Origin of the sequence: Rhizobium terrae, from assembly GCF_003425685.1 — a bacterium.
In the GTDB taxonomy this organism is placed as follows: domain Bacteria; phylum Pseudomonadota; class Alphaproteobacteria; order Rhizobiales; family Rhizobiaceae; genus Neorhizobium; species Neorhizobium terrae.
This window is the reverse complement of sequence record NZ_QJKM01000001.1, coordinates 1-54,909: the sequence shown is the minus strand read 5'-3', so window position 1 is coordinate 54,909 and position 54,909 is coordinate 1. Positions and strand designations below refer to the sequence as shown.

General features: G+C 59.6%; 45 protein-coding genes and 2 pseudogenes. 20 read left to right on the top strand and 27 right to left on the bottom strand.

All coding sequences use genetic code 11. The features are described from left to right. Nucleotides 1–85 precede the first annotated feature (85 nt). Entirely contained in the window at nt 86–2,035 is a 1,950-nt protein-coding gene (locus DMO26_RS00230; RefSeq protein ID WP_117190002.1) for an ABC transporter substrate-binding protein, read from the bottom strand. Between the two features lie 200 nt (nt 2,036–2,235). On the opposite strand from DMO26_RS00230, the gene DMO26_RS00225 reads away from it, so the two are divergent. The 5 genes and pseudogenes from DMO26_RS00225 (at nt 2,236) to DMO26_RS00205 (ending at nt 6,350) form a co-directional block, all read left to right on the top strand. Next, nucleotides 2,236–2,949: a ribonuclease activity regulator RraA gene (locus tag DMO26_RS00225; protein WP_117190001.1), complete on the top strand. Its 714-nt coding sequence runs from the start codon at nt 2,236–2,238 to the stop codon at nt 2,947–2,949. Then, nucleotides 2,949–3,668: a FadR/GntR family transcriptional regulator gene (locus DMO26_RS00220; RefSeq protein WP_117190000.1), complete on the top strand. Its 720-nt coding sequence runs from the start codon at nt 2,949–2,951 to the stop codon at nt 3,666–3,668. Before DMO26_RS00225 ends, DMO26_RS00220 begins: the two co-directional genes overlap by 1 nt. A gap of 48 nt (nt 3,669–3,716) precedes the next feature. Continuing rightward, nucleotides 3,717–4,547: an NAD-dependent epimerase/dehydratase family protein gene (locus DMO26_RS00215; RefSeq protein ID WP_117189999.1), complete on the top strand. Its 831-nt coding sequence runs from the start codon at nt 3,717–3,719 to the stop codon at nt 4,545–4,547. After that, entirely contained in the window at nt 4,544–5,425 is an 882-nt protein-coding gene (locus DMO26_RS00210; RefSeq protein ID WP_117189998.1) for an SMP-30/gluconolactonase/LRE family protein, read from the top strand. Before DMO26_RS00215 ends, DMO26_RS00210 begins: the two co-directional genes overlap by 4 nt. A 12-nt stretch (nt 5,426–5,437) precedes the next feature. Next, nucleotides 5,438–6,350, top strand: a pseudogene (locus tag DMO26_RS00205) (dihydrodipicolinate synthase family protein). Between the two features lie 58 nt (nt 6,351–6,408). Here DMO26_RS00205 and DMO26_RS00200 read toward each other — a convergent pair. The 6 genes from DMO26_RS00200 to DMO26_RS00175 all read right to left on the bottom strand — a co-directional run bounded on the left by DMO26_RS00200 (nt 6,409) and on the right by DMO26_RS00175 (nt 12,567). Continuing rightward, the gene (locus DMO26_RS00200; protein ID WP_117189997.1) at nt 6,409–7,482 is read right to left on the bottom strand and encodes an ABC transporter ATP-binding protein; all 1,074 of its coding nucleotides are present in this window, start codon (nt 7,480–7,482) and stop codon (nt 6,409–6,411) included. After that, the gene (locus tag DMO26_RS00195) at nt 7,479–8,306 is read right to left on the bottom strand and encodes a carbohydrate ABC transporter permease (protein ID WP_117189996.1); all 828 of its coding nucleotides are present in this window, start codon (nt 8,304–8,306) and stop codon (nt 7,479–7,481) included. Before DMO26_RS00195 ends, DMO26_RS00200 begins: the two co-directional genes overlap by 4 nt. Continuing rightward, nucleotides 8,303–9,205, bottom strand: a complete 903-nt coding sequence (locus DMO26_RS00190; RefSeq protein WP_117189995.1) for a carbohydrate ABC transporter permease — start codon at nt 9,203–9,205, stop codon at nt 8,303–8,305. The genes DMO26_RS00195 and DMO26_RS00190 overlap by 4 nt, the downstream gene beginning before the upstream one ends. Nucleotides 9,206–9,320: 115 nt before the next feature. Continuing rightward, nucleotides 9,321–10,553, bottom strand: a complete 1,233-nt coding sequence (locus DMO26_RS00185) for an ABC transporter substrate-binding protein (RefSeq protein WP_117189994.1) — start codon at nt 10,551–10,553, stop codon at nt 9,321–9,323. 65 nt (nt 10,554–10,618) lie between these two features. Continuing rightward, nucleotides 10,619–11,521 carry a sugar phosphate isomerase/epimerase family protein gene (locus DMO26_RS00180; protein ID WP_117190487.1) on the bottom strand — a complete coding sequence of 301 codons (903 nt, stop codon included), beginning with the start codon at nt 11,519–11,521 and terminating at the stop codon, nt 10,619–10,621. Between the two features lie 11 nt (nt 11,522–11,532). After that, on the bottom strand, nt 11,533–12,567 hold the full coding sequence (locus DMO26_RS00175; protein ID WP_117190486.1) for a Gfo/Idh/MocA family protein: 1,035 nt from the start codon (nt 12,565–12,567) through the stop codon (nt 11,533–11,535). A 129-nt stretch (nt 12,568–12,696) separates the two neighbouring features. Between DMO26_RS00175 and DMO26_RS00170 the strand changes: the two genes are divergently transcribed. After that, a complete protein-coding gene (locus DMO26_RS00170; protein ID WP_117189993.1) occupies nt 12,697–13,713 on the top strand; it encodes a LacI family DNA-binding transcriptional regulator in 1,017 nt (338 codons plus the stop codon). Between the two features lie 91 nt (nt 13,714–13,804). Here the strand turns inward: DMO26_RS00170 and DMO26_RS00165 are convergent, their stop codons facing one another. The 12 genes from DMO26_RS00165 to DMO26_RS00110 form a co-directional block, all read right to left on the bottom strand. Further along, nucleotides 13,805–14,731 carry a hypothetical protein gene (locus DMO26_RS00165; protein ID WP_162894640.1) on the bottom strand — a complete coding sequence of 309 codons (927 nt, stop codon included), beginning with the start codon at nt 14,729–14,731 and terminating at the stop codon, nt 13,805–13,807. 191 nt (nt 14,732–14,922) lie between these two features. After that, nucleotides 14,923–15,447 carry an invasion associated locus B family protein gene (locus DMO26_RS00160; protein ID WP_162894639.1) on the bottom strand — a complete coding sequence of 175 codons (525 nt, stop codon included), beginning with the start codon at nt 15,445–15,447 and terminating at the stop codon, nt 14,923–14,925. A 189-nt stretch (nt 15,448–15,636) separates the two neighbouring features. Beyond that, nucleotides 15,637–16,563 (bottom strand): GlcNAc-transferase family protein, encoded by a 927-nt coding sequence (locus tag DMO26_RS00155; protein ID WP_117189990.1) that lies wholly within the window; start codon nt 16,561–16,563, stop codon nt 15,637–15,639. Nucleotides 16,564–16,580: 17 nt separating this feature from the next. Then, nucleotides 16,581–17,165 carry an invasion associated locus B family protein gene (locus DMO26_RS00150; protein WP_162894638.1) on the bottom strand — a complete coding sequence of 195 codons (585 nt, stop codon included), beginning with the start codon at nt 17,163–17,165 and terminating at the stop codon, nt 16,581–16,583. 105 nt (nt 17,166–17,270) lie between these two features. After that, complete coding sequence (locus DMO26_RS00145; RefSeq protein WP_162894637.1) at nt 17,271–20,018, bottom strand: autotransporter family protein; 2,748 nt, start codon at nt 20,016–20,018, stop codon at nt 17,271–17,273. A gap of 317 nt (nt 20,019–20,335) precedes the next feature. Beyond that, nucleotides 20,336–21,649 (bottom strand): HlyD family type I secretion periplasmic adaptor subunit, encoded by a 1,314-nt coding sequence (locus tag DMO26_RS00140; protein WP_117189987.1) that lies wholly within the window; start codon nt 21,647–21,649, stop codon nt 20,336–20,338. Then, nucleotides 21,636–23,474: a type I secretion system permease/ATPase gene (locus DMO26_RS00135; RefSeq protein WP_117189986.1), complete on the bottom strand. Its 1,839-nt coding sequence runs from the start codon at nt 23,472–23,474 to the stop codon at nt 21,636–21,638. The genes DMO26_RS00140 and DMO26_RS00135 overlap by 14 nt, the downstream gene beginning before the upstream one ends. Before the next feature lie 9 nt (nt 23,475–23,483). Next, entirely contained in the window at nt 23,484–24,257 is a 774-nt protein-coding gene (locus DMO26_RS00130; RefSeq protein WP_117189985.1) for a hypothetical protein, read from the bottom strand. 85 nt (nt 24,258–24,342) lie between these two features. Further along, nucleotides 24,343–26,940 carry a TonB-dependent receptor gene (locus DMO26_RS00125; protein ID WP_226951137.1) on the bottom strand — a complete coding sequence of 866 codons (2,598 nt, stop codon included), beginning with the start codon at nt 26,938–26,940 and terminating at the stop codon, nt 24,343–24,345. 197 nt (nt 26,941–27,137) lie between these two features. Then, a complete protein-coding gene (locus tag DMO26_RS00120; protein WP_162894636.1) occupies nt 27,138–28,145 on the bottom strand; it encodes a FecR family protein in 1,008 nt (335 codons plus the stop codon). Nucleotides 28,146–28,178: 33 nt separating this feature from the next. Then, the gene (locus DMO26_RS00115) at nt 28,179–28,691 is read right to left on the bottom strand and encodes an RNA polymerase sigma factor (protein WP_117189983.1); all 513 of its coding nucleotides are present in this window, start codon (nt 28,689–28,691) and stop codon (nt 28,179–28,181) included. Between the two features lie 244 nt (nt 28,692–28,935). Further along, nucleotides 28,936–29,862 carry a LysR family transcriptional regulator gene (locus tag DMO26_RS00110; RefSeq protein ID WP_117189982.1) on the bottom strand — a complete coding sequence of 309 codons (927 nt, stop codon included), beginning with the start codon at nt 29,860–29,862 and terminating at the stop codon, nt 28,936–28,938. A gap of 124 nt (nt 29,863–29,986) precedes the next feature. On the opposite strand from DMO26_RS00110, the gene DMO26_RS00105 reads away from it, so the two are divergent. Genes DMO26_RS00105 through DMO26_RS00070 form a run of 8 tightly spaced genes read left to right on the top strand, consistent with a single transcriptional unit; the run spans nt 29,987 to nt 38,970 of the window. Then, nucleotides 29,987–30,907: an ABC transporter permease gene (locus tag DMO26_RS00105; RefSeq protein WP_117189981.1), complete on the top strand. Its 921-nt coding sequence runs from the start codon at nt 29,987–29,989 to the stop codon at nt 30,905–30,907. Between the two features lie 9 nt (nt 30,908–30,916). Next, on the top strand, nt 30,917–31,756 hold the full coding sequence (locus DMO26_RS00100; RefSeq protein WP_117189980.1) for an ABC transporter permease: 840 nt from the start codon (nt 30,917–30,919) through the stop codon (nt 31,754–31,756). A gap of 40 nt (nt 31,757–31,796) precedes the next feature. Next, entirely contained in the window at nt 31,797–33,377 is a 1,581-nt protein-coding gene (locus DMO26_RS00095) for an ABC transporter substrate-binding protein (RefSeq protein ID WP_117189979.1), read from the top strand. Continuing rightward, nucleotides 33,374–34,213: a creatininase family protein gene (locus DMO26_RS00090; protein WP_117189978.1), complete on the top strand. Its 840-nt coding sequence runs from the start codon at nt 33,374–33,376 to the stop codon at nt 34,211–34,213. The genes DMO26_RS00095 and DMO26_RS00090 overlap by 4 nt, the downstream gene beginning before the upstream one ends. Next, on the top strand, nt 34,210–35,862 hold the full coding sequence (locus DMO26_RS00085) for an ABC transporter ATP-binding protein (RefSeq protein WP_117189977.1): 1,653 nt from the start codon (nt 34,210–34,212) through the stop codon (nt 35,860–35,862). Before DMO26_RS00090 ends, DMO26_RS00085 begins: the two co-directional genes overlap by 4 nt. Further along, on the top strand, nt 35,859–36,536 hold the full coding sequence (locus DMO26_RS00080) for an RraA family protein (protein ID WP_117189976.1): 678 nt from the start codon (nt 35,859–35,861) through the stop codon (nt 36,534–36,536). Before DMO26_RS00085 ends, DMO26_RS00080 begins: the two co-directional genes overlap by 4 nt. After that, nucleotides 36,536–38,083 (top strand): gamma-glutamyltransferase, encoded by a 1,548-nt coding sequence (locus DMO26_RS00075; RefSeq protein ID WP_117189975.1) that lies wholly within the window; start codon nt 36,536–36,538, stop codon nt 38,081–38,083. Before DMO26_RS00080 ends, DMO26_RS00075 begins: the two co-directional genes overlap by 1 nt. An 11-nt stretch (nt 38,084–38,094) precedes the next feature. After that, the gene (locus DMO26_RS00070; RefSeq protein WP_117189974.1) at nt 38,095–38,970 is read left to right on the top strand and encodes an N-formylglutamate amidohydrolase; all 876 of its coding nucleotides are present in this window, start codon (nt 38,095–38,097) and stop codon (nt 38,968–38,970) included. Between the two features lie 41 nt (nt 38,971–39,011). On the opposite strand, the gene DMO26_RS33480 is transcribed toward DMO26_RS00070, so the two are convergent. The 4 genes from DMO26_RS33480 to DMO26_RS00055 all read right to left on the bottom strand — a co-directional run bounded on the left by DMO26_RS33480 (nt 39,012) and on the right by DMO26_RS00055 (nt 42,870). Next, nucleotides 39,012–39,626, bottom strand: coding sequence for a hypothetical protein (locus DMO26_RS33480; protein WP_162894634.1), 615 nt, complete (start codon nt 39,624–39,626; stop codon nt 39,012–39,014). A 162-nt stretch (nt 39,627–39,788) separates the two neighbouring features. Further along, on the bottom strand, nt 39,789–40,676 hold the full coding sequence (locus DMO26_RS00065) for a DUF3313 domain-containing protein (RefSeq protein WP_117189973.1): 888 nt from the start codon (nt 40,674–40,676) through the stop codon (nt 39,789–39,791). A 182-nt stretch (nt 40,677–40,858) separates the two neighbouring features. After that, the gene (locus DMO26_RS00060) at nt 40,859–42,202 is read right to left on the bottom strand and encodes a sensor histidine kinase (RefSeq protein WP_117189972.1); all 1,344 of its coding nucleotides are present in this window, start codon (nt 42,200–42,202) and stop codon (nt 40,859–40,861) included. Continuing rightward, complete coding sequence (locus DMO26_RS00055; protein WP_117189971.1) at nt 42,199–42,870, bottom strand: response regulator transcription factor; 672 nt, start codon at nt 42,868–42,870, stop codon at nt 42,199–42,201. The genes DMO26_RS00060 and DMO26_RS00055 overlap by 4 nt, the downstream gene beginning before the upstream one ends. 236 nt (nt 42,871–43,106) lie before the next feature. Here DMO26_RS00055 and DMO26_RS00050 point away from each other — a divergent pair. Beyond that, nucleotides 43,107–44,654: pseudogene (locus DMO26_RS00050) on the top strand (efflux RND transporter permease subunit); the annotation flags it as partial. Nucleotides 44,655–44,804: 150 nt separating this feature from the next. Here DMO26_RS00050 and DMO26_RS00045 read toward each other — a convergent pair. Both DMO26_RS00045 and DMO26_RS00040 read right to left on the bottom strand, forming a co-directional pair. Next, nucleotides 44,805–45,182, bottom strand: a complete 378-nt coding sequence (locus DMO26_RS00045; protein ID WP_117189969.1) for a hypothetical protein — start codon at nt 45,180–45,182, stop codon at nt 44,805–44,807. Nucleotides 45,183–45,197: 15 nt separating this feature from the next. Further along, a complete protein-coding gene (locus DMO26_RS00040) occupies nt 45,198–46,067 on the bottom strand; it encodes a glycosyltransferase family protein (RefSeq protein ID WP_117189968.1) in 870 nt (289 codons plus the stop codon). A 362-nt stretch (nt 46,068–46,429) separates the two neighbouring features. On the opposite strand from DMO26_RS00040, the gene DMO26_RS00035 reads away from it, so the two are divergent. From DMO26_RS00035 to DMO26_RS00025, 3 genes are all read left to right on the top strand, one after another. Continuing rightward, the gene (locus DMO26_RS00035; RefSeq protein ID WP_117189967.1) at nt 46,430–47,563 is read left to right on the top strand and encodes an efflux RND transporter periplasmic adaptor subunit; all 1,134 of its coding nucleotides are present in this window, start codon (nt 46,430–46,432) and stop codon (nt 47,561–47,563) included. After that, complete coding sequence (locus tag DMO26_RS00030; protein ID WP_117189966.1) at nt 47,560–50,622, top strand: efflux RND transporter permease subunit; 3,063 nt, start codon at nt 47,560–47,562, stop codon at nt 50,620–50,622. Before DMO26_RS00035 ends, DMO26_RS00030 begins: the two co-directional genes overlap by 4 nt. Nucleotides 50,623–50,819: 197 nt before the next feature. Further along, nucleotides 50,820–51,542 (top strand): response regulator transcription factor, encoded by a 723-nt coding sequence (locus tag DMO26_RS00025; protein WP_117190484.1) that lies wholly within the window; start codon nt 50,820–50,822, stop codon nt 51,540–51,542. A 106-nt stretch (nt 51,543–51,648) separates the two neighbouring features. Here the strand turns inward: DMO26_RS00025 and DMO26_RS00020 are convergent, their stop codons facing one another. Beyond that, nucleotides 51,649–52,497, bottom strand: a complete 849-nt coding sequence (locus DMO26_RS00020; protein ID WP_117189965.1) for a MipA/OmpV family protein — start codon at nt 52,495–52,497, stop codon at nt 51,649–51,651. Nucleotides 52,498–52,751: 254 nt separating this feature from the next. Between DMO26_RS00020 and DMO26_RS00015 the strand changes: the two genes are divergently transcribed. After that, the gene (locus DMO26_RS00015; RefSeq protein ID WP_226951136.1) at nt 52,752–54,095 is read left to right on the top strand and encodes an ATP-binding protein; all 1,344 of its coding nucleotides are present in this window, start codon (nt 52,752–52,754) and stop codon (nt 54,093–54,095) included. A 166-nt stretch (nt 54,096–54,261) separates the two neighbouring features. Here the strand turns inward: DMO26_RS00015 and DMO26_RS00010 are convergent, their stop codons facing one another. Then, a complete protein-coding gene (locus DMO26_RS00010) occupies nt 54,262–54,570 on the bottom strand; it encodes a hypothetical protein (protein ID WP_117189964.1) in 309 nt (102 codons plus the stop codon). Here DMO26_RS00010 and DMO26_RS00005 point away from each other — a divergent pair. Further along, a partial coding sequence (locus tag DMO26_RS00005; protein ID WP_162894674.1) for a transposase occupies nt 54,469–54,909 on the top strand: 441 nt, incomplete at its 3' end. The two genes, DMO26_RS00010 and DMO26_RS00005, sit on opposite strands and share 102 nt — an antisense overlap.

Genomic DNA, 54,909 nt, shown 5'->3' with positions numbered 1-54,909 from the left:
GCCCGAGGGCTGCCGCCTCATATTGACAGGCAATTGCAGTGGTGGAGTGCCGCCGCTGGTTAAGCGGCGGCACGGCAAAGACAGATCAGCTCGTAAACGTGAACTGTTGCGGCAGGGCCGGACCGGGATTCGGCCACGACCAACTGTCCGGCTGCTTTTCCGGCACGTTGCGCAGGTTGTTGCGGATGATGCCGAAGCTGCCGACGGCAAGGCAGATGCCCATGACCTCGAACTCTTCCGCAGCGATGTCGAAGAGCTGTTTCATGATCGCGCCGCGCTTGTCGACATCGGCCGTGGAACGGGCTTCGTCGAATAGCTTGAAGCGTTTCTTCTGGCTTTCCGGCGGCTCCTCGCCCTTGGCGCCGTTGGATGTGTACCAGAGCGTCCATGGAATGGCGTAACGCGACCCCTGAGGATGGAAGGCGAAGAAATCGCGCGGATCGAGCATCGGGTCGAGACCGCCCGGACCCGGCCAGACTTGCGCGTCATGGGCGTTGTCGTCGCCGCGCGTGTAGTAGAGCGCGCGTTCGATCGTGTTGACCTTCATGTCCACGCCGATCTTCGCCCAATGCGCCTTCACCAGTTCCAGCACGTCGACGAGGTCGGGATAGAGCGTCGGGATGACGTCGACCGCGAAGAAGAAGGGCTGACCATCCGGCCGCAGGCGGATACCGTTGGCGTTCTTCTTGTCGAGGCCGGCCTTGTCGAGCATCGCATTGGCCTTGTCGGTCGCGTATTCGGTGAACTGGCGTGCCAGCTTCTCATGGTGCCAGGGATGCCCCGGACGCGGGCCGGTCTGGTATTTTTCGCTCTGGCCAAAATAGACGATGTCGATGATTTCCTGGCGATTGATGCCCATCGACAAAGCCTGGCGGACCGACTTGTCTGCAAAGATCTTGCGCAGCACCGGATCCTTATGGGTCATGTTGAGATACAGCGAGCACTGCTGCGCCGCCGACGGAACCAGTGACAGCAGGCGGTAATCGCCCTTCTTCGTATTTTGCGACAGGGTGGGCTTGTTCGAGAGCGAGTTGATGTGGCGCTCCTGAATGTCCAGCTTGCCGGAGATGACGTTCAGCATCAGCGACTCGACATCCTGCGAGATGCCGAAGTTCAACTCGTCGATATAGGGAAGCTGGCTGCCTTCCGTATCCACCTGCCAGAAATAAGGGTTGCGGACCATCACCACGCGGGTCGCGCCGCCCGAATAGGGTTCCTTGATCATCCAGGGATCGAGAACCGGCTTCTCGGCATTGCCCCATCGCTGTGGGATTTCGATATCGCCGCACTTGGCGCGGAAGAGATCGGGCCAGTTCGCTGCACCAGCCGCCTTTACGTCGTCCGCGAGCTTCGGGTTGTATTTCGGCAGGAATTTGCTGCAGTAGTGCTTGGCGAACAGCGTCGGATGCTGGCCAAGCGGAGTGGCAAGGTTTTCGAGATAAAGGGCGTTGGCCGCCGCGAAAGTGAACTTGACGGTGTAATCGTCGATCTTCTCCACCACGACGGGCTTGCCGCCCACCTGGATCTGCGCCGGCGTCGCGCTGTAAAGCTCCTTGTTCTTGACGACATCCTCGATCGCAAAGACCACGTCGTCTGCCGTGAACGGATGGCCGTCGGACCACTTCACCCCTTTTCTGAGATGGAAGGTGAATTGCGAGGCGTCGGCATTGGCCTCCCACTTCTCGGCAAGGTTCGGCAGAACCTGCGTAAATTCGAGGTTCCAGCGGACAAGGCCCTGGTTTCCGACCATACGCAGAATGCCGTTATGGTCCGAAGAACCGCGCAGGCCACGGCGCAAGGTGCCGCCATAGGTGCCGACTTTTTCCCAGGGCTTCACGACCAGAGGGTTCTGCGGCAGGCGATCGGCCAGCGCCGGAAGCTTGCCGTCCTTCACCAGCGCCGCAAGCTGCGGAGCCTCCTTGGTGCCGGCAGCCCTGGCGATGCCGCCCGCAACAGACAGGGCAACCGCCCCGCTCACGCCTGCCAGAAACGTCCGGCGGCTCACGCCGGAAGACATGATTTCGTCGTCGCGCATTGATCTCCTCCCATATGCAAGACCGAGCCGACATAGGCAACGACTGATGGCGGTTCCCATTCGCCAGAGCCGCCGCGGACCTCCATCCCATCGGCAAAACGGACCATAGGCCGCTTTTCAGATGATTACAAGTATTGACAGATTTTTACAACTTAAATAGTTCTAGCGGTAAAGAGGCATGCCGAAGTGGGAGGATAAGCATGACTTTCAGCGAGGAAACGCGCGAAAAACTGAAGGGCGTTTCGACGGCGACGCTGACATCCGTCCTGCTGAAACGTGGTCTGCGGAACGTCTTCATCCGCGGGGTCCACAAGATCAATAAGGATGCGCCGCGGCTGGTAGGACCAGCTTACACCCTGCGCTATATTCCGGCGCGCGAGGATATCGACCACACTGGCGTTTTTGTCGGGCGCAGTCATCCACAGCGCCGGGCGATCGAGGAATGCCCGGAAGGCCACGTGCTGGTCATCGACAGCCGCAAGGATTCGAGCGCCGCCTCGGCCGGCGCAATCCTGATGACCCGACTCTGGAAGCGCGGGGCCGCAGGCGTCGTAACTGACGGCGGCTTTCGGGACACACCGGATATCGCCCAACTTCCCTTCCCCGCCTATCATGCCGAGCCGTCCGCGCCGACCAACCTCATCCGCCACCATGCGCTCGATCTCAATCAGCCGATCGGCTGCGGCGATGTTCCGGTCTATCCGGGCGACGTTATCGTTGGAGACGATGAAGGCGTAGTTGTCATTCCCGCCACGATGGCTAAAGAGGTCGCCGACGAGGCCTTCGAGCAAACTGCGTTTGAAGATTTCGTCGAGGACCGCGTGAGGGCGGGAGACAGTATTTTCGGTCTCTACCCGCCGGAAGCGGAAGCGGAACAGGCCTTTCGCGAATGGAGAATTGAAAAGGGACGTTGATGGACCAATCCGGCGTGATAGCGGCCACCAAGGCGGAGCCTCGTTTCAGCGACATCATCTACGAAAAAATCGTGGGCATGATCGCGGACGGCCGTTTTCCCGTCAACGAACGGCTTCCCTCGGAACCCAATCTCGCGGTGATGTTCGGCGCCTCACGGCCGGTGGTACGCGAAGCGCTGGAGCGGTTACGCACCGACCAGCTAATCGTCTCGCGCAAGGGCTCCGGCTCCTATGTGCGGCAGCGTCCGGACTCCTCCGTCCTGAAGCATGTGCCGGTCGGCTCACTGGCCGACGTGCAACGATTTTTCGAATTCCGGGCCGGCCTGGAGGCCGAGGCTGCCGAACTGGCGGCCCGCAACTGGCAGGCCCATGACCGCATTCGCATCCTTACAAAGCTTGCCGCTCTGGAACGCTGTCTCGATATCGGAGAACTCGGTGCCGAAGAGGATCAGGAACTTCACGACGCGATCGCGGCTGCGAGCGGCAATCAGTTCCACGTCACGGTCCGCGACTGGTTCCGGCCACATTTTACGATAGGCATGTCGCTGACCCGCAGCCTCAGCCTCAAGCGCACACCCCTGCATGTGCGCATCGTGCAGGACGAACATCAGGCCATAGTCGAGGCGATCCTGGCGCGGCAGGAAGCGGCCGCCCACGACGCCATGAAGATCCATATTCTGAATGCGCGCGCTCGCATGTTTCAGGGCGTGGGAGGTTAGGAGACCTTCGATTTCGTGTGACGCGGGGAGGCGTCGCGAGGAGGGATATTGAAACGGATTGCGATAACGGGCGGCGCCGGCAACATCGCGACGCAGCTTAGAGGTTTTCTACGCCCCGAGGTGGAGCATATCAGGCTGATCGACATCAAGCCGGCGCAGAACCTCGCGACGAACGAAAGCTTTTTCGAAGGCGACCTTGCCGACGCCGGCGCAATGCGCGTGGCGCTCGATGGCATGGACAGTGTTATCCATCTGGGCGGACTGCCGCGGGAATTCGATATCGACGAGATGTTGCCGACCAACATTCTCGGTACTTACAACGTCTACGAAGCAGCGAGAGCGAACGGCACAAACCGCGTCGTCTTCGCCTCCAGCAACCACGCGACCGGCTTCTACCCGCGCTCCCGGACGATCACGCCGCTCGACGTGCCCCGACCCGACACCCGTTACGGCCTGTCGAAATGCTGGGGTGAAATGGTCGCCGGCTTCTATTACGACAAGGCTGGCATCCGCACTTTGTCGATCCGCATCGGTAACGCGGGCCCCTATCCCAACAGCGAACGCGCTGCAGCTATCTGGATCAGTGCCCGTGATCTCTTCCAGCTGGTAAAGATCGGCCTCACCCATCCGGATATCGCAGCCGCCGTGGTCTACGGCATGTCGCGTACCGATGCGGGCTGGTGGAGGGACGAGCTTGCCGAACGGCTGGGCTATCGGCCGCAGGACTATACGCGCGATCATCTGCGCCCTGAGCCTATCGTCGAGAGCCCTGTCGCAGCCTTCTTCCAGGGCGGCGGCTTCTGCGATCGCGACCATGACGGGATTATCCGGCTGAGGGACGAAAACGGACTGGTTGTTTCCAGGGACGCCTTCCAATGAGCGACACGAAGATCATTACGCCCGAAACGCGCCGTGTCATCGACTTTCCTCTGAAGGTCGGAGAATCCCCCACCTGGGACGACCGCACCGGCGATCTTTGGCTGGTGGATATTCTCGCCCCGGCGGCGATCTGTCTGCGTGCCGGCGGCCAGGTGAATAGGTTCGAAATGCCGGTGAAAATCGGCTCCCTGGCGCTCTGCGAAGGTGGCGATATCGCGGTGGCTCTCGAAAGCGGTGTGCACATCCTGAACCCGAAGACCGGTTCGATGAAGCTGCTCTGCAACCCGGACAATGGGCGCGCCGATAGCCGGCTGAACGACGGCAAGGCCGGCCCGGATGGCTGCTTCTGGGTCGGCACGCGTGACGAGGGCGTGCCGCAGACAGGCAATGCCCGGCTCTACCGGGTGAAGCCGGACGGTTCCTTCGAAACCGTCCTCGACGGCAATCTGATGACCTCCAACGGCCTCGCATGGAGCCCGGACGGGCGCACCATGTACCATTCCGACAGCAGCGGCCTTTACGCACAAATCTTCGATTTCGACCCGAACCAAGGCGTCACGAGCGCACCGCGACGGCTGCACGATTTCATGCCGGAGGAAGGACGACCGGACGGCGCGGCGGTGGACGCCGAAGGCTTCTACTGGAGCGCCGGACAGCAGAGCGGCCGGCTCAACCGGATTTCACCCAGCGGCGAGGTGATAGAGGCCTACAGGATGCCGGCCAAGGGCCCAAGCATGCCCTGTTTCGGCGGGCCGGATTTTTCCACAATCTACGTCACCACGCTTTCGGCCGACAACAACGGCACTTTCGAGCACGGCACACTCTACGCTTTCGAGACCGGTGTGCGCGGCCTGCCGGAACACCGTTTCGCGATCTGAAGGGCAGGTCACATGAATATCCAGGATTTCCGAAAGACGTTGACTGGAATTTCCGGCGTTCCGATCACCGCCTACGACAAGGACGGTGAAGTCGATGCCGTCACGACCCGCACCATCTATGCCCGCGTGGCGGAAGCCGGCATCCACAACATCGTTGCAGCCGGCAATACCGGAGAGTTCTACGCTTACCCTTGCCGAAATTGCAAGGGTTACCGAAGCGGCAATTGCAGGCGTTGACGGGCGGGCACCGGTGACCGCTGCCGTTGGCCGGTCGCTCCGCGAAGCGATCGGCATGGCGAAAGCGGCCAAGACAATGGGCGCTTCCGCCGTCATGTCCCATCAGCCAGTCGATCCCTTCGCCGCACCCGCCGCGCAGATCGACTATTTCCGCCGCCTGGCAGAAACCTCGCCGCTGCCGATAGTCGCCTATGTGCGCGCCGACGGCTTCACCGTCGACGACATGCTGAGGCTCGCAGGCCACCCGAACATCGCCGGCATAAAGTTCGCGACGACCGACATCCTGCTTCTGTCCCGATCGATCACCGCTTCTGACCCGAACCATGCATTGTTCGTCTGCGGCCTGGCGGAAAGCTGGGCGCCCTCCTTCGCCGCTGCCGGCGCCCGCGGCTTCACCTCTGGCCTCGTCAATGTCGCGCCGCATTTCTCGCTCGCGGTGCATGCGGCTCTGGAAGCCGGCGATTTTGCAGAGGCGCGCCGCATCGTCGCGATCATCGAGCCATTCGAACGGATGCGCACCAAATATCGCAACGGCGCAAACGTCACCGTCGTGAAGGAAGCATTCGCCTTGATAACCGGTCTTACCGTCGGGGAGGTGCGCATTCCGGGCCTGCCGCGGCTCGACCCGGAAGACCGGGCACAGCTTGCCGAGGTAATGAGACGCCTTTCGGCGGAGGCAAGGCAGTGAAGTGATGGCGGAATATAGCCGTTTGCCGTGACCTTCTCTGCGAAGGTAGCTGAACAATTCATACCAAACGTATCTGTGTTTCCTTATCGAAAAGATGCAGGTGAGTTGGATCGAGATGAAGCGGAAGCGTCTCTCCACGGCGAATTGACACGCGGTTGTTCAGCACGATGATCAGTTCCGGTTGCGTCGCGGTGGTGACGTAAGTAGCTGCGCCGGTGCTTTCGACATTTCCGACCGGCAAGCGGAGCGCCGTATCCATCTCGCTTGCAAGCTGAAGGTGCTCGGGGCGGATTCCCACAATCAACGTACGACGGGCCTCAACGGATTTCGTCAACGCCACGATATGAGGCGTACCCAGATCGAGGACAACGGAGCGCCCGTCCGCTCCCACCTGAGCAGGTACGAAATTCATGGCCGGCGAACCGATAAATCCCGCCACGAACTGGTTTGCCGGCCGGTCATAGAGTTCAAGCGGCGCGCCCTGTTGCTCGATGACGCCTTGGCGCATGACCACCACATGATCGGCCATGGTCATCGCTTCGATCTGGTCATGCGTGACATAGACGGATGTCGCCCCCAGCCGGTCATGCAGCGCGCGGATTTCCTTGCGCATATGGACACGCAAGGCGGCATCGAGATTGGACAGCGGCTCGTCGAACAGAAAGGCCTTCGGGTTGCGGATGATTGCCCGGCTCATCGCTACACGCTGGCGTTGGCCACCCGAGAGTTCGCGCGGATAACGCCCAAGAAGGTTTGAAAGCCCGGTCGTGGCGGCCACCTCCTGTGCTTTGCGCCTGGCCTCCGCCTTGCCGACACCGCGCATCCGCAGGCTATAGGTCAGGTTTTCTTCGACCGTCATGTGCGGGTACAGCGCGTAGGACTGGAAGACCATGGCAAGGTCCCGCTTGCGGGGCGGAACGCCGTTCATCCGGGCGCCGGCGATGACCAAGTCTCCGGCGGAGATGGATTCTAGCCCGGCGAGCGAACGCAGCAGCGTGGATTTTCCGCAACCGGAGGGGCCGACGAGAGCGACGAATGAGCCTTTGCGGATCTTCAGGTCGATGTCCCGCAGCGCATGATAGGCTCCGTAATACTTGTTCACCCCCGAAAGTTCGATCTGATGCATGGTCATTTGAGGGCTCCGGACGTCAAGCCGGAAACGATCCGGCGTTGCAAGAGGACGAAGATGGCAAGGATCGGCGTCACATACATTGCGGCATAGGCCATGATGTTGTTCCATTCGTTGGTGTTCGGTCCCATGAAGGAATTGAGCCCGACGCTCGCCGGCTGGTATTCGATCGCCTGGATCATCGATTTCGAATAGACGAATTCACCGAAGGCTTGCATGAAGATCAGGATGGCGCTGACCAGAATACCGTTGCGGGCAAGCGGCAGGACGATGTGAAAGAAAGCGCCGAAGCGGGAATTGCCGTCGACCAGCGCCGCCTCTTCCAGTTCCATCGGCACGCTCATGAAGGTCGCCCTGACCAGCACCACAAAGAAGGGCATGCTTTTGGCCGCGATCGCCAGGATGACGGCGACACGGGGGTAATCCAACAAACCGAGCTGCGAAAAGCCGACGAAGATCGGCGTGATCATCAGCGAAGCCGGCAGGACCTGCAGCATGAGAATGAGGAACAGGCCGATATCCACCCAGACGTTGCGATAGCGCGCCAGCACGTAGGCGCAACCCGTGCCGAGGATGACGATCAGCGAGACGGCGCCGGAAGCGATGATAAGGGAATTCCAGAGATACCGGCCGACATTGCGGCTTTCCCAGACGGAACCGTAAATCCCCCATTGCGGATCGGAGGGCCAGAAAGACGGCGGCGAGGCGAACATCGCAGACCCTGTCTTGATGGCCGTCACATACATCCAGTAGAGTGGAAAGAGGTAGACCGCCGCCAGCAGAACCGCGACCACCAGCATGAACTTGTCGCGCAAGGCAAGGCTCATCCGCGCACCTCATGCCGCGTCGAGCGGACATAGACGACGGACGCGATCATCACGAAGACGATCATGATGACGGAGATCGTCGCCCCTTGCGCAAAGTCATACTGTCTAAAGGACATATCCCAGGCCCAATATTGCGCGACGTTGGACGAATTGTTGGGACCGCCGGCGGTGATCGCGGCGAAGAGGTCGAACTGCTGCAGGGTGAAAATCAGCCCGAGCGCGATGATCGCGCCGATCGTGGAGCGCATCATCGGCAGGGTGATAGTGTAGAACCGCTGCATGACATTGGCGCCATCGAGCTCAGCCGCCTCGTAAAGGTCCTGGGGGATGGCCGACAAGCCGACTGAAAGCAGGATCATGTTGAAGGAAATGCCGAGCCAGATATTGGCGATGACCACGGCCCAAAGTGAAAAGTCGGGATCGGAGCGCCAGAAGATATTGCCGGAAACGAGCCCCGACTCCCGGAGGATATAATTCAGCACGCCGAAGTCGCCGGAAAGGATCCAATTCCAGATGGCGCCGACGACCAGGCCCGGCATGACCCAGGAAACGAGAAACAATCCGCGCAGCCATGACGAGCCGGGAAAACCGGTCCAGAAGAAGAGCGCCAGCGCGAAACCGATGGTAAATTGTCCGGCGATCGATGCGACCACGAAGATCGCCGTATTTCCGAGGATCGGCCAGGTCTCGGGCAGCGAGAAAAGGGTGGCGTAGTTCCTGAAGCCGACGAACGGCCGCGCGAAGGTGCCCAAGCTGAACATGTCCACTTCCTGAAAGCTCATCACGATGTTGTAGATGAGTGGCAGGCCGGCCATTGCGAACAGGAAGGCAAGCGGCACGGAGACGAGGCCGATATCGAAACCACGCCCGTCGCGGATGGAAAGAAGCAATCTTCTCATGAAACCTCCGGATCGGCGCCGCCTTCCGGTCCGGAGCCGCGCGGCAAGCGCAACGACCCCGGCCGGGAGGAGAGGCTAGATGCCGGCCTGCCTCACAACAAGCCGGCTCGATGGCTTACCCAAGCACGGCCTTGATCTTCTTGTCGGCCTGATCGAGAGCCTCCTGGGCGCTCATCTGGCCGGTCAGGGCGGCCTGGATGGCATCCTGGATCGCCTTCGAGATCTTTGGCCAGGCGGGATGCGGCCCGCGCGGCTGGGCATATTTCAGCTGTTCCTGAAAGACCTTCAGGCCAGCATCCTTCAGCGGCTGGCCGGTGGGCGGGATGGCAAGATCGGAACGCGCCGGAAGCTGACCGAAATCCTTGAACATCCGATTGTCCTGGGAGACGAAATATTCCAGCACCTTGAAGGCTTCCTTCGGATGCTTGGTATTGGCAAAGATCGCCCAGTTGAAGTCGCCCATGGCAGACGAGCGCTTCGCGCCGGCTTCCGGAAGCGGCAGCAGCGCGACGCCCCATTCAAACTTGGCCTCCTTCACCATCCGGTCCAGCTCCCAGGGCCCGGAAATCGCCATGGCCGCATTGCCCGAATTGAAGGTTCCGGTCGAATCCCACTGGCTGCGGGTGAGCGTATCGCGAGACGCCAGCTTCTCGTCGATAATCATCTTCCAGGTTTGGAGCGCTTTCACGGCACCGGGCGTGTTGATCTTGTCATAGCCTCCGCCGCCCATCTGCGCCCAGGGCAGGAACTGGAAGGTCCCCTCCTCGTTCGCCTTGGCGGAAAAGGTAATGCCGTAGACGTTCTTTGCCGGATCCGTGAGCTTGCGGGCCGTATCGACCAGCTCGGCCCAAGTCTGCGGCGGTTTGGCAGGGTCGAGCCCTTTCGCCTTGAACATGTCCTTGTTGTAGTAGAGCGCGATGGTATTCGTCGCCTTCGGCACGCCGAAATAGCGATCCTTCCACATCACCGATTTCAGCGGGCCGGGATAATAGTTGGCCGGCTTCACGACGCTCGACTGCGCGATCATGTCCGTCAGGTCGAGGAACGCACCGCGTGACGAAAACAGCGCATGTTCCGGATTGTCGACGGCAATGATATCCGGCGCCTGGCCGGTCGAATAGGCGCGCATCGCCTCGCTCACCACGTCGTCGAACTGGATCTGGCGGTATTCGACCGTAATTCCGGTCTTCAGATTGTTGAAGTCCTTGATAAGGTTCGGGGCCGGCTGAATGTCGCGGTCAAGCGACCAGACGGTGATTTTTACATCCTCGGCACGGGCCGAGGTATAAAGCGCCGATACGCTGGCGAGTGCGAGCGCGCCGATCACGGCCAATTTGCGAATACCCATGCTCTCCTCCTTCAGGTTATGCTCGCCATGCGGCCTCCTCCAGGTCACACGAACGAGCGGTTGCATCAGACGGGATCAGCCACGAAATCGCCGCCCCGGCAGGATTTCAGATAATTCAGTGCGTGAACCTGGCCGGTCATTTCGAACTCGTCCCGATAGACGGGATCGTGCCATCCCTCGATATCGATCGAACCCGACCAGCCCGCGAGCCTGAGTTCGGAGATGACGTCGGTCCAGTTGGTGTCGCCGAAACCCGGCGTCCGCATGAAGACGAACGGATGCTTGCCGAAAATGCCATGCTCGCGGATGACGTCACGGCGGATCGTTGCATCCTTGCCGTGCACGTGAAAAATCTTCGATGCCCATTTGCGAATCTGCGGCAGAGGCTCGATCAGATAGACCATCTGATGGCACGGCTCCCATTCGAGGCCGATATGGTCGTCCGGCGTCTCGTTGAAGATCAGCTCCCAGGCATCCGGGTTGTGGGCGATGTTCCAGTCGCCGGTCTGCCAGTTGCCGTCCATCGCGCAGTTCTCGAAGGCGATCTTGACGCCCTTGTCTGCTGCGCGCTTTGCGAGCTCGCTCCAGACCTGCCGATAGCGCGGCAGGCTTTCCGGTATGGGCCGTCCTCGCAATCTTCCGGTGAAGCCTGCAACGCAGGTAGCGCCGAAATGATGGGCATTGTCGATGCAATCCTTCCAGCCCTGCAGCGTCTGCAGGTCGATATCCGTCTCTTCCAGCGGATTGCCGAACATGCCGAGCGCCTGGATGGTGATGTCGCGATCGCCGGTGGCGTCGCGGCAGCGCTTGCCGAGCTCCGCCAGATCCTGGCCGTTGGTCGTCTGCCAGAAGAAAGGCTGAAAGCTTTCAAAACCCATGTCCGCGATCTGGGCGATGCGTTCGGCCGCGCCGCCCTTGGTAGCCCGGATCATGGTGCCGATGCGGATAGATTTTGCCGGGTTGCTCATGCGCTCGATCCTCATGCTTGAATGGCGACGGGCTGGCCGGTGCGCGCGCTTTCGATAGCGCCGAACACCATGGCGAGACTCTTGATGTTGTCGAAGCCCGCTGTTTCGGGCGAACGACCGGAACGGATCGCGTCGAGAAAGTCAGCGATCACGCTCGCATGGCCGTGTGTCTCCGCCTCATGGGGAGCCGGCGGCACATCGATCGGCCGGTAACCGCGCAACAGCCCTTGCTCCTCGGCGGCAATTGTCGCCTCGAAGATTTCCTCGCCGTCCCAGGTCAGCATGCCTTTGGAGCCGACCAACCGCCAGGCGCTTTCCCAGCTCGTGCGGCGCCCTTCCGCGCACCAGGAACCGCGATAGGTGAAGGCCACATCTTCGGAAAACTTGAATACCGCGTTCGCCGAGGCGCCATGGGCATACCAGGAACCGGCCGGATTTGATTCAAGGCAATAGACCGACAGCGGGTGCTTTCCGCTGACGAAACGGGCAGCGTCAAACGTATGGATTGCCATGTCGAGCAGAAGCACGTTGTCCATCTGCTCCCGGAAGCCGCCGAAATGCGGGGCGATGAAGAAATCGGCGTGAACGCCGGTCAGTTCGCCGATCGCCCCGCTCTCGACGAAGCGGCGCATCCGCCGAATGCCGGATATGAAGCGGCGGTTCTGCACGACGGCATGGATCCGCCCCGCCTCTTTTGCAAGTGCGATGAGCTCTCTCGCTTCACCGAGTGAGGTGGCCATCGGCTTTTCGCTGAGCACGTGGCAGCCGCGTTTGAGGCCTGCGGCAACGACGGCCTTGCGGGCAGCGGGTACGACGACGTCGAAGAGAAGATCGGCCCTGGTCTCTTCCAGCATCACATCGAGATCAGTCCCGACAAGCGCGCCCGTAAGGTCGAAAGCCTCTGCGAGAGCCTGCGCAACTCCGGCATCAAGATCGACCAGCCCTGCGATCTCGACGGTCTCGGCGAGGCTCGGCGTCGCCTTCAACGCCCGCACCCAGCCGTGCGCCATGGCTCCGCATCCGCATAGAACGGCCTTCAATGTCACGATATCCTCCTCGCTGACGGTCCGATGCTCCTTCATCGGCTTCCGTAAACGTTTACGATCCTATTTACAGGTCGTGTTCTTTGTCAATAGGATTTCCGAAAACGATTACGGTCTGGTAGGACGGAGTTGATGAAGGGCATTCGGCGGCTGGCAGAACATCTCGATATTTCGATCGGCACGGTTTCGCGCGCCTTGAACGGCAAGCCGGACGTGAACGAGGAAACGCGCCGGCGTGTCCTCGAGGCCGCCGAGCAGCTCGGCTATGTCGCCAACCAGTCGGGACGAGCGCTGCGCAAGGGCTCGACCGGAGTGATCGGCTTCATGATGCAGACCGGCCGGGAAATCACCGGCCAGGGCGATATCTTCTTCATGAGCGTCTTTGATGGGGTCCAGACCGTGCTGGCCCGCCACAAGCTCGATCTCGTCGCCCTCCTTTGCTCTTCAGAGGAGGATCCGGACGATTATCTCAAGCGGATGGTGGCGCGCGGTTTTGCCGACGGCATCATCCTGTCGGCGACGCGTCGCCACGACGCCCGTTTCGAATTTCTGGCACGGCATTCGATTCCCTTCATCACGCTGGGGCGAAGCCTCACCGATGTCGGTCAGCCATGGATCGATCTGGATTTCGAAGGCATGGCGGAGATGTCGATCGAGCGCCTGGCACGGGCCGGGCATAGCCGCATAGGTTTCGTCTGGCCGCACGGCGATCTCAATCTCGGCTATGTCTTTATCGAACGCTGCCGGGAAGCCTTGGCGCGACACGGGCTGACGCTTGCCGAGGAGTGCATTTTCCGCGCCAATCCGAACGAAGCCGGAGGTTATGCGGTCGCCCGGCAGATCAAAGACAGCGCTAAGCCGCCCACTGCCATCATCCTTGTCAACGAGACCCTGGTGACGGGGCTATATCATGGCCTCGAAGAGGTTGGCCTTCGACCGGGCCCTGACATCGCCATTATCGGCCGTCGAAGCCCGCAGGCACGATTTCTCTCGCCAAGCCTAACGGGCTTCGAGCTCTCTCTGAGAGACCTCGGCATCGCGCTTGCCGAAAGCCTGCTGTCGGCCATGCCCGCCTACGGACACCTTTATCCTGAGGTAGTGCGCAGGAAACTCTGGCCGATGTCCCTCATCGACGGTGACAGCGGGTGAAGGGATGGAAACATCCTCACCCTGACGAGTTTTGCAGCGGTCAGACCGCCCGATCTGATGGCGGCGGCCGTGAAACCTGCCGTCCCGGCGATCAAACCCTGTTTTCGAAAACACGGGCGTGCATGCGCCAGAAACCGCCATGGAGCTCACCGAACCGCTCTTCGGTCATGTGGCCGTTCTTCCAGAGAGTATTGGTATTCTGACAAATATACCGTTTGATGATCTCGGCTTCTTTCGAATGCGAAGCCAGCCAGGCATCGACTTCATAGGCTATCCACTGTCGACGATCGTTCATTTCCTCGGGTCCGAGGTAAGTCTTGACGACGAAATCCGCGCGAGCCGGAACGGAGAGCCGCCAGCCTCGGCGGCCTTGCTTGGTGATCCTGGCATAATCTCCTACGATCGCACCCTGAGGCCTCTCGACAAACGTTCCGACCAGCAGACCGTTCTCGAAGGGAATATGCATCTCGGCGTCTGCCAGACTTGCAGGCCTCTCGTGCAAGGCAAGCGTGGGCAGGATCAATGTATCCACAAGCCTTTTACCGATGGCGCGCACCGCAGTCTGCTGATTGCCGCCTCTCTGGAGGAGGCGATGCGCGGCGTGCTCGTAGAAGCTCATCAACGTGTCCTGGGCGCGCAGGCTGATTTGTTTGCGATCACCCCAGGCTGAAAAGACTGCAATCTTCATGAGTCGATTGGTGGTTCCCTCAACCTCGACGGGATTGATCCAATATTGGAGGATCTCATAGGAACCGGATTGCGGCCGGCCGGCCGTCGGTCCGACTACTTCAATTGCGGAATACAATGGACTGAAAGCGGCGGATGATTGCTCGCCGAGATCCGCCGCAAGCTTTTGCATCTCACCGAGGGTGAGGCGGCTGCGTTGGCGGAAACGTGGTTCCACTCCTTCGAAAAAGGTCCTCAGCACATCTCCCGTATGCTGCCGCAGGGCGTTGCGAAGCGCCCTCGTTTCCGTGCGCACGAGCCCTTTCGAAAGAGTTTCATCAACTGTCACCACGAAACACTCGCTATGCTCCGCAATCGATATAGCCTTTGCTAAAGGATATCCGGCAGCGGAGCAAAAACTATCGGCTTTCCGTTCCCAGTCCTCTCGTCATGAAAAGAGGTATTCCGGTTTCCCGATTCAAGCCGATTCAAAGGAACTGTCGATCTGCGCCGGGCGCGGCCCGGCAGTTCGTTTCGCCGAGATTAACTGTTGCGTTGGTTGATAAGCTCCTTCAACCTTTCGGCGATGAAGCCGAAGCCTGCAAGCGGAATCTTGTAGCTGATCGGCTTCCGGCTCGAAGCGACAATCGCATGGATGCCCAGCATTTGCCCCTCGCGAAGGGCCAGGACGCTTGCGGCGTCCCAATTCAGGCTAACTACACTCCCATGACGATTAACGGACTCGAAGGAAAGTTTCCCGCCTAACGGCATTTCATCGATCCTCAGCCTCACGCCATCGGCGGGACGCAGGCCGTTTGGAAGAAGAAGCCTTCCGACCAGGTGGCCGTTCGTCAGCCAACCGAGTTCGATGAGCAGGTTCGACAGCACCTTCATGGGCTCAACGTGCCTGAACTGCATGACAGGCACCTCCTTTCTGCCCATGAAAGCGATTGTCCAGACGGAGATGGTTGTCCCCGTCGAGGCGTTGTTTTCCGCTTTCAGAACAGGCAACCCTGTGGCCGTGCTCGAAAGCAATGAAGCTGGTGGCGTGACAATGCGTTCGGTCATTGGCATTCCCTCCTTTTCGCTGTCAGGGGAGCCAGACGCCCGTCGTCTGCCCGGCAGCAGTCTCTATGGATCGGGACAGATCTCGCGCATCGTGCACGAGGAGGCACTGTTGGTGCCAGCACATGCAATCATCATGTCCGTTATCCGATCTTGTTCCGATTTTAAGACGTGCAGGCGTTTCATGCCGTCTCAATCCTCCAGTTGCAGGCCGCTCAACCGCAGATAATCGACGATCGACTTCACCGCTCCGATGCCATAAACGCCGGTCAGCCTGCCTGAGATAAGATCCGCGAGACGACGATGGGCGCGGGTACGCAGGTCGAGCCACTTTTCCCGACGCCTTTCCTCAAATCGGGGGTCCCAGTGGAGTGGCGCCTCTCCATCCGCACGGGTCTTGTAGAGGTGATAGAGAGGAACCTTGTTCGGATGCCAGATGTCCCATCCGCGACTGAAGGCGCGGATCGAGATGTCCTGTTCCTCGCCATGGAAGTAGAGATAAGGATCGTAGGGGACCTCCTCGACAAAGCGTCCGCGCGTGAACAGGAAAGCGGCGGAGATCTGAAAGCCGGGCAGGTCCCGGTCTTCCTTCGAATTGTAGGCGGCGAACTTCATCACCGGATCCGAAAGCTTCAGGACCGGGTCCTTCGGCACCAGCTTCAGCGTCGAGACGGTGAAGCGCTTTCTGCTGATCGTCCCATCGCCGTCGATCTCGAACGCGAACGGACGAGTGGACAGGATGACCTTGTCGTTGCCGTTCGCAGCCGAAACGGTCTCCAGCGCCTCGATCAGCGTAACGTCCCAGTCGGGATCGAAGAGCGTATGGGAGTCGATCTGAAAGAAATAACCCTCACCGGCATAAAGCGTCATCGCCATTGCGCGGGCCCAGCAAGCCCCGCGGGAGTGATGCGGATCGATATGAAGGTAGGCATTGCGCCATTCCCCTGTGGGAAGCTCGCTTTCAACCGAAGTGACGTTCTGGTCTACAATGCCGAAGGAGAGCCGCTGCGGATGTCGCGCCATCTCCAAGGCGCTACGGATGGTGAACGTCAGCATCGGATCGCAGAAGCTGGCGATGCTGACGAATATCCTCTGCTGATTGACGATGCCGGATTGCATGGCGGGAAATCGACTTTCTATGCCTTCGCCAGCGTCACCGCCCGGTCCTGTGCTGCGGCAAAACCCTTCAGCGAGACGCTGAGACCGACGTTCTGGCCGGTGTCATGAGCTTTGGTGACCAGCCTCAATACCGTCCCGGCGCGCAGGGCTTTGACCATGGCCGCGTCCAACGACAACGGCACGATACAGCCTGCTGGCAGGCAGGTGGTGAAGGCAAGCGGCTTCGATACGGCGCCATCGTCGATCTGCAAGGTCACACCGTCGGCTAGGCGCAGCCCGAAGGGCAAGACCAATGTGCCCTTGATTTCATTCGCGGAAATGGAGCTCAACTCCATCGCCAGAACCAATTGATCGGTATCCTGCCTGCGCTGCTGCTGCGTCATGACGCAAAGCCGGCCCTTGTCGCTTGCCGAGCAAAGCACGACCCAATCCTGATAGCTTTCATTGAGCGAAGAAGCGCCGTTCGGAAGCGTAGATGAGCTGGTCTGCGCCAGGACTTGCGCGCTGGTCGGGGTTTGCGTTTGTGCGTGCGCCATGAATTTCTCCATATTGACGGCCACCAAAAACGAGAGGGCGATTATTGCGATGATGCGTTTCTTCATGGCCGAAATCCTGTCTTCGTCTGGGCCGAAAATGCGGGTATCCATCGACAGCCGCGTTGGCAAACAGTTGCCGGCGCAGGCCCTCTCGCCGGCATATGGGACTCATCAGAATTTTACCCTGAGCTTGGCATTGACGCCGTGCTCATAGGCGTTCGAGCCGACCTGACCGGTGTAGGTGACGCCGAGGGTCGATTGCGGGGTGACGGCAAAGTCGATTCCCGCTTCGATCAGGGCGGTATTCTTGTCGATCGGCGTACCGGACGTGGTGAAGCTGTCGCCGCTAGAGAAGCGGGCGGTCGAGAGCATGTCGGTGTCGCCGAATGCGTGTCTCCAGCCAAGCGTTCCCCGCGCCACCGCGGCAATGCCGCCAAGATCGAAATTGGTCGAAGCGCGCAGGCCAATCGTCGTGAAGGTCGTGTCCACGGACTGCCCATCCACGGTCAGGGCGGCTATGCCACCGGTCTCGGTGAAGCCATCCGTCTTCAGATGCGCATGGGCAAGGTTGACGAAGGGCTCGAAGGCGGATTGGCCGACGTCGATACGGTAGCCGAGTTCACCGAAGACGTTCAGGCTGCTGGCATCATAGTCGCCGGAAAGCGTCTCGCCTAGAAAGGAGATGGTACGCTGCGTGTCGATCTTGTGCCAAGTGTAGCTCAGGCCGGAGCGGAAGGAGAGCGCTCCGAACTGCGTTCCGGCATAGGCGCCGAGATGATAGTTGTCGCTGTTTCCGTCTGAAGTGGCCGTATCGAAGGAGGAACGACTGTAGCCGGCAAAGGCACCTGCTCGCCACGAATCGGTGAGGAAACCGTCGGCGCCGATCAGGAAGCCGCCGGTGGAGATGTCAGTGTCAAAGCCGCCGTTCTCTCCATCGATCTTGCCCCAGGAGCCGAAGCCGCTGCCCCAGATCGCGAAACGTTCGGGATCGAAGCGTTCGGCGGATCCCTTCTCATAGGCGGCGAAGCGGTCGTCCTTTACGGGCTTCTTCTCTTCCGCATAACCGAGCACCGGAACGGGCGGCGCGGCCACGCCTTCGGATACGGCGCGGATGCGGTTGTTGATCGCCGTGCTGACCGCCATCGTTCCCTGAACCAGCGCGCTCTGTGTCGAAGCATGCGCCTCGCCGGAGAGCTGCTGGAAGGCTGCGCGGGCAGCCTCCTCGGTCGGCACATTGGCAACGGCCCACCATAAGGCGCTGCCCTGATCGAGTGAATCCAGCGCCGACGCAACGGCGGCCTGGTTCGGGTTGGCGGCTACCGGTTCGAAGATGCCGGGCGCTTCCGTCGGTGCTTCTGTAGGGGGCTCAGTTGGAGCCTCGGTGGGAGCTTCCGTCGGTGCTTCCGTGGGGGGCTCTGTGGGAACTTCTGTCGGCGCCTCTGTGGGAGCTTCGGTTGGCGCCTCCGTGGGAACCTCGGTTGGCGCTTCCGTTGGAGCCTCGGTGGGAGCTTCTGTCGGTGCTTCCGTGGGGGCTTCTGTCGGCGTCTCTCCCTTCAGAGCAACCCTGACATACGCATTGTTGCCGTCGGACGTCGTTGTATAGGTCAGAAAGGCGGAATCCTGCACCGGCGCAAAATTACCCGTGAGGCCACCCGCCGATGTGATGATCGTATATGTGTGGCCCGCACCGGAATAACTGACATAGTCGCCCTGACCGCCAAGCGCCGTCACCTGCAACTGCGAGCCGCTATTGATCGTCACCGTGCCCGCGACGTTCAGGAGGTCGCCGCTATGGTCGGACGCCACATGCACGGCGTAGATCGAGCCGCTTTCGAAGACGACATTGCCCGCGACGCTCAGCGTGCCGGTGGCCTCGGCCAATCCGGGCGCCAGCCGGCCGCCCGCACCGATTGTTGTCACCGAACCCGCCGTGCCGACCGTCCCGGTGCCGCCGAGAATACCCGCATCGGAAACATTGAAAATGCCGCCAAGCGCCCCATTGACCAACAGAGTGCCGCCGGTGGTTCTCGTCGTCCCTGCAAAGCTTGAACTATCGCCCGTCAGGAGCGTGACGCCGGCAAGATGGCTGATCGTCGCCGCACCCGTGCCGCTGGTCAAAGCCGTGGCGAATGTATAGTTCGCGCCCGTGTGGTTGAAGACGAGAGTACCGGTACCCGATCCGAATTTGATGCCGCTCGTCGAACTGATCGTGCCGGCTGCTGCCGCCGCCGCGCCGGCTGCCGCTCCGATGTTCAACGTGCCGATGCTCGTTGCGCCATTGGCGATCGTCGTCAACCCGCTCGCCGCCACGTTCGCCCCGCCGGCGATCGTCAAGGTGCCCATGCCATTGTTGCCGATACGCAGTGTGGCCGTACTCAAAGAAGAGCCGGCTCCTGTCACATAAAGCGTGCCGTTGCTGGCGGGCCGGGGATTTGTACCGGTTGTCGCGGCATTGTTGCCGATGTAGACGAAAACGCCCGAGCTGACACTTGCTCCATCGGAAATAACCGTGGTACCGGTACCATATGTCCCCACCGACAATGTGGTGGTGAGCGACAGCGACGAACCGCTTCCGGTAACGGTCAACGTGCCTTGCGAGCCTTGTTGATGGCCAACATTCACGTTGACGCCATCTTTCACCTTTGCGCCATTGGAAATGGTCAACGAACCCGTTCCGTAAGCACCAACGCTGATGGATGACGCCGTGTTGGTGCTGGGGCTGATGAGAGACCATGTCGCGCCGTTTGTCACCGTCATCGTGCCGACCGAGCCCGCCGTACCGGCGACGGTAGCGGCACCGGTGGCCAGCGTCGCCCCGCCGGTAACCGTAAGCGTACCGTTATAGTCGGTCACCCCGGCAAGCATTGGGTTCGTGCCGAGATCAAGCAACCTGGCCAGGGCGTTTCCGCCGTTGATCACCACATTGCCGCTGTTGGCGATATAGACGGAAGCTTGGTCACTCGGGGTGACACTGTTGATCCAGTTCCCGGCCGTATACCAATCGCCGGTCCCTGCGCCCCCGTTCCAAGTTGCCGCACGCCCCGGGGCGGCCGCAGCAAGGACAGATACCAGAAATACCGCGCTGCATCGCAAGCGCCGTTTGGTTTGCGTCAGGCAACCCCTCGGGTGCTTCCCTCGTGATACGGTCGGCCCCACCGCCTCTTTCACCCTACCTGTCATTTCATCCCTCAACTTCTACCTGCAGAACCGCATCATGCGGCCTCACTAAATCACTGTTATTCTTCTCGAAACGCCCGGCTGACCTGGTCGGAAAGCGGTTTCACGAGAAAGGAGAGCGCAGTGCGCTCACCGGTCTGGATCATCGCTTCCGCCGGCATTCCGGGCATGAGCGTCAAACCCTTGAGCTTCGCCAGTTCCTCATGGGAGACAGAGAGGCGCGCGAGATAGTAGGATTGTCCGGTCCGCTCATCGGTAGTGAGATCGGCTGCGATCCGCCCTACGTAACCATCGAGCTCCGGCGTCGTGCGGAGATTGAAGGCCGACATTCGCAGTACGGCCTTGTGGCCAAGCTGGATCTGGTCGATGTCCTTGGGTGCGATCTGCACTTCCAAAGCCAGCTCGTCGCCTTGAGGAACGACCAGCATGATCGGATCGGCAGGGGTGACGACGCCACCCACCGTGTGCACGGCGAGCTGGTGGATGATCCCGGCCTGCGGTGCGACGATATCGATGCGCCGCAGTTCGTCTTCAGCCGCGATCTTGCGCTCGACATATTCGCCCAGCTGTGCCTGGACCTCCCTAAGTTCCTGGCCGACTTCCGTCTTGAGATCCTGATCGATCTGCAGAATTTGCAGCCGAGTTTCGGTGATGCGCCCGGCGCTCTGCGCCTGATAGGCGATCTTCTCTCCCCGCTCGCCGCCATAGGTGGCCGCCTGCGTCTTCAGGCCGTTCAGGCGCTGAACGGAGACGATGCCTTGTTTATGCAGAACCTCCTGGGAGGCGATTTCGGATTCCAGAACATCGAGGCCGCTTGCATAGGCGATCTCCTGCGCCTTCAAACCCTCGATTTCGTGCTCATATTGAGCAATGCGTTCCAGAAGCTGCGCTTTCCTGCTCCTGCGCGATTCCTTGCGGAATTCGAAGAGCCGCCGTTCGCTGTGAATCGCCGAGGCCACCTCGCGATTGTCCTGCCGGACGAGCAGCCACTCCGGAAAGGTGATCTCTTCCTGGTCGTCGCGTTCAGCCTCGAGGCGCGCCAGCCGGGCGGCGAGTTCATCCAGCCGCTTTGTGACAATCGCAAGATTGGCACGGGTTTGGGTGGCATCGAGCCGCATCACGATATCGCCGGCCTTCACCTCATCGCCCTCATGGACGAGGATTTCGCCCACCACACCGCCTGTGGGGTGCTGCACCTTCTTCACGTAGGAATCGACAACGAAATGCCCCGACGCGACGACGGCGCCGGAAAGATTCGTCACCGCCGCCCAGGCCCCCGCCCCACCGATGAGGGCCACACTCGCAAGCAAGGCCGCTATCAGATGACGGCGGATGGAGGCCGTGACTTCACGGTGCCGCTCAATGCTGGACATCAGGACCCTCCGTTCCCTTATCGCCTTCGGCATCGTTCGCCGGGGCGGGGTTGGCGATCACGCGCAGCGGCGCGATGTTGGAGGCTGTCGCGGGAAACCCCCTTCCTGCCGGAAGTTGGGAGGAAGCCGCGGCCTTCAGGACTTTGGAAAGAATTTCGTCACGCGGACCGAAGGCTTTCTGCCGTCCGCCTTCCATCATCAGCACCAGATCCACGACGCCAATGGCGCTCGGACGATGCGCGACGACGACCGCCAGGCCCTTGCGTTCGCGGATGGACGCGATTGCCTTGACGACGGCGGCTTCGCCCTCGGCGTCGAGATTGGCGTTCGGCTCGTCCAGCACAACAAGGAACGGATCGCCGTAAAGAGCGCGGGCGAGACCGATGCGCTGGCGCTGGCCGGCAGAAAGCGCCGACCCTGCCTCTCCGATCCGCGTTTCGTAACCTTTCTCGAAACGCAGGATGAGTTCGTGGGCGCCCGCGGCCTTCGCTGCCGCGACAATTGCTTCAGCGTCAGGATTTTCATCGAAGCGAGAGATGTTTTCCGCGATCGTACCGTCGAAAAGTTCGACACCCTGCGGCAGATAGCCGATATGGCGACCGAGCAGTTCACCATTCCACTGGTCGAGACTTGCACCATCGATGCGCACTTTACCCCCAGCCGGCGACCATGCGCCGACCAGAATACGCGAAAGCGTCGACTTGCCGGAGCCGGACGGGCCGATCACTCCCAACGCGCTTCCGGCGGGGACGGCGAATGATATTCCGATAACGGTCGGCTTCTGCTCGCCGGGCGGCACTATGGTGACGTTCTCGACCCGTAGTTCTTTCTCTGGCCGCGGCAGGCTCATCACGGATGGGCCTGCCGTGACTTTCGAAAGCAGCTCTTGCAGCCGGGACCAGCTCTGGCGAGCCATTAGAAACGGCTTCCAGGAGCTTATTGCCAGGTCGACGGGGGCAAGGGCCCTTCCCATCATGATCGAGCTTGCGATCATGATGCCGCCCGTCGCCTGCTGCGTGATGACCAGATAGGCACCCACGGCGAGGATGGCGGATTGCAGCAGCATCCGGAGCGACTTTGATATGCTTCCGAGGCCGCCCGCGACATCACCAGTGCGGCGATTGGCGGCAAGATAATCGTCGTTCGCCTTGTGCCATCGTTGCTCGAGCCGGCGCCCAAGGCCCATGGCCTGCACCACTTCGGCGTTGCGCCGGCTGGCCTCCAACAATCCGTTGCGAGCCATGTTGTGCGCGATCGTGTCGCGGATAGCCCTTTGCGACAACGTATTGGTCAAAAGAGTGAGCGACACCAGGATGATCGCACCAGCCAGGGCCGTAATGCCGATCCAAACATGAAACAGAAAGCAGATGCCGAGATAGAAAGGCATCCAGGGCAAGTCGAAGAAAGCGGTAGGGCCATTGCCGGAGAGGAAACCCCTGACATTGTCGAGGTCGCGCAGCGGCTGCAGCCCATCTCCCTGCATGGGTGTCACGAGTGGCAGACGGATGACGCCCTCATGCACTCTTCCGGAGAACTGACCGTCGAAACGCTCGCCGATCCGCAGCAGCACGCGCCCGCGAACGATGTCCAGGAGGGCGGAGAACGCATAAAGCGACGATGCCAGAACGGCAAGCCCGATCAGCGTAGGCACGCTGCCGCTTGCCAATACGCGATCGTAGACCTGCAGCATGAAGAGCGGCGAGGTCAACGCGAGCAGGTTCACGACGCCGCTGACGAGCGCAATTCCCGCCACGCTGCGTTTTAAGGGAAAGGCAACCGCCGCAGCATTACGCTGCGACGGAGCCTGTTTGGGAGAGCCAAACATCGATCGATCTTAGACGAAGAAGAAGTCGCTGGAATCCAGCTGAGCCAGGGTGAAGTTTTCGATCGTCACCGTGTCTCCGGCGCTATGGGTGATCACCACGTCACTCCCGACCTGCGCGGCCGCCGAGGAAACCGCCGTGTAGTTCGCAAAGACTGATGTGCTGAACCGGATATGATCCGTGCCGTTTGCGAAGTCGGTGATGACATCCTCGCCGATCGTCGTGGAGAGGAAGGCGAAGGTGTCCGCACCGCCGTTGCCGGTGAACGCGTCATCGCCGGCAAAGCTGTATTGTACATCCGCGCTGCCGGTACCGATCTGCTCGGTGCCCTGCTCGGCAAGATAGGAGAACAAGCCGGGCCGCACGGTCCCGAAGACGTTCTGATCTGCAAAGCTGCCGTAGTTTGACAGGATGTAGATGCTGTACGTGAATGCGGTGGTCAGGCTCGCATTGGTGAGGTCGAGCACCAGGCCCACCTGGTCGAGACCGAAGGACGTCGCACTGGCATCATAGATGCCCGTTCCGAACGTCAGAGCCTGAATGTTACCGGCGAAGTTCCCCTGGGTATAGGTGAAGTCTTCCCCGCTGAGGATCACTCCGGATTCCGTGCTCCCCTCGGCTGAGGCTGCGTCGGCATATTTGTCGCCAGCACCCCATTGATCGTAGGGCTGGGTCGAAGAATTGAAGTACCCATGACCCCGATAGCTGTCGTTGGCAGCCCATGTGGCAAAATACGCAAGCAGATCGTTACTGTAGCCATCCTGCTGTTCAATCCTGACTGACATTTTATCACTCCTTTTAGGGTTTACTTCCTCTTGTCATCCGCTTTCCAGCGGATCTCGATCCTGCGGCCGAAGCCGGAGGAAGCCGTCAGAACCTGAAGTTCAATGAAGCCGTGACCGTCCTGCCGGGCGCCGGCAGGTCGCCGGTGCCGAGCGATGGCACGTAAGCGAGATCGGCAACGTTATTGACCGCGAAACGCAGCTTGGCGTTCTCACTGAAGGCCCAGGAACCGTAAATATCGTAGACGGTGTAGTCCTCGACTTTGTAGGCGGATGTATCTCCGCTCTTGCCACCGGAGGAATGGGTGGCGCGACCGCCAAGCGTCAGCCGTTCATCGAACAGGCGAACACCCGCATCAAAGGTGACCCGCATGTCGGGCGGCACGAACAGCGTATCGGAACTCAACTTATCCCCGGGGTGCAGGATATTCCCGGTGTTGGGATCAGAGCCTCGGATACCTCGATAGGTGTAGGTGTCGGCATAGTCGGTCTTGAGGTAAGTCAGCGAGGCGCCGGCGTAGAAAAATCCAACGTCATAATTGGCTTCGACTTCGATGCCTTTCATCGTGGTCTCGTCATCGAGATTGACAAAGGACGTGTAGGCTCTTTGGCTTTCGTCCCGGTAGATCGTCCCAAAGGCGATGTAGTCGTCGACCCTTCGATGAAAGCCGACCACCTTCAGGCGAACCTTGTCGTCTGCCGAGACAAGTCCGTCCTGGCTGACATTGACGCCGACTTCGAACGTGTCGGCCCGTTCGGCCGTGAGGTCGACATTCGGCGCAAAGCCGGTCGGCGCGCTGCCGATATAGTGCTGACCACCCCAGAGCTGCTCCATCAATGTCGGGGGGCGGAACGTCTTGGCATATTTCACGAAGGGCTGGATGCCGTCCCACGGCTGCACTGCGACCGTCAGCGACGGCAACAAAGCTCCGTCGGACTTGTCGATATCGACATCATATTTGGTGTAATCGGTCCACGGAAAAGGAATGCCGGGGAATGATGTGCACCATGAGCCGCTCTTGTACGGTTCGAATGCGCAATCGGAGCCAGGATGGATTCTCGTGTTGAACCCTACGAAAGAGCCTGTCCCCTGAATTTCATACCAATCATAGCGGAGGCCACCGGTGACGCTCAGCCAGTCGGTCGGCTCCAGCTTCGCGGTGGAAAATACGCTGACAACATCCCGAGTGCCCGTCGGGTTGGGGCCTGTCAGGCCGGCCGCGTCATCGAGCCCGGTCGCGCCATTGATATGGTGGACGTCGATGCTGGTCTTACCGTCGTCATGAAATGCCTCCACGCCGTAGTTGAGCGTGAGCGCCCCCAGGGACGTATCGAACAGACTGGTGTTGTCTATGCTTCCGCCCAGCGTAGCAAGTTGATAGTGAGCGGGCGTCTCGATCAGCGTATTGACCAGAAGCTGGTCGTATTCCTGATCGTTCTCGACATGATTGTAATAAAATCTGGCCCTCAGGTCGATCAGGTCGCTGTCCGGATCCCAATGCAGATTGGCCGTAACGGTATTGTTGACCACGTCGGAGATGGATTCCTGCGTGCCGCCCGCCAAATCGCCCGCAATGATGTAACCACCGGTGCTGAAACTCGAATTGTTGCGCAGCCAGCCAACGGTAAGATCAAGGTCGTCGGTGAGTTGAGCCTCCGCCTTGAGGATCGAGGATTGGACTTCGGAACCGGTGAAGATCGGAACGTTGTCGGAGGTGGTTTCCGGGTTGAGTTCAAGATCGCCGTGTTCACCGATCTCGTAAGCGCCGATCTTTTTGGCGCTATAGCCGCCTAGGATCGAGAAACTATCGGAAAGCCGAACCGCAGCGGCAAGGGAACCATCATACTTGAATTCATTGGTGCCGGTTGTGCCGTTCAGTTCGACACCCCAATCCCTGCCCTCCTGGATCAGGTCATCCGCGACGATCGTCCGAAAGTCCACCGAACCGCCGAGATTGCCGGCGCCGCCGACGCCGGAGCCACCCATTTTTTCGATATCGATCGTGCGGACGAATGCCGTGTCCACATAGACGCGCGAGGTCGTCCCATGGCCCGCCATCTGAAAATTCTGGCGCGCGCCGTCGATCATGGTGACAATGCGGTTCTGGTCCTGCAGGCCACGGATGTTGACGGAGATGCCAGGATCCTGGCCAGCGGAACGGTTTGCATAGACACCGGCGACATTGTCGAGCAGATCCCGGGCGTTGCGGGAGGGTGCATTCTGGATCGCCTCGCGTGACACCACGCTGACCGATCCGGGGGTCTCGTAGACCCAATCAGGCGTTCCCTGGTACCCGGAACCTGACGAAGAATTTCGGCCGCTTTTTATGACGATCGGTTTCAGGACGGTGGAATCTTCGTCATTGACGCCGGCATCCCCCACTCCTCCCGGCATCACGATACTGGCCGAGCGCGGACCTGTTACGCGATATTCCAATCCGGTTCCCGCCAGAGCCTGCGTCAGGGCATTGGCTACGGAATGCCGGCCGCTGACGGCCTGCGTACGGATGTCGGAGGGAACCTCGCCCGCAAAGAAAATGCGCCAGCCGGATATCGCGGTAATTCGCGCCATCGCGGATTTCAGGGGCATCGGCTGAATGTCGAAGCTGTAGGTGGTGGCTTCCGTGAAGCCGGAATCTGGTCGTGTCTGCCCGAATGCCGGTATCGCCAGCGCCGTCGATGCCAACAGCAGAGAGGCCGCATAAATTCCGCCTCGTCTCCTGCTTACGCAATACGCCATATTGAAGTGCCCCCTGCCATCTCATTTTCACCGTTACCGGTAGGAGGCATTCATCCCTCCCATGAGATAAAACAAACGAGCCCGTCAAAAGCGAACTTTTTCAATCAAGTTTTTTTACCTGGAAGCCCAACAGACAAAAATTCTTAGAAAATGACAATAATCCAAGGAGTTACATTGTGCGCCCGAGTTCCCACCGTCGCTGCGAGGGCGCGCAGAGTTTCCTCGGCACTATCCGTTGGAAAGCTTCCGGAGACGATTTGGGCACCGGTGCTGCCGCGAACCACGATGGTCGCTGGAATGTACCTTTGCAGCGTCGCGATGATCCTGCTGAGGGGTCGCCGGTCGAACACGACCTGTCCCCTCATCCAGCCAAGTTCGAGGTTGAGATCCACTTTGCTGACGCCTCCGACCTTTCCGCCTTCGACGACAACCTTTTCAGAAGGTCCCAACGAAGCGAAATGCTCCGACCGATCTCCGACGACCTTGACGGAACCGGTCTCGACGGTAACCGAGACATCGTCACCCTGGTTGTCGATGTCGAATGTGGTTCCCGTCACTTCGACCTGGCTCTCTCCCGCGCTGACGATGAACCGGGCCTCCAGCCCGGGTTTGACCCGGAAGAATGCCTGCCCCCTCAGGACTTCCACGTTCCGGTGCCCTTTTTCGGAAAAATCGAGAGCCAACGCCGTATCCGCTCCGAGCACCACCGTCGAACCATCAGGCAAAGCATAGGAGAGACTTTCGCCGCGCCTCGTCGTGACATCGGCACGCCAATCCTGCACGAAAGCGGGATCCTTCAGCCATATCGACAATCCGACCACCAGTACGGCGCAGGCGGCGACCGCCCACCCGGCAAAGGCCGGGATCGTTCGTTGCGGCTTCAATCTCTCACGACAGTCATCACGCTCTGCGACACGCGCTGCGGGTTCACGCAAGAGTCGCCAAAGTTGGCTCGCTTCGTCATAGGCCCTTCGATGCTGCGGTTTTTCTGCCAGCCAGCGCTGCAAGGACAATTCAAATTCAGGCGTCGAATTCTTGTCGCGTCGAGCCAGCCACGCATACGCCGCCCTCCGATCGGCGCTGGTAAGGGTAGTGAATTGCGCGCTCATCTCTTCATGTGCCACTTGATGATGTTGTTCCTCTTCACGCACGTTTCACGCAATATCCTTCTGCGATCTGAATGATTAGGGAGCAAGGTAGTCCTCCAGCGCGGACCGGCAATGTTCCATGGCACGGACCAGGTGCTTTTCGACGGCCCGTACCGATATGCGCATCTCTCGCGCTATATCAGCATTGCTGTCGTCATGCAGGCAGCGGCGAATGAATATTTCGCGCGTTCGTCCCGGCAGTTTGGCCAACGCTTCTTCCAGCACGAACATCGCCTCCGCCCCTTCAACCTCGTCGTGAGAAGAGGGCCGCACGGGCGCAATCTGCTCGACGACCAGACTGGACAGGATGCTTGATCGGCGATTGATCCCCTGACGGTAGTTGTACGATTCATTCCGCGCGGCAGCAAAGAGAATTTTCGTACTCTCTTCCTCGTTTTGCCGCCCTTCGGTCGCCAATAGTTTGGTGAACACGGTCTGCATGATATCCGCAGCTGCGTCCCGGTCATGGACGCGGCGGAAAATCATCCGCTCTATCTGCTTCCGGTGCAAAGCAAACAAGCGCGCTATCTGCTCCTTCCAAAGGGTCATGAAAAAAGGGACGCTCCATCCCGATTGTCTCGAACGATCGACCGTGCTCTTGGGGAAAACATGAAAAATCTTTCGTAGAAAATGCTGCTTGTGCGGCTATATCAGCGCACAATTCAGCCGCCAAATAAAACATGATTGATTTAGTATCCTTTATGGGGATAGGAAAAGCAACACATCAGGCTGATGCCGAGCGTCACAAGCCGGGGTCCGGACTGCCGGTGGATAAGGTTCAGCCCAGATTGGCTCATTGCTGACGATGGCTCGCAGGCTCGCCCTTGATTGCGGAAACCCGACGTGTCGCCTCCACAAAGTCGAGCACGATTTTCGATTTCTCCGCGGCCTGCCAGGCGACGAGCAGTTCGACTTCGGCAGGAATGTCGTGAAGCGGCCGATAGATCACATAGGGGCTGGAATTGTGGGCCAGCCAGGCCGGCGCGATCGCCACGCCCACACCGGCTGCGACCAACGTCCCGATCGCCAGCGTATGCGATACCTCCTGAACGACGACCGGATAGACTCCTGCCCTGCGCAGCGCATCCATGATCGCGTGGTAATAGCTCGCACCGATGAGAGGCGCATAGGTAATCAGCGGCTCGCCGGCGAAATCCCTGACCGTCAGGTCGTCCTTCCGCGCCAATCGATGGTCTTTGGGAAGCGCCGCAACGAACCCTTCCTGCAGGATATGTTCTGTCTTCAGGAAGCCGGCTGGGTTGGTTGGGCGGATGAAAGCCACGTGTATCTTGCCGCTCTGCAAGAGCTCGAGTTGCTGCGCGGTACCGAGCACTTGCACGTCGACGGTCATCGCCGGATAACGCTTTCGGAATTCTGCGATGACCGGCGGAAGAACATGGGAAAGCGCCACATGCACCCCACTGACGGAAATCGTTCCGCTGTCGTCGCCGGAAATGGAACGGGTGTGCGTGACCGCCCGGTCGATGCCCCCTAGGATTTCCTGGGCGTGGCGCAGGAAGATTTCTCCGGCCGGCGTCAGCTCGACGTGGCGGGTGGTCCGCCGAAACAGCGGTGTGCCGAGCCTCTCTTCAAGCTGGCGGATTTGCTGGCTGAGCGGTGCCTGCGCCATGCCGAGCTTGTCGGCCGCGCGACTGAAATGCAGCTCTTCGGCAACGCAGGCGAAGTAGTGAAGGTGACGAAATTCGATGCCGTATTTCATATTCAGAACATATCAATGGTCCTGCGATTTTGTAATAGATAATAATTTATTGCCGTGATTAGTTTTCAAAAAACGACATAAAAATTGGAACAGCTGGGACAATCGGTCCTGAAACGGTGCTTTGATGACGCGTTTCTGGTTGTTGAAAGTCCTGCGGACCGTGCTGACGCTGTGGTTCGTGGTGACTTTCACATTCGTGGTTTTGAGAACGTCGGGTGATCCAGTCGTAGCGCTCGTCGGCGCCGACGCCACGCCCGAGGAAATCGAGCAGTTCCGCGCTCTCTGGCGCCTCGACGATCCGCTTTGGGTCCAGTACGTCCGTTATGTCATGCAGATGTCGATGGGTCAGTTCGGCATTTCCTATCGTGATGGGCGCGAGGTGATCGACATTATCGCCGAGCGGGTGCCTTGGACGCTGATGCTCGGTTTCTTTTCCTATATCGGCGCAATCCTTATCGGCGTTCCGGCCGGCATCGTCGCCGCTATCAAGCGAGGCTCCACGTTCGACAATCTTATCATGGCGACCGCCGTCTTCGGCTTCGCGTTGCCGAACTTCTTCCTCGGCATCCTGATGATCCTCCTGTTCTCACTGACGTTGCAATGGCTGCCGAGTTCCGGTACCGGCACCTTCACGCACCTGATCATGCCGGCCGTCACGCTCGCCACCTTCACGGCCGGCACGCTCGCTCGCTTCACCCGCTCGGCCATGCTGGAGGTGCTCGACAAGCTTTATATCCGGGCAGCGGCCGCCAAGGGCGTGGGTTACTGGAAGCGGATCATATTCCACGCACTGCCGAATGCCAGCATTCCGCTCGTTACCATCATCGGCCTCAATCTGGGCGAACTCATCGGTGGCGCGATCGTGGTAGAAACCGTCTTCGCCTGGCCGGGTGTAGGCCGGCTTCTGGTGACGGCGGTCTCGTCGCGCGACCTCGCCGTCGTACAGGGCCTCGTTCTGATCATGGCCTGCACCATGGTGCTCGCCAACCTCGTTGTCGACTTGCTTTATGGCCTGCTCGACCCGCGCATCCGCGTACAGAACTGAGGCGGTTGGATGAAGCGTGTTTCCCCCATCCTCGTCTTCGCGATCATCGTTCTGACGGTTGCCGTGTTCATGGCGGTCGTCGGTAACGTCTTCACGCCCTACGGCATGTCGCAGCAGAACCTGCTTGCCCGCCTGAAGCCACCGGCCTTTATGACCGGCGCCAACCCTAACTTCCCGCTCGGTACCGACCGCATCGGCCGCGATATGGTGGCAAGGCTGATCGCCGGCCTGCAGATGTCGCTGTCGGTGGCGATTGCAGGCACGATCATCGGAGCCGTCCTGGGCTCGGCGGTTGGCTTCATCGCCGCGCATTTCCGCGGCTGGGTCGGCGAGGCACTGATGATGCTTGTCGATTTCCAGGCATCGCTCCCCTTCATCCTGATCACCCTGACGCTGCTTGCCTTCTTCGGCAACAGCATGACGCTGTTCATCCTCCTCATGGGCCTGTTCGGCTGGGAAAAATACGCCCGCCTTTCGCGCGGCGTGGTCCTCTCCGCGATCAACCAGCCCTATGCGAAGGCGATCGTCGCACTCGGCGCCGGCAACGGCCGCCTCTACCTCAAACACGTGCTGCCGAACGTCGCGAGCGCCCTGATCGTCCAGGTGACGCTGACGTTCCCCCAGATCATCCTTCTGGAAACCTCGCTGAGTTTCCTGGGGCTTGGCATCCAGGCCCCGCAAACCAGCCTCGGCCAGATCCTCGGAGACGGCCGCGACTATCTCTCGACCGCCTGGTGGATCTCGGTCTGGCCCGGCCTGGTCATCTTTCTCGTCACTCTTTCGATGAGCATCGTCGGCGACTGGCTGCGCGACCGTCTGGACCCGATGCTGCGCGCCCGAACAACCTGAAATGCCGCTTCAACATAAAGAACCAAGAGAAGGTGGAACGATGTTTACAAGGCGTGAAGTTGGAAGTCTCATCCTGGGGGCTGGTGCCCTTTCCATGGTCGGCAGCATGCCGAAAAAGGCCGCCGCCGCGGACCGTCCGTCGCTGACGATCGCGGTCGACAATCTCTGGGCCAATATGGCGACGATCAACGGCATTTCGACCACGTCGCGCCGTATCTTCCCGAATTTCTACGACAACCTCGTCGATCGTGACTACATCAACGACGAGAACGGCCTGATCTTTGCGCCGAAGCTCGCCACCAAATGGGAGCAGAAAGGCAATGTCTGGAGCTTCACTCTGCGCGAGGGCGTGAAATTCCACGACGGCACCGAGATGACCGCCGAAGACGCGGTCTTCACCTTGTCGCCCGAACGCCTCTGGGGTCCGAAACCCTTCGAACCGCGCGGCAAGACTTTCACCGCAGGCTTCAAGCGTGTCGAGGCGACCGGCAAGTACACGTTCGAGATCGAGACGGAAAGGCCTGATCCGAACATTCCGAGCAAGCTCACCGGCTATATCGGTTTCGTCGTTCCGAAGAAATATTACATGGAAGTGGGCGTGGATGGCTTCGGGCAGAAGCCGATCGGCACCGGCCCATACAAGGTAACGACCTTCCGTTCCGGCGAAATCATGGTGCTCGAAGCCTTCGACGACTATTGGGACGGCCCGCCGCCGGTCAAGCAGATCTCCTGGAAGATCGTGCCGGAATTTGCCGCCCGCATGGCCGGTCTCGTGTCGAAGGAATTCGACTTCATCGTCAACATCCCGACTGACCAGGAAGCCACGCTCGAAGGTTACAAGGGCGTCACGCTGAAGCGTGTTCTTGCCGATAACTATCCGGCCTTCGCGTTCAACACGCGCCCCGACCCGGCGGACAATCCGCTTGTCGACCCGAACCTGCGCTATGCCATGGTGCAAGCGATCGACATGAACGCAATCGTCCAGGCGCTCTTCAACGGCACGACCGAACATCCCGCCGTTCCCTTCAATTTCAAGGAATACGGGAAGTTCTACGATCCCAACCTCCCGGTGAAGCTTCCTTATGACGTCGCGGCCGCCAAAGCGCTGGTGGCCAAGACGAAATACAAGGGCGAAAGGCTGCGGTGGCACATAACCCGTCAATTCTACCCGAACTACGAGGCTGCTGCCGAGATCATGGTCGAGCAGTGGCGCGAGATCGGCGTCAATGTCGACGCGATCGTGCTCGACAATTTCGAGCTTGTCTATCGCCGGCCCTTCCATCTCATGAACATGTCGATGAGCTCGGACTTCATCCCGGGCGATCCCTACCAGCCACTCTGGCTCGACTGGGGTCCGACGGCCTCGCGTTCCACCGCCACCTGGAAGACCTGGGATCCGTCGCCGGAATTCATCGAACTGGGCAAGAAGTTCGATGCCACCGTCGAATTCGAGGACCGCAAGAAGGCATACCTCGCCCTTTCCGAGGAATGGCAGCGCATCACGCCCGGCTTCTACCTCTGGAAGAGCGTCTATAACTGCGCCCACCGCGCCGGCATCGACTTCAAGTTCAAGCCGAACGGCGAAATGCGCATCTACGGTGACTACTTCAAGTTCGTATGATGGTGAGCACACGCAAACACGCGCTGAAGGACATGACGTTCGCGGAATTCCGCGAACGTCTTTCCGAAAAGCCTGTCATCCTTCTCCCCTTCGGCAGTCAGGAAGAACAGGGGCCGCACGCTCCGATGGGCGATTTCATGCTGACGGAAGCCGTGGCGGCGAAAGTGGCGGAAGCCTCCGGTGCGATCGTCGCCCCGACGATCCCGTTTGGGTGGGCGGATTTCTTCAAGACGATCCCGGGCGGCATCCAATTGCGCCCCTCGACATTCTCAGCGGTCGTCGAGGATACGATCAGCGCCTTCCTCGAACACGGGATCGAGCATATCCTGGCCCTCAATGGCCATACCAGCAATGCACCGCTCTTCGACCAGACGCTGAGGCGTATCCGCACGGAGCGCGGTATCTCGGTTCCCTTCATCAATCTCTGGCAGTCGATCCCCGAGGCGCTGTGGAAGGAACTGCATGGGACGCAGGCCGCCGCCGCGCGCGGCCATGGCGGCGAACCGCTGACGTCGATCTACCTGCATCTCTTCCCGGATCTGATGCGCATGGATCTCGTCAAACCATCGGTGCGTGGCAAAGCCTTCGGATTGCCGAGCGGCGGGGTCAACAATGTCCAGTTCGAAGGCATGCCGGTGCATGTGCAGTTGGACTGCCACGAGGTGAACGCCGACGGCATGCTGGGCGGCGATCCGCTGCTCGCCAGCGCGGAGAAAGGAAAGAAGATGGTCGACCATCTCGTCGGTTTCTGCGCCCGCTTCGTTGAGCACATGCGCGGCTGCGACATGCGTTCGATTTCTTCCTCCCCGCAACGGCAAGCGAAGGCGGCATCATGAGCAGCGAGCGGCTTTCGATCGAGAACCTCGACGTGCCGCTGCCGGAAGGCGCCGACCGGCGGCTGGCGGTGCAGGGTTTGAACCTGACCATCAGCAAGGGCGAGATCCTATGCATCGTCGGAGAATCCGGCTCCGGCAAATCACTGACGGCGCTTGCCGCGATGAGCCTCCTGCCCCGCAATCTCGGCAGGCCTTCGGGCAGGGTGATGTTCGAGGGTAAGGACCTGCTGACGATCGACGATACGACCCGCCGCAGCATCACCGGCCGGCGCATTGCCATGATCTTCCAGGAGCCGATGGCGGCGCTGAACCCGATTTTCCGGGTAGGTGAACAGGTGTCGGAAGCGTTCCGCATCCACACTCGTCTTTCGGCGGCGGAAATCCGCCGGAAGGTCATCGACCTCTTTCGCGAGGTTCAGCTTCCCAATCCCGAACAGATCTACCATTCCTATCCGCACCAGCTTTCCGGCGGCCAGTGCCAGCGCGTCATGATCGCCACAGCACTTGCGCTGGACCCGTCCGTTCTGATCGCCGATGAGCCGACCACCGCGCTCGATGTCACCACCCAGGCGCAGATCCTCAAGCTGATGCTGGAGCTTCGCGCCAAACACGAAACCGGCATTATTTTCATAACCCATGACTTCGGCGTGGTTGCCGAGATCGCCGATCGTGTCGCCGTCATGCAGATGGGCAGGCTCGTCGAGGTCGGCACGCGCGACGCGATCCTCAATCACCCGAAAGCCGACTACACCCGCCGGCTGCTCGCCGCCGTGCCGACGCTGACGCCGCGCAAGGAGCGCGAAGGGCTGGGCAATCCGGTGCTGATCGCCAGGAATATCGTGAAAACCTTCACCCGCTCCAGCCTGTTTGGCGGCGGCCGTACCGTGAAAGCGGTCGACGATGTGGATATCACCATCCGCCGCGGTGAAACCCTCGGCCTCGTTGGAGAATCCGGTTCGGGCAAGTCGACGCTGGCGCAATGCGTCATCCGGCTCGTCCAGCCGGAAAGGGGCGACATCCTGATTTCGGGCGGCGATTTCGCCGGGCTTTCAGGCAGTCGACTGCGTGAAGCGCGCCGCAAGGTGCAGATTGTCTTCCAGGACCCATACACGGCGCTCGACCCTCGTCAGAAGGTCGGCGACGCGATCGCCGAGGGGCCGACCATCCACGGCCTCGACCGCAGGGCGGCAATGGTCCGCGCTCTCGATCTTCTCGAAGCATGCGGCCTCGACAGAGCATCCGCCGACCGTTTCCCTCACGAATTTTCCGGCGGTCAGCGACAGCGCATCTGCATTGCCCGAGCGCTTGCCGTAGAACCGGAACTACTGATCGCCGACGAGAGCGTCTCGGCCCTCGACGTTTCGGTGCAGGCACAGGTGCTGAAGCTTCTCGCCGACATGCAGGCGCGGCTCGGCTTCGGCATCCTGTTCATCACCCACGACCTGCGTGTCGCAAGCCAGATCTGCGACAATATCGCAGTGATGAAGAACGGCAGGATCGTCGAACGAGGCGATCCCGCCTCGCTCTTCGGCACGCCGAAAGAAATCTACACGAAGGAACTGCTCGCCGCCGTACCCGGCAAGGGCTGGCAGCGTCACGCGGTTGAAAACAAGGCCGGAGAGCCAAAGCTCCGGGAGGAAGCACCATGAAGAAATACCAGATCGGCCCCACGCCGAAACAGGTCGACATCGAACTGATCCGCAAGTTCGAGAGTGTCGAGGTGGCGACGATCGGCCATTTCCGCCATCGCGGTTTTATGCACCACTCGATCACACCGGTGGTGGAACCGGGTAAGACCCTGGTTGGCACCGCAGTGACCGTGGCGATCCCGGCAACCGATTCCACGCTTCTCCACCACGCAATAGGATTCCTTCGTCCCGGCGATTTCCTCTTCGTCGACCGGCTCGGCGACGACCGGCATGCCTGCATCGGCGGCGGCGTCGCCTTTGCGATCAAGACGACGGGAGCGATCGGCGTCGCAATCGACGGCCCCTGCACGGATGTGGAGGAAATCGTCGAACTCGGTTTGCCGCTCTGGTGCCGTGGCGTCTCGGGCATCACCACCCGCCTCAACGATCTCGGCGGTGCGCTGAATCTCCCCGTTTCCTGCGGCAACGTACCTATCCTGCCGGGCGACGTCGTTATCGCCGATGCAAGCGGCATTGTGGTGATCCCGATCGATGAGGCGGAAGAAGTCGCCGAGGAGGCGATGGCGCGGCAGGTCCGCGCCGGCCGCAACAAGCCCAAGATCGAGGCCGGCGAGAAGCTCGGCGACCTCTCTGGCGCAAGCCGCCTCGTGGCCTCCGCCTTGGAGGCCCAATAGTGGAAAACCCGCATTATAATCACCTGCGCGTCGAGCGCGGCATCTATCGCAAGGTGGCGGGCGTTAGCGAGCGCGGCGTCGTCACCTCCCAGCACTACGCGGCGGCCGAGGCTGGGGCGGCGGTTCTGGCAGCAGGCGGCAATGCCGTCGACGCCGCAGTAACCGCCGCCTTCACCTTGCAGACCGTCGAGCCATGGATGACCAGCCTCGCCGCCTGCGGCTACATGCTGCTCGCCCAGCCGGACGGCAAGGTCGAGGTCGTCGAGTTTACTGGCCGCGTCCCGTCGCACTTCGATGAGGAATTCTACAAGCCCGATCCGACCATCAAGACCTTCATCGGTCATCCAGCCTCGATCGACAACCGCAACGTCCGAGGCTTTACCGCAGCCGTCGTGCCCGGCTGCGTGCGTGGCTTCGCGGAAGCATTAAAGCGATATGGCACGATCGGTTTTGACCGAGCCCTGACCCCGGCCGTCGAGCGGGCCCGCAAGGGCATGTACGTAGACTGGCACACGACGCTGGCGATCGCCATCGCCGAGGCAGACCTTGCAGCCGATCCCGGCACGCGTGCGATCTTTCTGCCTGGCGGGCATCCGCCGGAACCGGGGACGACACTGCCGCTCGAACAGCTTGCCAAAACGCTGGAGCAGCTCGCTCATGAAGGCCCTGACAGCCTCTATGGCGGCTCGATCGGCGAGAAATTGGTCGCAGATCTCAACGCTGGCGGCAGTTCCATCACGCTGGAAGACATGGCGAACTACCAGCCCCTCCTCTATCCATCCAGGACCATGCCGCTGCAGGGCAAGACCGTGCACGTGGCCGGGGAAACCAGCGCCGGCCAGCGGCTCTTCGACGCGCTCGATCACTTCGACAGGAAGCGCGGCAAAGGCCCGGTCGACACTGGTTTCTTCACAGTCATGGCCGAAGCCCTCTGGGAAAGTTTCGGCGCGCACCGCAAGCGTCTCAACCCGGCGGAAACCAATGGCAAGACCAGCACGACGCAGGTCAACGCGGTGGATTCCGAGGGCCGCATGGTGGCGATTACCTTTACCCTCCTCAATCGTTTTGGCGCCCGTGCTCTGTCGCAATCAACCGGCATCCTGCTCAACAACGGCATGTCCTGGTTCGACCCGACGCCCGGCCGCGCCAATTCGCTGCAACCCGACGCCTATGCGCCAAGCAACATGTGCCCCGTCGTGATTACCGACAAGGACGGTCCCTTTGCCGCCTATGGCGCCGCCGGCGGCAACCAGATCGTCCCGTCACTCGCCCAGCTCACCGGCATGATGCTCCATGCCGGGCTCGATATCGAAGAGGCGATGAACACACCTCGCATGACGACCGGCCCGCATGGCGACATCATCGTCAATATCGACATGCCAGCCGACCAGATCGCGGCGCTGGAAAAGATTGCCAAGGTGAAGCCGGCCGCAGCGGTCGTGTACCCTCGTCCCTTTGCCGCGCCGGGCATGGTCGGCCGCCGCGGTGAGACGTTCGTTGGCATGCCCGACATCACCTATCCAGCCGCTTACGCCGCCACGGCCTGAATGAGGCTATCATGACAGAGCTGAATTTCGCCCCCGTCGAGATCGATGGCGTCCTAAAAATCACTCCGCCAACCGCGCCACCCATTCCGCTGGTCTTCGATTCACCCCATAGCGGGCTCATTATTCCAGATTTCGAACGCGTCGCCTCGGACGAACTGGTGCGTGTCGCGGCCGACACCCATGTGGACGATCTCTTCGGCTTTGCGCCGTCGATCGGAGCACCGCTGCTGATTGCGCACTTCCCCCGCAGCTTCCTCGATTTGAACCGCTCATTGAAGGATATAGATCTGGAAATGGTCGAGGGCGACTGGCCACACCCGGTCCGCGACAGCGCCTCTGCCCGCCGCGGCATGGGTCTTACATGGCGTTACGCCTGGGGCAACACTCTCATGTATGGTCGCAAGTTCACCGTCAAGGAGCTGGAAAACCGGATCGACACCTATTGGCGGCCTTATCACCGCGAACTCGTCCGGCTGCTCGACGAGACGCATGCCGCGTTCGGCCGGGTCTATCACGTCAACTGCCACTCGATGCCGGCAATCGGCCATGTGCTTTCGCCCGATCCCCCCGGAACCGTTCGTAAGGATATCGTGGTCGGTGACTACGACGGACAGGCTAGTGAACCGGATTTCGTCAAACTGGTCGTCGAGACGCTGGAAAGTTTCGGTTATTCAGTTTCGCTGAACATCCCATTTCGCGGCGCCGAGTTGGTCTCTGCCTACAGCGCCCCCTCCAGAAATCGCCACAGCATTCAGATCGAACTCAATCGGAAACTTTACATGGACGAACAGACCCGGGAGAAGATCCCCGATTATGACGCGCTCAAGACCAATCTGGCAAAACTTGGCGATGTCATCCGCAGCTATGTGACCACCGCCCGCCGGTGACATGAACCCGGCCTCGGCCAATGGTCCGGACATCGGAAGCTTCAATCCGTATCCAACGTCCGCTGACACGTCTGAGAAAATTGACTCCTGGAGTTTTTGAGGCAGCTTTTGATTGTAAATGGATTGAGCCCACCGCAGACATTTTTCATTTCCAGCTGGCACATATGAGCCGTCTGCCAGAAAGCCTGGCATGTGGGTGAAAGCTTCGAATGATTTTCTTCCACGCACGCCGAGATCGCGTCCGGTGTCAGCCGCCATGGGCGCAGGCACATAGCCCGGATTTCCGCACCGCATGTTTTTTTCACTTCTGGCGAAGGCACGGCCGCCGGAATGGCATGCGATGAGATGCAAAGACCAACGAGGGCGACGAACGAGGTAAACGACACCGATCGTCCAGTCCGGACCACCCTTCCCGGCGCAATCTGGCGCAGCAAAGTCCAAGGCACCTGCCTCTTCAATTGACGCGCGTATTTTTTCCGATCCTCATCAAGCTCACACATTGATCGAACTCCCGTTTGGCCGAAGATATCCGGCGGTGAAACTCTGGAAATCGTGCAGGCACCGGATTGCCGCAGCATTGCAGAGATTGAAGTCGCGGCCTCGCACACTCTGCCGTCCGACACCATCCGGATGGAAAAGGCGCAGTCGGCGATCACCAGAGCAACCGGATCGGACCATAGGAGACATCGGGCTTGTTGCCGGGTGACGGCGGGCGAACGGGTTGGTGGCTGGGTTGCCAGCCACCAACCCGTTCATCCAATCAGCCTGGGGTGACCGGCTGATCCATGGGGTAATCCTGCTCCTTGAGCGGAATGTTGTCAGCGCGCTGCCAGAGACTTCGGTTTCTTGTCGGTCCATTCGGGCGGTGCGCCGTATTTGGCCGCGATCACCCCGACCAATCCCGGCGCTCGACCGAACGCGTCGCACGCAGCATATTTGGGTTTTCCACCCAGCCAGGATTGCGCGCGTTGCCGCGAAGGCAGAGAAATGTCCAGCATCTTCGGCTCCTTGCCGGAGATCAGCACACGGGAGAATTCATTGGCGAATTTCGTGGCCATGTTATAGGCGTCGCCGACCTGCGAAACACGGGGATTGTCCTGGATCGAATTCGCACCTCTGGCCCAAACCATCGCTGCACTTTGCAGGCCGCCGGCATCGATCGCCTCGGCCTCCACGGCCAGACCTCCGAGCCCGAATGGCAACCTCGGTACGCTGACGGGGAGCACAAACCCGGTGCCTACCGTAACGGCGGTTGATACGCCCGCGAGTGTCTTGTCTGTCGGAACGATGTCTGCGACGACCGAGCGAACGGTCAGGTCTGCAGGCTGGTCGGCAGGAACCATCTGGTATTTGTCGCTCAGCGCAACGCACAGTGCCCGATCCAGCGCATTCGACACCAAAGCGCGATCGGCCTCCGATTTGATGCGGGAAGCGGCGTTGAAGGAAAACGTCGTCGGCACGATGCGGACGGTTTTCACTGCGGCCAAATGCTGCCCGTCGACATGGAACCGTTTCTTGGAAAAAGTGCCCTTCGGCGGCCCGAGCTTGCTGTACGACGTCAGCGTCCCCGCTTCTTTTAACGGCACCGATTGACATCCCGCCAGGCCTAAGGTCAGCGGCACTGCCACGCTTAACGATCGCGCCAGAAAGATGGGCGATCTTCCGACAATTCCTAAAAATAAGCTGAAAAATGGATTGTTGCTCACGCCTTCTGGCCTCCGTCACTATACATGGGCGACCCTGGGGATGAAGGATTGCCGCAACATTACAAGCTTGCACCGCCGGGACTGGGCGTCATTGCCCGGAGCGATCTCGCCGTCAGTCACCATCTTCATCGCCGCCAGGGCCGGCCTGCGCAACACGACTCAATTGCCGAGAGCTTTCCCGATTAAAGGTGGATAGCAACTTGGGTTCCTGTCTCAGCACTCTTGATGCTGACTTGACCGCCATGGTTCGCGGCCACCTGCCTGACAAGGCTCAAACCGAGACCGGCTCCGGCATTTTTGGGAGTGACACGATAAAACGGTTCAAAGACGAATTCTTGATGCTCAGGCGGTATGCCCGGCCCCTCGTCGGAAACTTCGATACGTCCGTCCTTCGAAACGAAGACCATGATCATTCCGGAATTGCCGCCGTGATCGATGGCGTTGCGGATCAAGTTTGCGACCGCTCTCAAAAGAGCAGGAGGGTTGCCTTTTCGCTCGATAGCTTCCAGATCATTCTGAAACGAAATCTGATAGCCCCCTGCAATCGCAAGAGGGGCAAGATCGGCAACAGCCGATCTTGCGATTTCGACGAGATCCATCGGCTCATTCAGCATGACGGCCTGATCATTGCGTTCGAAATCGAGGAGTTGCTCCGCCGTTTCGGCCAAGCGGGCCACGTCGTTCAAAAGTCGTCTTCGCTCCTGCTGCCGTTCAGGCATTCCATCGATCCGTGTCTGCATGATGGCAATCGGCGTTCGCAGTTCATGCGCAGCATCGATCAGGAAACGCCGGCGCTTCTTGAATTCGCCCTCCAACCGCTCCAGTGCTCCATTGAACGCGATCACCAGCGGAGCAACTTCCTTGGGAATTCCGTCCACCGGCAGGCGCGCACCATGACGGCGTGGATCGATCTCGGCCGCCTTGCCGGCTACATCGCTGACTTTCGTTAAGGCGCGCCCGACGATGTGAGGAACCGCGAGGAAAATCGCGGGAAGAGCAATCGCGATCAAAGATATATAGATCGGGTAGCTACGGGCCAAAAGAGCAAGAACCGGCCAGCCCTTGTCAGCCACGCCTCCAAATAGAATCCGAACTTCACCGATCGCTGTTTCGACGTTTTCAATCGTTGCGATTTCATTTGTCGTCGCAGACCCTCTTATATCCGCATCATCGAACAAATGAACCAAAGGAGCGAGCGTGGTGTAAGCTGGGGGAATGGTTCCATATGATACGGATGCACCTTTCGTGGTGGCCGCAACGAACCATAAAGCGCCGTTCTCCTCTTTGAGCGCCTTCATTCCCGGCGTTTCCAACAGGTGCATATTTCCCTCACGGTCGAGAACCGCAGCCTGGGCTATCACCGAGACGATCTTTCCTTCCATCGCTATGTTCGGCGACATGATCGTAGCCGCCCAAATGCAGAGCCCAATGATCACCGAAACGACCACGACAATGATGACAAGGCTGAGCTGCCAACTCAGCCGCCACCAGAGCGAAGGATTCCTCGTCTGAGCCATGCCTGTCATTCTTCCTTCAGGAGATATCCGACGCCGCGGATGTTGTGAATCGAAACGCCGGCTCCAGCGTCCGATAATCGCTTGCGCAGCCTGGAAATATGGGCATCGAGTGCGTTCGACTGAATTTCCTCTTCGTAGTTATAGACCGCGGCTTCGAGCGTAGAGCGAAGGACCGTCTTGTCTCGCCGCTTGGCGAGTGCGGAGAGGACGAGAAGTTCCCGCCTGGGCAGATCGAGCGGGACATCATCGACTTTCACACTCAGATGCAACGGATCGACGACCATGCGCCCTACATTGATCTGGAGTTCCGCCAAAGCAGCCGGCCGGCGCAGAACCGCCCGCAACCTGGCCATCAATTCTTGGACCAGAAAAGGCTTGCCGAGATAGTCATCGGCGCCGATGTCGAGACCTTCGACACGTTCCATCGGCTCGTTGCGCGCAGTCAACACGATGATCGGCGCATCCCTGCCGACGCGGCGTAACAGGGGAATAAAACTCAAGCCCTCACCATCAGGCAGGCGGCGGTCGAGGAGAATTGCGTCATAGTCACTCTGGCGTACCAGCTCGGCCGCGTCGGCGAGATGCGTCGTATGGTCGATAACGATACCATGCTTGCTGAGCGCCACCGCCAGCGCGGCCGCCAACTCCTTCTCGTCCTCGATCAATAATATCCGCATCGTCACCTGCTTTCCCGGCCTCCCCGATATCTGCCGCAAAAATTGCAGCAGCATTACGGAGACCAAGGAACGATGCGGGTAATGCTGCTGCAATTGTGCCGGCCTAGCAAACAAGGCATTGGCCGGCTGCGCGGGCTTCCGACACGCGACGGTGGGCTTCCTGACTAAAATAGAAGGGTTGATGCCTATGGCATGGCGATGGACAAAACGACTGGTCAGAGCAAGTGATCATCCTTTGGACCCTCGGCCATCGGCTTGTCACGTTGCTGCTCGCGGTCGGCGTGTTTATCGGCAGCATTTTCATGGTTCCCCTGATTGATATCGTATTCGTTCCCATTGCGGATGAAGGACACTTCCAGATCAAAGTGACGACACCTGTCGGCTCGTCGCTTGACTATACGACCGCGAAAATCAGGCAGATCGAAAACGCATTGCGTGAATTTCCAGAGGTTGCCTCCATCTACTCGACGATCAACAACGGCAGCACGTTGGGCAAGCACAGAGCCGCCGTTCTCGTTACCCTCGTGCCTCAGGCCCAACGCAAGTCCACGCCGCTCTCGCTTGCAAATCCTGTCCGTAGCCGGCTTTCCGTCATTCCCGGCATAGACATCGCCGTCCTCCAGGAAGGACTTGGCGGCGGTGCGAGTTCAATCCAGATGAGCATATTGGGAGACAATCAGGAGGATCTGCAACGGATTGCGGCGAGCCTGATCGATGGCATGCACCGCATTGGGCTCGTCGATGTGAGTTCGAGCACCAAGGAGGCGACATCCATCCTCTCCATCCGGCTCAAGCGTGAGCAGGCAGGCGATCTGGGGGTTGGTATGGCTGAATTGGCTGATCTGCTCTCTCCCCTGCTTGGTGGAGAGGCGGTCTCGACATGGACTGACGCCCAAGGAGAGACGCGCGATATTGTTGTTCGGCTACCCGTTAGCCAGCGTGCCGATGCGGCAGCCATTCGAGAATTGATGATCACGATACCGTCCGCCGATGGGCGCACTTCTCCTCGCATAATCCATCTTGGCCAGGTTGCGGATATAGGCTTGGAGCCTGCCCCCTCGGAAATCCGCCGCCTTGGCATGTCTCGGGAAGTCATGATTTCCGCCGACGTGCCAGAGGGTGCTGTCGGAGACGCCACGTCCGAACTGGAAGCTCTGATAGCCGGTCAGAAGCTGCCGTCCGGCTACCACATCAAATTCGGAGGCGACGCCGAAGATATTCAGAAGGCGTCGACCAGCATGTTCAAGGCACTGATTATGGGGATAATCTTCATCTATGTCGTGCTGGCGTCTCAGTTCGGAAGCCTCGTCCAACCGATAGCGATCATGGCCGCGCTTCCGTTATCGCTCGTGGGCGTATTGATAGGTCTTCTCGTTTCCGGAAGCACCATCAACATGTTCTCGATGATCGGCTTCATCATGCTGATGGGCCTCGTCACCAAAAACGGCATCTTGCTGGTCGATTTCGCCAATCGGGAACTCAAACGAGGATTGCCTATCGTCGATGCTCTCGTCAACGCCGGCACAGTTCGGTTCCGGCCGATCATCATGACCACGCTCGCGATGATCTTCGGCATGATGCCGTTGGCTTTGGCGGCAGCGGGAGGAGGCGCACAGCGCGCTCCCATGGCCCACGCTGTCGTCGGCGGGTTGATCAGCTCGACTACCCTGACGCTCGTCGTCGTGCCCGTCATCCTGTCGTATATCGAAAGCCTGACACGCCGCCTGACCCGCGCGAGGTCCACTCCTGCAAGTTCCAGGGATGCTCGTGGAGTCACGGCATGATTTACAAGTCCCTGCTTCGTTTCGCGGTGAGGTCAATTTTTTCCGCGATCATCCTGGCGGCTCTGCTGGCTGGCCCGATCATCATTCTCATCCTGTTATCAGATCGATTTGCGATGTAGCGATGCTGATATCCCTGCTCCGCAGAATGCCTTAATCTTGATCGCCCCTCCGGCGATGGCGTTCGATCGCGTGAAAACGAATCCGCTTGATAAACTCATCCGCATCGAAACGGCTCCGGCCGGATGAAGGTACCGCCGTGCTTGGAACCGGGTCATGAACGAATATCTCGTAGTTGATGATCGGCTGAAGCAGGTGTGACCTGACTTCGGAAATTTGTGTCGTACCGGTGACGATGGCGTCGTACGAGCCACGCGCCGCGGCCTCCGCCAGCCCGTTCCCGTTGTGGACCGTGGTGACGGCAAATGCATGTTGCATCAGCACATCATTCAATCTGGCCGCAATAACGGTGTTGATGACGTATAAAAGTATGTTGCCATCCGTGGCGGTAGTTCTCTGAAGCGAAACCATGTTTGTGCAGCCAGCTCATTGCAGCGAGCTGGTATCGAGGGGGCGTATGGCATTGCTCCCATCCGTCAGCGTACGCACACATGGTTCCCGACCAAGTCTTTCGGTAATGACATCGGCCTGCCGGAAATACTGTTCGATCCAGGGCACCGGTCCTATGCCGAAGCGGCGTTTTGGTCCCCAGCGCTCGCCTTCGCGCACCAAGGTTTCCCAGGGACGTGGCTTCCCATGGAAGACCACGACCTTTGCTTTCTTGGGCTGCTTGATGGTCCGGAAGACGAGATTGAACGGATAATAGCGGGTGCAAGCCCGCTTGAAACTCACGCAGAATTCCGGCGGCCAATAGCTCCGGCGGGCGGCCACCTCGGTTAAATAGGTTTGGTCGTTGCGAAAGGAAGCGACGATTTCATCCCTCCGGGCCATGAAATCCCGATAAATGTATTCGAGTTCGATGGGATAGAAGCCAAAAATAGAGGACTGGGCACCGCGATCAGGCCTCAGGCCATGGGGCAGGAAACTCCAAAGATCGGGATTCCACTCCCGTTGGATGACGAGCTGGCGGCGCTTGCGCACCACGTCGATGAAGGGCGCAAGAGAACCCTGGATTAGTATGTCGAGATCAAGGAAAAGCACGGGTTCGAACGGAGGAAACAGCCAGGGCGCAAAGACTGCGAGCTTCGGCCAGCATCCTCTTTGCCATCCCCTTTCGGAAAGGCCGAGGTCCGGAATCGGTTGGACTTCTATGCTGCGGACGAGGCCCCGACCGTCGTCTGTGAGGCACACGAAATCAAACGGCTCCTCCATGTTCCTCAAGACACCTGCGTATAACGCATTGACGTGGCTGGCGGCGAACTTGTCTCCCCATTTGATGCATACGATCGTGACCAAACTTCATCTCCGAACTGCGAGTACGCAATGATGTAGCGGTTCCGGCGTGATCGGTATGTTGATAGTTGTTAAATGATATTTCGGCGTGTTTCCGTCGATGATCTCCTCGCGACCGGTCCCGTCGAGCCCCAGTCAAATGCTCCGAAACATTTCTTAAAGCGATGAAACAGCGCGTCCGGCGCGGATCGCTACGATACGGCCGCAGCTCGGGTCATCACGGCTCGAGACAAACGGAAGGCTGTTCGATGAGTGACAGAACATTATCCCGGAAGTCCGACCCGGCACGACGCTATGCGCCCGCTGCATTTTTTGGGGCCGTAGCATGGTCGCTGATGGTGAGCCCGCTACCGGCTCAGGAGCAGATGCCGGTCACGGTGTACAAGGCCACGCGGAACTCCGTGATCGAAAGGATTCCGGTGGTGGGATCTTTCGCGGCGCGTGAGGAAATCCAGGTTCATTCTGCCGTTCTGGGAAAGGAAATCCAGCATATCCTCGTCGAGGTCGGGCAGTCCGTCAGGAAAGGTCAGCCTCTCGCCCTGCTCGATACGACCGACGTGCTGATGCAACTCGACAAGAATGCCGTCAGCCTGTTTCGCGCCAATGCAGCCATTGCGGTGGAGGGCAGCAAGGTCGAGGTAGCCATGGTGGCAGAGGCGGAAGCCAGGAAACGGCTGGAGCGAAGCCGCGCACTGCAGCCGAAGGGCGCGATCGCCGACCAGGTTCTGGATGAACACCAAAATGCCTACGCACGCGCCTTGGCTGAGCTCAAGCTTGCCCAGCAAGCCTTGGGCCTTGCGAAGGCGGACGCAGACCTGATCGCCCATGAGAAGCGCGAAATCGAACTGGCCATCGAAAGAAGCACGGTGCGGGCTCCGAGTGCAGGTAAGATCCTGAGCCGGAATGCGCGCATCGGCACAATGACATCGAGTTCCGCAGAACCGCTTTTCGTTATCGCGGAGGACGGAGTCATGGAGTTTATGGCGCAAGTGACCGAGACGAGCTTCGTCCGTCTTAGCGAAGGCATGCACGCGGAGATCACCATCTCCGGACGGGATGATGTGATCGAAGGCACGTTGCGCCTGAATGCCGCCCAGCTGGACTCGAATACACGGAACGGGACAGTGCGTATCGAGCTTTCGGAGAATGGCAACCTCATTCCCGGCGTCTTCGCTCGCGGGATCATCAACACATCCGAACGCAAAAGCATTCTCGTTCCCGGCACGGCGGTGAAAAGCACGCGCGGGATGTATAGCGTCTATGTCGTGACGAACAATGTCATCGACGTCCGCCGCGTCAGCGTCGGATTGCGGCAGGACGGGTTCGTGGAAATCTCCGACGGCGTGGAAGACGGCGAGCTGGTCGTCCTGAAGGCGGCAAGCTTCCTAAAAGCGGAAGAACGTGTCACGCCCGTGATTGCCAATCTCACGAAGGTCGAGCCGCATGAACTGTCGGCATCCGCATCATTCCCCCGCGCAGAGGAGATGGTGCGCCAATGAATATCAACGTCTCGGCATGGGCGATCCGCAACCCGCTGCCTCCCATCCTGTTGTTCTTCGTGCTGACGGTTATCGGCCTTTACAGCTTTAGCCGTTTGCCCGTTACCTACTTTCCGAAGATCATCACACCGCTCGTCAGTGTCGCCATCGAGCAATCGGGCGCGACGGCGAGCGAATTGGAGACCGAAGTTACCCGTCTGGTGGAAAATGCAGTTGCCCCGCTGGCAGGCATCAAGGAAATCAAGTCCTCGATCGGGCAGGGCACGTCGGTCACTTTCGTCGAATTTGAACTGGGCGTGGTATCGCCCGACCGGGCGATGGTTGACGTACGGGATGCCGTCGCGAAGATTCGGTCTGACTTGCCCGATGATATCGATGAACCGGTCATCCAGCGGATCGAGGAAGAGTCGCAGTCCGTCGTCACCTATGCCGTTACCAACCCGGACATGACGGTCGCGGAACTGTCGTGGTTCGTGGACGACGCCATCACACGGCATCTCCAGGGCCTGCCAGGCGTGGGACGGATCGAACGCATCGGCGGTGCCGATCGCGAAATCCGCCTCGAACTCGATCCGGATCGACTGCAAGCGCTATCTTTGACCGCGGAAACCCTCAACGAGAGTCTCATGGCAACCCAGCTGGAACGCTCCGGAGGGCGAAGCAATGTCAATGGACGCGAGCACGCATTGACGACGAACGCCGCGGCGAAAACGGTTGCCGACCTGGCGGACCTGCGCCTCGCCCTATCGCGGGAGCAGAGCATCCGGCTGGGTGACGTGGGGGCTGTTCACGACACAATCGCCGAACCGCGCACCTTCGCAACCCTGGATAACGCCGATGTCGTCGGGTTCGCTGTCTACCGCTCCCAGGATGCCGGCGATCTAAGCGTCGGCGACGCGGTTGCGCAAGCCCTTGCCGCATTTAGCGCTAAACAGCCGGACTTTCATTTCAGGCTCGTCGATGACAATGTGTCCTTCACGTCGGGCAATTATCAGTCGGCCATCCATACCCTGCTTGAAGGTGCGGGGCTGACGATCCTTGTGGTGTTCCTGTTCCTGCGTGATTGGCGGGCGACGATCGTGGCGGCCGTTGCGCTGCCCTTGTCCATCGTTCCGACATTCTTCGTTCTCGACCTACTGGATTTCTCACTCAACATTCTGAGTCTTCTGGCGATCACATTGGTCACCGGAATCCTGGTCGATGATGCGATCGTCGAGATCGAAAACATCGTCCGGCACAGAAATATGGGTAAATCTGCCTACAAGGCGGCATTGGATGCTTCCGACGAGATCGGGCTTGCCGTCATGGCGATATCCGCCACCATCATCGCCGTATTCGCGCCCGTCGGGCTGATGAGCGGCGTCGTGGGTCTCTATTTCAGGGAATTCGGGCTGACCGTGGCGGTGGCCGTATTTTTCTCTCTGCTAGTCGCCCGATTGATCATTCCGATCATGGCTGCATATTTCATGACAGGCACAGTTCCGCAGGAACACCAGAAAGGACGTTTCGGGCTTGCTTACGAGAGCATCCTGAAGTTCTGCCTGCGGTGGCCACTGGCGACAGTCGGACTGGCGCTTGGCTCGCTGGCAATCTCGGTGGCGTTCCTGATGTCGGTACCGACCGCTTTCCTTCCCGAGGAGGATATCGGCCGCCTGATGCTGTCTGTGGAACTGCCTCCGGGCGCCACCCTCGACGAGACGCGCGCCGTGACCGATGAGATCGGCAGCCGTCTGAAGCAATTCAAGGAGGTCGAGGGCATCTTCACCCGCGCTGGGGCAAGCACCACCGGCCAGCATGACGTCCGACATGCGGTGATTTCGGTCGATCTTGTTCATAAATCGCAGCGGCCGCTGCCCGCATCCGCACTTCGGACAGAGATGGAACGCAAGCTCGCATCCGTGCCCGATGTCAGGCTGCAATTTCTCAACAACCGCGGAGGCCGCGACATATCCTTTGCCGTCAAGGGGACGGACGGGGACTTGGTGCAAAAAGCCGCCGGCGCCATACTGGAGGAACTCGGGACTGACGACAGTTTCATCAACGCAACCGCCGACAATGCGGCCATGCAGCCGGAATTGCGATTTGATGTACAACCGGATAAAGCTGCGATGCTCGGCGTATCGGCAGCCGCGATCGCCAGAACGATCCGGGTCGCGACCACAGGCGATGTCGATAGCCAATTGCCGACCTTCATCGATGCTTCCCGGCAGATACCCATCCGCCTGACACTCAATGACGTGGCACGGAATGATCTTGCAACCCTCAAGATGCTGACCGTCCGCTCGGATCGAGGAGTTCAAGTGCCGTTGTCTGCCGTGGCCGACATAAGCTTCGACGAAACCGTATCCTCGATCGAGAGATTCAATCGGCAAAGACGCATCGAGATCGGCGCGGACATGAAAGACGACATGACCTCCGGCGAGGGCATGAAACGGCTGGAACAGCTGGAAAGTGTCCGCAATCTTCCGGATGGGGTAAGCATCGAGGCAACCGGCGATTCCGATACCGAGGGCAGTGTTTTCGAAAGCTTTGTCGTGGCGATGGGATCCGGTTTCATGCTGGTCCTGGTCGTCCTGATCCTCCTGTTCGGCAGTCTCCTGACACCCTGGACCATCCTGGCCTCGCTTCCCCTGTCGATCGGCGGTGTTGCCGCAAGCCTGATGCTGAGCGGTTACGCGATCTCGCTTCCGGTCGTGATCGGCATTCTAATGCTGATGGGCATCGTGACGAAAAACGCCATCATGCTGCTCGATTTTGCGATCGATCGCGAAGCGCACGGTCTCGCCCGGATCGAGGCGATCATCGAGGCGGGTTCCGAACGCGTTCGCCCGATCGTCATGACGACGCTTGCAATGGCCGGTGGGATGATCCCCTCTGCTCTGTCGATCGGCGACGGCGGCGAATTCCGGGCTCCCATGGCCATTGCGGTCATCGGCGGTCTATTGGCCTCGACGCTTCTCTCCCTGCTCGTCATCCCCTCACTCCACCTCATTCTCTCCAATCTCGGAGATCGTTGCATCCAGGTCTTCAAGCCTTTCCTCCAGTCGACCGAGGCCTGATGCAACGAAAGTCGAGCCTGTCGCCGGCGCCGGCCACGGGATAGACAACTGGCCAGTCTGAACTGGCCAATTGTCGGTTTCATGCCTGTGTTGAATCTCGCGAGATCGCTTGCAGCGCCGAAACAAAACTTAATAAATTGAAACATCGGACACCGATGCGGCATGCATGGTGCCTTATCCCGGTCAAGGTGTCGATCATGCAACCAATTCCTGCCAATCCCAGAATTCTCGTTGTGGAAGATGATCCCGAGATCGGGAACCTGCTTGCGCTCACGATGCAGGAAAACGCCATGATCCCCACGGTCGCGGAGAACGGCCAGGTCATGCAATCGCTGCTGCGCACCAATACCTACGACCTGATCATTCTCGACGTCATGTTGCCCGGCGAAGACGGGCTCAGCATCTGCAGGCGGATCCGTTCCGAAAAGACGATCCCGATCATCCTGTTGACTTCATTGGGGGAAGAGGTCGACCGGATCGTGGGGCTGGAGGTCGGAGCCGACGACTATATCACCAAGCCGTTCAGCCCCAGGGAAGTCATCGCGCGTATTCGCAGCCTCCTTCGACGGGCATCCTATGGACTCGTCACCAGCATCAACCAGCGGAAGCTGCGCTTCGACGGTTGGCAGATCGATCCTTTGCGCCGGCAATTGCACGATCCGAGCAATGCCCGTATCGCGTTGACGACGACGGAATTCGACCTTCTCCTGGCATTTTGCCGAAATCCGGGGCGCGTTATCACGCGCGAAGAGCTTCTTGCTCTCACGCATGCCGGCCTTGCCGGGCCAATTGAACGGAGCATAGATGTCCACATCAGCCGACTGAGACAGAAGATCGAGGCCGACTCGAAAGAACCGGTATTGCTCCAGACGGTCAGGCTTGGAGGTTATATGTTCACGGCAATGGTCGAAGAAGCCTGATCGCTGGCGTAAAAATGCATGAAAAAGCCGGGCAGGCATCCCGGCTCTCGCAATGACTTGAGGATTCGGTCAGGTCAACGCTTTGCAGACGACGTCGCAAGAAAGATCAAAAGTTATAACCGACGAAAATCGATGCCGAAGGCTGGGTCTTTTCTTCGACAATCGGGCTGTCCGCTGCATCTCCAGTGAGGAATCCGACACCGACCTCGCTGCGGACCAGCCAGTTCTCCGTCAGCAGATATGTTGCCGACGCGGAGACGTTGACACGTTTCAAACCGGCTTTCGCCTTGTATTCAGGCAGCCCCGAGGCAGCCGACTGAGAGGAGTTCACGCCGAAATAGGCCTGCATGTGCTTGTCGTTTGCCACGATGGCTTCGGCGCTCGCGCCAAGGATCAGCTTTTCTGTTACCGGTGCGGAATATTCCAAGCCGAATGTTCCGAGAAGACTCTCGCTGCCGTCGATCGTCTGATCCACGGTGGCGTAAAACTCAACCGGGCCCCATTCATACGAGGCCTTGGCGCCGACCGTAACCGCGAAGTCGATATCCCCCAAGCCTCTGAGGCGTTCATGGTCGTCCTGGTCACGTCCGGATTCCCAGCCTATGTTTGCGGAAAAGGAGAGGTTGTTCTCTTGAAAAATTGTGGCACTGATGCCGCGCGGATCAATCTCGAGCCAATCGCCATATGTAAAGACGACGAACGGAACCGGGCTGACCTTGAAATCGCCGCTTCCTTCATATTCCGGTTCGTAGGCTGCCCCGGCACCTACGATCAAACTCCATTTGCGCTTGGGTTGCTTTGCTTCGAACCGCGCATTGTCGAACGATGGTTCGGGAACTGGCTCGGCTGTCGCATAATCGGCAGTGCGTGCATTCGATGCCATTCCGACCATACCGATTACGGCACTGATCGCGAATGGCGAAAAACGCCGCTTGTCTCGTCTGATAGAAAACATGAGAACTCCAGATGGTTACCGCACCGCCCGATGGTGATCGGCGTCGCGGGTGTGCAACATCGTTCTCTTTTCACAGAGGAAACGTCGGGCGCGTGTATTTGTGTTAAATGTTGTTACAGCCCCTCCATCACCCTGGCTCATCGCGGCGACCGGCTAGCCCGCCTGCAACAAAACTTAATTTGGCGAACGGTGAAAAAACTCAAACCGTGCATTAGTGTCCCAATTTCCACGGACAGGCTCGCCAGGAAGGGCTGATGATGCCCAAGGCTCGATTTATGCGTTTTCGTCTACCCACGACCCAACCCACCATCCACGGTCAGATCATGGCCCTCATTCTTCTGGGGTTGCTGATCGTTCTTGTCGGCGGCTCCATGCTGGAACGCCGGGTGCGCGACGACTATGCGGTTCTCGATATCGAGAAGCTCGCCAATGGGACCTTTGCGATCAGCTCGATCCTCGAAACAGCTCCCGCTGCCGAGCGCGATATCATCCTTGCCGCCGCCATCCGAAGCGGCTGGAATGTCTCACTGCAGCCGACATCGCTCCTGCAGCAGCTGACGACAACTTCGTCGACGGAAACGTTCTTTGATATTGCCATCGACAAGTTCTTTCCTCCCGACAACAAGCCGGCTCCCCTGAGGGGCTGGAAAACATTCCTCAACGACGATCGCGTCATCGCGGTCAGGGTCGACGACGCCAATATCCTGGTCTTGAGCAACCTCCCGAAAGCTTTTCTGCGCAGCGACGCCCTGGGCTTCGGCTCAAACTATCTCGTTGCGTTCATAACGCTCATCATTCTCTTCTCTCTTTTCGGCATCTGGGCAATAACTCGACCTTTGAGAAAGATTGCATCCGCCGCCATGAATGCGGATCTTTCACCCGGCCCGGCTATCTTCGAGGAAAAAGGAAGCGTCGAAATCGTGGCCTTGGCGCGCGCGCTGAACAATATGCGTGCGCGCATTGCAGCCATGGTCGATGGCCGGACCAGGATGTTACGCGGCGTCAGTCATGATCTGCGTACGCCATTGACGCGCTTGAGGCTCCGCGTCGAACGCGTCCAGCAAACCGAATTGCGCGATGCATTGCTGATCGACATCAACCATATAGACAGTCTGCTAAAAGAGAGTCTCAGCTATCTGCGCGACGACCATCGACGCGAAACGATGGAGAGAGCCGATCTGGCCATCGTCCTTCAAACCATCTGCAATGAATTCAACGATGTAGGGCACAACATCACCTATCATGGCCCCAACCGGTTGATAACCAACTTCAAACCCCTCGCATTTACCCGGGCGGTGACGAACCTCTGCGAGAATGCGACGAAGTTCGGTACCAGCATCATCGTCGAGCTGCGCTCGGCCACCGACGCGATCGTCATAGACGTCAGTGACGACGGCCCAGGTATCCCTGCGCAGCACCGGAGCCGCGTGCTCGAACCGTTTTATAAGGTCGATGCCGCCAGAGGCGGAGGCGAAGCCGGCTTTGGCCTGGGACTTTCCATCGTTTCCGAGATCATCGAGTCCCATCAGGGACAACTGCAGCTTCTCGAGCGCCAACCCCATGGCCTCATCGCAAGACTTACGCTGCCGCGGCTTTAAGAGAGATGGGTCCGATCGCCGCCTGTTGCACGGCCGCCTCAAAAGGACCGGAGTTCAAAATTGCAAAATCAGGAATGCCGGTCGCGCCTGAACGCCACACTTCCCCCGCTTCGCGCGGGCGCCGGTTTACCGCGATTAACCGATCGGGTCCGGAACCGCGCCGATCCTAACTGCGGCGGGTAAGAGGCCGCTGATAGGACACGTCGGTCCGATCCCACGCGCCTGCCGGATAACCGTTTGGACGATCGAAAATGGTTGCGTCGGCCTCGGCACGCCAGTCGATATGGAGTTTGCGAAGCTTGATTTGAATAGCCCCGAGATTTGTAGACGGCTTCTTTCTTAATTTTGAAGGCAAGAAGAGCATCATGAGCAAATCGAATTCAGCGAAGAGTTTAAGCGTGAGGCGGTACGCCAGATCACGGAGCGAGGCTATCCGGTTGCAGAGGTTTCGCAGCGTCTCGGCGTCAGCCAGCATTCACTCTACGAATGGAAGAAGAAGTTTGCGGCGTCGAACGCCAAGGGCGACGACGAGGCCGAGGAGATCAGGCGGCTGAAGAAGGAAGTGGCTCGCGTCACCGAGGAACGCAACCTCCTTAAAAAAAGCGGCCGCGTATTTCGCCAGGGATGCAAAGCGAAGTACGTGTTCATTGCTCTGCATCGCTTGCAGTTTCCGGTGCGAACGATGTCCCGTCTTCTGCGGGTTCATCCCAGCGGATTTTACACCTGGCTGAAGAACCCGCTGAGCAGGCGAGCCAACGAGGACAAACGACAGACCGATCTGCTTTTGAAGGCATGGGAAGAGAGCGGCAAGGTC

What these genes read in the sequence shown, in the direction of transcription:
- DMO26_RS00230 (WP_117190002.1), bottom strand. Translation starts at nt 2,035, where the DNA reads ATGCGCGACGACGAAATCATGTCTTCCGGCGTGAGCCGCCGGACGTTT.
- DMO26_RS00225 (WP_117190001.1), top strand. Translation starts at nt 2,236, where the DNA reads ATGACTTTCAGCGAGGAAACGCGCGAAAAACTGAAGGGCGTTTCGACG.
- DMO26_RS00220 (WP_117190000.1), top strand. Translation starts at nt 2,949, where the DNA reads ATGGACCAATCCGGCGTGATAGCGGCCACCAAGGCGGAGCCTCGTTTC.
- DMO26_RS00210 (WP_117189998.1), top strand. Translation starts at nt 4,544, where the DNA reads ATGAGCGACACGAAGATCATTACGCCCGAAACGCGCCGTGTCATCGAC.
- DMO26_RS00200 (WP_117189997.1), bottom strand. Translation starts at nt 7,482, where the DNA reads ATGACCATGCATCAGATCGAACTTTCGGGGGTGAACAAGTATTACGGA.
- DMO26_RS00195 (WP_117189996.1), bottom strand. Translation starts at nt 8,306, where the DNA reads ATGAGCCTTGCCTTGCGCGACAAGTTCATGCTGGTGGTCGCGGTTCTG.
- DMO26_RS00190 (WP_117189995.1), bottom strand. Translation starts at nt 9,205, where the DNA reads ATGAGAAGATTGCTTCTTTCCATCCGCGACGGGCGTGGTTTCGATATC.
- DMO26_RS00185 (WP_117189994.1), bottom strand. Translation starts at nt 10,553, where the DNA reads ATGGGTATTCGCAAATTGGCCGTGATCGGCGCGCTCGCACTCGCCAGC.
- DMO26_RS00180 (WP_117190487.1), bottom strand. Translation starts at nt 11,521, where the DNA reads ATGAGCAACCCGGCAAAATCTATCCGCATCGGCACCATGATCCGGGCT.
- DMO26_RS00170 (WP_117189993.1), top strand. Translation starts at nt 12,697, where the DNA reads ATGAAGGGCATTCGGCGGCTGGCAGAACATCTCGATATTTCGATCGGC.
- DMO26_RS00160 (WP_162894639.1), bottom strand. Translation starts at nt 15,447, where the DNA reads ATGACCGAACGCATTGTCACGCCACCAGCTTCATTGCTTTCGAGCACG.
- DMO26_RS00155 (WP_117189990.1), bottom strand. Translation starts at nt 16,563, where the DNA reads ATGCAATCCGGCATCGTCAATCAGCAGAGGATATTCGTCAGCATCGCC.
- DMO26_RS00150 (WP_162894638.1), bottom strand. Translation starts at nt 17,165, where the DNA reads ATGAAGAAACGCATCATCGCAATAATCGCCCTCTCGTTTTTGGTGGCC.
- DMO26_RS00140 (WP_117189987.1), bottom strand. Translation starts at nt 21,649, where the DNA reads ATGTCCAGCATTGAGCGGCACCGTGAAGTCACGGCCTCCATCCGCCGT.
- DMO26_RS00135 (WP_117189986.1), bottom strand. Translation starts at nt 23,474, where the DNA reads ATGTTTGGCTCTCCCAAACAGGCTCCGTCGCAGCGTAATGCTGCGGCG.
- DMO26_RS00130 (WP_117189985.1), bottom strand. Translation starts at nt 24,257, where the DNA reads ATGTCAGTCAGGATTGAACAGCAGGATGGCTACAGTAACGATCTGCTT.
- DMO26_RS00115 (WP_117189983.1), bottom strand. Translation starts at nt 28,691, where the DNA reads ATGACCCTTTGGAAGGAGCAGATAGCGCGCTTGTTTGCTTTGCACCGG.
- DMO26_RS00110 (WP_117189982.1), bottom strand. Translation starts at nt 29,862, where the DNA reads ATGAAATACGGCATCGAATTTCGTCACCTTCACTACTTCGCCTGCGTT.
- DMO26_RS00105 (WP_117189981.1), top strand. Translation starts at nt 29,987, where the DNA reads ATGACGCGTTTCTGGTTGTTGAAAGTCCTGCGGACCGTGCTGACGCTG.
- DMO26_RS00100 (WP_117189980.1), top strand. Translation starts at nt 30,917, where the DNA reads ATGAAGCGTGTTTCCCCCATCCTCGTCTTCGCGATCATCGTTCTGACG.
- DMO26_RS00095 (WP_117189979.1), top strand. Translation starts at nt 31,797, where the DNA reads ATGTTTACAAGGCGTGAAGTTGGAAGTCTCATCCTGGGGGCTGGTGCC.
- DMO26_RS00090 (WP_117189978.1), top strand. Translation starts at nt 33,374, where the DNA reads ATGATGGTGAGCACACGCAAACACGCGCTGAAGGACATGACGTTCGCG.
- DMO26_RS00085 (WP_117189977.1), top strand. Translation starts at nt 34,210, where the DNA reads ATGAGCAGCGAGCGGCTTTCGATCGAGAACCTCGACGTGCCGCTGCCG.
- DMO26_RS00080 (WP_117189976.1), top strand. Translation starts at nt 35,859, where the DNA reads ATGAAGAAATACCAGATCGGCCCCACGCCGAAACAGGTCGACATCGAA.
- DMO26_RS00070 (WP_117189974.1), top strand. Translation starts at nt 38,095, where the DNA reads ATGACAGAGCTGAATTTCGCCCCCGTCGAGATCGATGGCGTCCTAAAA.
- DMO26_RS00060 (WP_117189972.1), bottom strand. Translation starts at nt 42,202, where the DNA reads ATGACAGGCATGGCTCAGACGAGGAATCCTTCGCTCTGGTGGCGGCTG.
- DMO26_RS00055 (WP_117189971.1), bottom strand. Translation starts at nt 42,870, where the DNA reads ATGCGGATATTATTGATCGAGGACGAGAAGGAGTTGGCGGCCGCGCTG.
- DMO26_RS00045 (WP_117189969.1), bottom strand. Translation starts at nt 45,182, where the DNA reads ATGGTTTCGCTTCAGAGAACTACCGCCACGGATGGCAACATACTTTTA.
- DMO26_RS00035 (WP_117189967.1), top strand. Translation starts at nt 46,430, where the DNA reads ATGCCGGTCACGGTGTACAAGGCCACGCGGAACTCCGTGATCGAAAGG.
- DMO26_RS00030 (WP_117189966.1), top strand. Translation starts at nt 47,560, where the DNA reads ATGAATATCAACGTCTCGGCATGGGCGATCCGCAACCCGCTGCCTCCC.
- DMO26_RS00025 (WP_117190484.1), top strand. Translation starts at nt 50,820, where the DNA reads ATGCAACCAATTCCTGCCAATCCCAGAATTCTCGTTGTGGAAGATGAT.
- DMO26_RS00020 (WP_117189965.1), bottom strand. Translation starts at nt 52,497, where the DNA reads ATGTTTTCTATCAGACGAGACAAGCGGCGTTTTTCGCCATTCGCGATC.
- DMO26_RS00015 (WP_226951136.1), top strand. Translation starts at nt 52,752, where the DNA reads ATGATGCCCAAGGCTCGATTTATGCGTTTTCGTCTACCCACGACCCAA.
- DMO26_RS00010 (WP_117189964.1), bottom strand. Translation starts at nt 54,570, where the DNA reads ATGCTGGCTGACGCCGAGACGCTGCGAAACCTCTGCAACCGGATAGCC.